This window comes from Streptomyces sp. NPDC059679 (assembly GCF_042734105.1).
Classification (GTDB): domain Bacteria; phylum Actinomycetota; class Actinomycetes; order Streptomycetales; family Streptomycetaceae; genus Streptomyces.
The window spans coordinates 520709-571276 of the sequence record NZ_JBHWES010000001.1 but is presented as its reverse complement, the minus strand read 5'-3'; the positions used below and the strand labels follow the sequence as shown (position 1 = coordinate 571276).

Annotated in this window: 40 protein-coding genes (1 of these 40 running past the window's edge); 29 read left to right on the top strand and 11 right to left on the bottom strand. The window is 70.9% G+C overall.

The window, feature by feature from the left end; all coding sequences use genetic code 11:
• The 4 genes from ACFV2X_RS02565 to ACFV2X_RS02550 form a co-directional block, all read left to right on the top strand.
• Positions 1 to 803, top strand: an 803-nt coding sequence (locus tag ACFV2X_RS02565; RefSeq protein WP_385610337.1) for an ATP-binding cassette domain-containing protein, incomplete at its 5' end; no start/stop codon positions are given.
• Between the two features lie 155 nt (positions 804 to 958).
• A complete protein-coding gene (locus tag ACFV2X_RS02560) occupies positions 959 to 1363 on the top strand; it encodes a hypothetical protein (RefSeq protein ID WP_385610334.1) in 405 nt (134 codons plus the stop codon).
• 223 nt (positions 1364 to 1586) lie between these two features.
• Positions 1587 to 2774, top strand: coding sequence for a TDT family transporter (locus tag ACFV2X_RS02555; RefSeq protein ID WP_385610332.1), 1188 nt, complete (start codon positions 1587 to 1589; stop codon positions 2772 to 2774).
• A gap of 178 nt (positions 2775 to 2952) precedes the next feature.
• Positions 2953 to 5712: a multifunctional oxoglutarate decarboxylase/oxoglutarate dehydrogenase thiamine pyrophosphate-binding subunit/dihydrolipoyllysine-residue succinyltransferase subunit gene (locus ACFV2X_RS02550; protein ID WP_385610330.1), complete on the top strand. Its 2760-nt coding sequence runs from the start codon at positions 2953 to 2955 to the stop codon at positions 5710 to 5712.
• An 88-nt stretch (positions 5713 to 5800) separates the two neighbouring features.
• Here the strand turns inward: ACFV2X_RS02550 and ACFV2X_RS02545 are convergent, their stop codons facing one another.
• The 4 genes from ACFV2X_RS02545 to ACFV2X_RS02530 form a co-directional block, all read right to left on the bottom strand.
• The gene (locus ACFV2X_RS02545; protein ID WP_385610327.1) at positions 5801 to 6820 is read right to left on the bottom strand and encodes a GlxA family transcriptional regulator; all 1020 of its coding nucleotides are present in this window, start codon (positions 6818 to 6820) and stop codon (positions 5801 to 5803) included.
• Between the two features lie 200 nt (positions 6821 to 7020).
• On the bottom strand, positions 7021 to 8394 hold the full coding sequence (locus tag ACFV2X_RS02540; protein WP_385610324.1) for a phosphatase PAP2 family protein: 1374 nt from the start codon (positions 8392 to 8394) through the stop codon (positions 7021 to 7023).
• Between the two features lie 65 nt (positions 8395 to 8459).
• Positions 8460 to 9386 carry a BTAD domain-containing putative transcriptional regulator gene (locus tag ACFV2X_RS02535; RefSeq protein ID WP_385610321.1) on the bottom strand — a complete coding sequence of 309 codons (927 nt, stop codon included), beginning with the start codon at positions 9384 to 9386 and terminating at the stop codon, positions 8460 to 8462.
• A 118-nt stretch (positions 9387 to 9504) separates the two neighbouring features.
• On the bottom strand, positions 9505 to 9702 hold the full coding sequence (locus ACFV2X_RS02530) for a hypothetical protein (protein WP_385610318.1): 198 nt from the start codon (positions 9700 to 9702) through the stop codon (positions 9505 to 9507).
• Positions 9703 to 9939: 237 nt separating this feature from the next.
• On the opposite strand from ACFV2X_RS02530, the gene ACFV2X_RS02525 reads away from it, so the two are divergent.
• Genes ACFV2X_RS02525 through ACFV2X_RS02425 form a run of 21 tightly spaced genes read left to right on the top strand, consistent with a single transcriptional unit; the run spans position 9940 to position 34426 of the window.
• Positions 9940 to 10518 (top strand): DUF4255 domain-containing protein, encoded by a 579-nt coding sequence (locus ACFV2X_RS02525; protein WP_385610315.1) that lies wholly within the window; start codon positions 9940 to 9942, stop codon positions 10516 to 10518.
• Between the two features lie 8 nt (positions 10519 to 10526).
• On the top strand, positions 10527 to 11255 hold the full coding sequence (locus ACFV2X_RS02520; RefSeq protein WP_385610312.1) for a carboxypeptidase regulatory-like domain-containing protein: 729 nt from the start codon (positions 10527 to 10529) through the stop codon (positions 11253 to 11255).
• 10 nt (positions 11256 to 11265) lie between these two features.
• Entirely contained in the window at positions 11266 to 13530 is a 2265-nt protein-coding gene (locus ACFV2X_RS02515) for a phage tail sheath family protein (protein ID WP_385610310.1), read from the top strand.
• 20 nt (positions 13531 to 13550) lie between these two features.
• On the top strand, positions 13551 to 14006 hold the full coding sequence (locus ACFV2X_RS02510) for a phage tail protein (RefSeq protein ID WP_089507757.1): 456 nt from the start codon (positions 13551 to 13553) through the stop codon (positions 14004 to 14006).
• A 1-nt stretch (position 14007) separates the two neighbouring features.
• On the top strand, positions 14008 to 15501 hold the full coding sequence (locus ACFV2X_RS02505; protein WP_385610309.1) for a phage tail sheath family protein: 1494 nt from the start codon (positions 14008 to 14010) through the stop codon (positions 15499 to 15501).
• Positions 15498 to 16016: a phage tail protein gene (locus tag ACFV2X_RS02500; protein WP_385610307.1), complete on the top strand. Its 519-nt coding sequence runs from the start codon at positions 15498 to 15500 to the stop codon at positions 16014 to 16016. Before ACFV2X_RS02505 ends, ACFV2X_RS02500 begins: the two co-directional genes overlap by 4 nt.
• The gene (locus ACFV2X_RS02495; protein ID WP_385610305.1) at positions 16013 to 16204 is read left to right on the top strand and encodes a putative phage tail protein; all 192 of its coding nucleotides are present in this window, start codon (positions 16013 to 16015) and stop codon (positions 16202 to 16204) included. The genes ACFV2X_RS02500 and ACFV2X_RS02495 overlap by 4 nt, the downstream gene beginning before the upstream one ends.
• A complete protein-coding gene (locus ACFV2X_RS02490) occupies positions 16201 to 16872 on the top strand; it encodes a LysM peptidoglycan-binding domain-containing protein (RefSeq protein ID WP_385610303.1) in 672 nt (223 codons plus the stop codon). The genes ACFV2X_RS02495 and ACFV2X_RS02490 overlap by 4 nt, the downstream gene beginning before the upstream one ends.
• A 10-nt stretch (positions 16873 to 16882) precedes the next feature.
• Positions 16883 to 18064: a phage late control D family protein gene (locus tag ACFV2X_RS02485; RefSeq protein ID WP_385610300.1), complete on the top strand. Its 1182-nt coding sequence runs from the start codon at positions 16883 to 16885 to the stop codon at positions 18062 to 18064.
• A 2-nt stretch (positions 18065 to 18066) separates the two neighbouring features.
• The gene (locus ACFV2X_RS02480; RefSeq protein WP_385610298.1) at positions 18067 to 18762 is read left to right on the top strand and encodes a phage baseplate assembly protein V; all 696 of its coding nucleotides are present in this window, start codon (positions 18067 to 18069) and stop codon (positions 18760 to 18762) included.
• Positions 18759 to 19181 (top strand): GPW/gp25 family protein, encoded by a 423-nt coding sequence (locus ACFV2X_RS02475; protein WP_385610295.1) that lies wholly within the window; start codon positions 18759 to 18761, stop codon positions 19179 to 19181. The genes ACFV2X_RS02480 and ACFV2X_RS02475 overlap by 4 nt, the downstream gene beginning before the upstream one ends.
• A complete protein-coding gene (locus tag ACFV2X_RS02470) occupies positions 19178 to 21148 on the top strand; it encodes a putative baseplate assembly protein (protein WP_385610292.1) in 1971 nt (656 codons plus the stop codon). Before ACFV2X_RS02475 ends, ACFV2X_RS02470 begins: the two co-directional genes overlap by 4 nt.
• Positions 21145 to 23220 (top strand): putative baseplate assembly protein, encoded by a 2076-nt coding sequence (locus ACFV2X_RS02465; protein ID WP_385610289.1) that lies wholly within the window; start codon positions 21145 to 21147, stop codon positions 23218 to 23220. Before ACFV2X_RS02470 ends, ACFV2X_RS02465 begins: the two co-directional genes overlap by 4 nt.
• Complete coding sequence (locus tag ACFV2X_RS02460) at positions 23217 to 25184, top strand: phage tail protein (RefSeq protein ID WP_385610286.1); 1968 nt, start codon at positions 23217 to 23219, stop codon at positions 25182 to 25184. Before ACFV2X_RS02465 ends, ACFV2X_RS02460 begins: the two co-directional genes overlap by 4 nt.
• Before the next feature lie 11 nt (positions 25185 to 25195).
• Positions 25196 to 26437, top strand: a complete 1242-nt coding sequence (locus ACFV2X_RS02455; protein WP_385610284.1) for a hypothetical protein — start codon at positions 25196 to 25198, stop codon at positions 26435 to 26437.
• Positions 26438 to 26439: 2 nt separating this feature from the next.
• A complete protein-coding gene (locus ACFV2X_RS02450) occupies positions 26440 to 28461 on the top strand; it encodes a hypothetical protein (RefSeq protein ID WP_385610282.1) in 2022 nt (673 codons plus the stop codon).
• Positions 28458 to 29594, top strand: coding sequence for a hypothetical protein (locus tag ACFV2X_RS02445; protein ID WP_385610280.1), 1137 nt, complete (start codon positions 28458 to 28460; stop codon positions 29592 to 29594). The genes ACFV2X_RS02450 and ACFV2X_RS02445 overlap by 4 nt, the downstream gene beginning before the upstream one ends.
• Positions 29595 to 29596: 2 nt before the next feature.
• On the top strand, positions 29597 to 30127 hold the full coding sequence (locus ACFV2X_RS02440; protein WP_385610278.1) for a hypothetical protein: 531 nt from the start codon (positions 29597 to 29599) through the stop codon (positions 30125 to 30127).
• Positions 30124 to 31989, top strand: coding sequence for a hypothetical protein (locus ACFV2X_RS02435; protein ID WP_385610276.1), 1866 nt, complete (start codon positions 30124 to 30126; stop codon positions 31987 to 31989). The genes ACFV2X_RS02440 and ACFV2X_RS02435 overlap by 4 nt, the downstream gene beginning before the upstream one ends.
• 5 nt (positions 31990 to 31994) lie before the next feature.
• Positions 31995 to 34109: an ATP-binding protein gene (locus ACFV2X_RS02430; RefSeq protein WP_385610273.1), complete on the top strand. Its 2115-nt coding sequence runs from the start codon at positions 31995 to 31997 to the stop codon at positions 34107 to 34109.
• A 5-nt stretch (positions 34110 to 34114) separates the two neighbouring features.
• Positions 34115 to 34426: a hypothetical protein gene (locus ACFV2X_RS02425; RefSeq protein ID WP_385610271.1), complete on the top strand. Its 312-nt coding sequence runs from the start codon at positions 34115 to 34117 to the stop codon at positions 34424 to 34426.
• Between the two features lie 6 nt (positions 34427 to 34432).
• On the opposite strand, the gene ACFV2X_RS02420 is transcribed toward ACFV2X_RS02425, so the two are convergent.
• The 4 genes from ACFV2X_RS02420 to ACFV2X_RS02405 all read right to left on the bottom strand — a co-directional run bounded on the left by ACFV2X_RS02420 (position 34433) and on the right by ACFV2X_RS02405 (position 43607).
• A complete protein-coding gene (locus ACFV2X_RS02420) occupies positions 34433 to 35080 on the bottom strand; it encodes a hypothetical protein (RefSeq protein ID WP_385610268.1) in 648 nt (215 codons plus the stop codon).
• Complete coding sequence (locus tag ACFV2X_RS02415; RefSeq protein WP_385610265.1) at positions 35077 to 39471, bottom strand: hypothetical protein; 4395 nt, start codon at positions 39469 to 39471, stop codon at positions 35077 to 35079. Before ACFV2X_RS02415 ends, ACFV2X_RS02420 begins: the two co-directional genes overlap by 4 nt.
• A 569-nt stretch (positions 39472 to 40040) precedes the next feature.
• The gene (locus ACFV2X_RS02410; RefSeq protein ID WP_385610263.1) at positions 40041 to 41606 is read right to left on the bottom strand and encodes a helix-turn-helix domain-containing protein; all 1566 of its coding nucleotides are present in this window, start codon (positions 41604 to 41606) and stop codon (positions 40041 to 40043) included.
• A gap of 186 nt (positions 41607 to 41792) precedes the next feature.
• Positions 41793 to 43607, bottom strand: coding sequence for an ABC transporter ATP-binding protein (locus tag ACFV2X_RS02405; protein ID WP_385610260.1), 1815 nt, complete (start codon positions 43605 to 43607; stop codon positions 41793 to 41795).
• Positions 43608 to 43840: 233 nt separating this feature from the next.
• On the opposite strand from ACFV2X_RS02405, the gene ACFV2X_RS02400 reads away from it, so the two are divergent.
• The gene (locus ACFV2X_RS02400) at positions 43841 to 45142 is read left to right on the top strand and encodes a glycoside hydrolase family 30 beta sandwich domain-containing protein (RefSeq protein WP_385610257.1); all 1302 of its coding nucleotides are present in this window, start codon (positions 43841 to 43843) and stop codon (positions 45140 to 45142) included.
• A gap of 136 nt (positions 45143 to 45278) precedes the next feature.
• Here the strand turns inward: ACFV2X_RS02400 and ACFV2X_RS02395 are convergent, their stop codons facing one another.
• From ACFV2X_RS02395 to ACFV2X_RS02385, 3 genes are all read right to left on the bottom strand, one after another.
• Positions 45279 to 45845: a TetR/AcrR family transcriptional regulator gene (locus ACFV2X_RS02395; RefSeq protein WP_385610255.1), complete on the bottom strand. Its 567-nt coding sequence runs from the start codon at positions 45843 to 45845 to the stop codon at positions 45279 to 45281.
• A 107-nt stretch (positions 45846 to 45952) separates the two neighbouring features.
• Positions 45953 to 47347, bottom strand: a complete 1395-nt coding sequence (locus tag ACFV2X_RS02390) for an amidase (protein ID WP_385610253.1) — start codon at positions 47345 to 47347, stop codon at positions 45953 to 45955.
• Positions 47334 to 47543 carry a hypothetical protein gene (locus ACFV2X_RS02385; protein ID WP_385610250.1) on the bottom strand — a complete coding sequence of 70 codons (210 nt, stop codon included), beginning with the start codon at positions 47541 to 47543 and terminating at the stop codon, positions 47334 to 47336. Before ACFV2X_RS02385 ends, ACFV2X_RS02390 begins: the two co-directional genes overlap by 14 nt.
• A 146-nt stretch (positions 47544 to 47689) precedes the next feature.
• Between ACFV2X_RS02385 and ACFV2X_RS02380 the strand changes: the two genes are divergently transcribed.
• From ACFV2X_RS02380 to ACFV2X_RS02370, 3 genes are all read left to right on the top strand, one after another.
• On the top strand, positions 47690 to 48625 hold the full coding sequence (locus tag ACFV2X_RS02380) for an MBL fold metallo-hydrolase (RefSeq protein ID WP_385610247.1): 936 nt from the start codon (positions 47690 to 47692) through the stop codon (positions 48623 to 48625).
• A 116-nt stretch (positions 48626 to 48741) separates the two neighbouring features.
• Positions 48742 to 49902: a cation diffusion facilitator family transporter gene (locus tag ACFV2X_RS02375; RefSeq protein WP_385610244.1), complete on the top strand. Its 1161-nt coding sequence runs from the start codon at positions 48742 to 48744 to the stop codon at positions 49900 to 49902.
• 357 nt (positions 49903 to 50259) lie between these two features.
• On the top strand, positions 50260 to 50568 hold the 5' end (the start) of the coding sequence (locus ACFV2X_RS02370) for an ABC transporter substrate-binding protein (protein WP_385610242.1). It continues 1209 nt past the right edge of the window; the window shows 309 of its 1518 coding nt (coding positions 1-309); the start codon lies at positions 50260 to 50262; its stop codon lies beyond the right edge, outside the window.

The window sequence follows — 50568 nt, the reverse complement described above, 5'->3', positions numbered from 1 at the left end:
TTCTCCCCCTGTTCGAGCAGGTCAAGCCGATCCTGGACGAACCGCCCGAGGTGCGCGGCGGCAGCGCCCTGCCCGGCGTGCTCTCCGGTGACCTCAGGGCCAGAAACCTCACCTTCCGCTACGGCGACGACGGACCGCTGGTGCTCGACGATGTCTCACTGGAGATCCGCCCGGGCGAATTCGTGGCCGTCGTCGGCCCGAGCGGCTGCGGAAAGTCCACACTGCTCCGGCTGCTCATCGGGTTCGAACGACCGGTGTCCGGCAGTGTCCTCTACGACGGCCAGGACCTCGCCGCCCTCGACCAGGCAGCGGTGCGCCGCCAGTGCGGAGTGGTCCTGCAGAACGCCCAGCCCCTCGGCGGAACGCTGCTCGACTGCATCCGCGGCGCCGAGCCGTTCACCCCCGAGGAGGCCATGGCGGCCGCCGAACTGGCGGGTCTGGCCGAGGACATCGGCCAGATGCCCATGGGGCTCCAGACCATGATCTCCGGCAGCGGCGCCATCTCCGGTGGCCAGCGGCAACGGTTGATGATCGCCCAGGCCCTGATCCGCCGTCCGCGCATCCTCTTCTTCGACGAGGCCACCAGCGCCCTGGACAACGAAACCCAGCGCATCGTCATCGACAGCACCCGCCGCCTCAACGCCAGCCGACTGGTGATCGCGCACCGGCTGTCCACCGTCATGGACGCCGACCGCGTCCTGGTCATGGAGGGCGGCCGGATCGTGGAGCAGGGCGCCCCGGCGGAGCTGATGGCCGTCCCGGGCGGAAAGTTGCACGAACTGGTGCGGCGCCAGATGCGGTAGCGGTGGGTGCGGCTGCCGCGGGTTAAGGTGACCCGCTGCTGAGCAATCCCGGCACCTGGAGGGCCTGCCATGCCTGCATCCGTTCCGCACGGTTCCCTCGCCCGTCCCGGGGCCTCACCCGTGGATGCCGGGCCGTCTGGGCGGTCGTCACCGGCATGTACGAGGCGTACGCCGCCGGGGACCGGGAGGCCATCGACGCGCGGTTCGATCCGGGGGCGACGGTCTGGGACTCGGCGGCGGAGCCGCTGCTGCTCGGCAAGGCGGACCTGGACCGGCTGCGCGACGAGCGGCCGGCAGCCGGGGCTGGGGACGGGCCCGAGGAGACCGGCCTCGACGCGTACGACCCGGTGATCGACGTGTTCGGCGACCTGGCGCTGGTGCGCTATTGGCTGCGTGTCGACTTCGCCCCCGCACCGGACGGTGGCAGGCTCCGGCTCGCGAAGACCCAGATCCCGGCCGGCACGCTCGCCAGGGCGACCACATGCCAGCCCAGCCCCCCGACGAGCCCGGTGACCCCGACGGCGAGCAGCATACCGATCGGCCAGCCGATCGACAGGTAGACGGCGGCGCGGCCCCGCAGCCGCGGCGGCAGCAGTTCCAGGAAGTAGGGGAAGGTCACCGTGTGGATGCCGGCGAGGGCCACGTCCCTCGTCGATACCGAACGCGCTGCCCAGGTCCCCGGACACATGGATCAGGGCCAGCTGCTATCGGAACCGGTCGACTGTGCCGGGCGCCCAGCGCCGGTTCACCGCCGCCGTCGTTGGCGGTCGCTCGGTGTGTGCCATGCGGCGCTCACATCAGGACATGATCGACACTGCTGCCTCAGCCGAACATAGCGTTTGCGGAATGAATTGTTCCCCGTGCGCCGACCCTTTGGCGCCTACGACAACCAGCCCTTTGACGCCTACGGCGAACGGAAAGAGACGTCCGCTCCTCGGCCCCAGTTGGTTCGCGGCCGTGATGGGCACCGGCATCGTCGCCAATGCGGCGGTCACCCTGCCACGGAGCTTCCACGGGCTGCGGACTGCCGCCATGGTGGTCTGGCTGGGCGCCGCGCTCCTGCTCCTCCTGCTCGCCGTCGGCTACCTCCGGCAGCGAGCGCTGCGGTTGCACGCCGGTGATCCGGTGACAGCCCAGTTCTTCGGCGCGCCGCCGATGGCGCTGCTCACGGTGGGCTCCGGGGCGCTGCTGCTCGGCCGTCGGCTGATCGGGCTCGAGGCGGCGCTGGCCGTGGACTGGGTGCTCTGGTCGCTCGGTACCGTGCTCGGTCTTGTCACGGCCTGCACTGTGCCGTATCTGATGGTCACCAGGCACCGCTTCGCGCCGGACGCGGCGTTCGGGGGCTGGCTGATGCCCGTGGTGCCGCCGATGGTCTCGGCGGCGACGGGCGCGCTGCTTGTCCCTCATGCGCCGGCGGGGCAGTTGCGGCTCGCCCTGCTGCTGGGCTGCTACGCGATGCTCGGGCTCGGCCTGATCGCGGCGCTGCTGGTGCTGGCCATGATTTACGGCCGCCTGGTGCACCATGAGGCCCCCACTGGACCGGTGGTTCCTACGGTGTGGATCGGACTGGGGGCGTTGGGTCAGTCGGTGACGGCGCTCGGCGCGCTGGCCGCGGTGGCGCCCAGTGCGCTGCCCGCGCCCTACGCACGGGGCACCGCGGTGTTCGCGCTGCTGGGCGGGATCGTGGTGTGGGGCTTCGCCATGCTGTGGCTGGCGCTGGCCACGGGGCTCACCGTACGGACGATCAGGACCGGACTGCCTTTCGCGCCCACCTGGTGGTCTTTCATCTTCCCGGTCGGCGCCTGCGTGACGGCCACCGGCGCCCTTGCGGAGCGGACCGGTTCGGAGGCGTTCGTCTGGATGGCCGTGGTGTTCTATGGGCTGCTTGTCATCGCCTGGGTGGTGGTGGCAGGCCACTCCCTGCGCCATGCCGCCAGGAACGTATGGGCCTCGGCGTACGAGGAGGGCTGAACATGTCCTGATATGTCTCTGTTATGGCATATTTGCATGTCTTTCTCATCTCCCTCGCTGTCGTAGCGTCGACGGTGTGACGCGGAAGCGAGGCCGTCGGACGGGACGAAGATGACCGGCCGGGCCGGCCGCGTCCGCTATCGGTCGTATGCGATGAGGAAAGAAGGCGATCCACACCGTGGCATCGCAATATCGCGCCGGACAGCCGGTGCCGTATGGGCCGGAATTCGGCCTCAATGAATGGTTTGTGGACGAACAATACGAGCGGTACCTGCTTGACCCGGGCTCGGTCGACCGGACATGGCGGGACCTCTTCGCCTCCTCCGCCCCTGTGGCGGGGCGACGGGTGCGCGACGGCGCGACCACTGTGAGTGACAATGCGGGCGAGGCAGCGGTCAAGGCGGTCCGCGTCGCGGCGCTCATCCACGCGTATCGCGTGCGCGGACACCTGATGGCCGACACCGACCCGCTCACCGCAGCGGAGCACGGAGGCGCACACCCGGAGCTCGACATCACGGCATTCGGGCTCGGCGACGGGGACCTGGGAAGGACGTTCGCCGTCGACGGCTTCGCCGGGCAGGTCAGCATGACTCTTCGTGACGTTCTGCAGGTCCTGCGGGAATCCTACTGCCGGACCGTCGGCACCCAGTACATGCACATCCAAAGCTCCGAAGAACGTCGCTGGGTCCAGCAGCGGATCGAATCGCCCCACCCCCGGCCGGACCGTGCCGAACAATTGCAGATCCTTTACCGGCTGGGTGCGGCAGAGGCCTTCGAGACGTTCCTGCACGTCAAATACGTGGGTCAGAAGCGGTACTCACTCGAAGGCGGCGAGTCCGCGATCGTACTGCTGGGTGCCCTGCTGCACCGCTCCGTCAGGAACGGGATGAGGGAGGCCGTCATCGGTATGGCACACCGCGGCCGGCTCAATGTTCTGGCCAACATCGTCGGCAAGTCCTACGCGGAGATCTTCCATGAGTTCGAGGACGCGGTGGACATCCGGTCGGTCCAGGGATCCGGGGATGTGAAGTACCACCTCGGTGCGGAAGGGACCTATCACGCACTGGGCGGCGGCACCATCGCCGTCTCCGTCGTGGCGAACCCCTCGCATCTGGAGATCGTGGGGCCGGTGGCCGAGGGAGTGGTCCGCGCCAAGCAGGAGGTGGCCGCGGACGGTGGCGACACCTTCCCCGTCCTGCCCATCGTCGTCCACGGGGATGCCGCGTTCGCCGGTCAAGGCGTGGTCGGCGAGACGCTGAACATGTCACAGCTGCCCGGCTACCACACCGGCGGGACGGTCCACATCGTCATCAACAACCAGCTCGGCTTCACGACCGCACCCGCCCACGGCCGTTCGAGTACCTACGCCACCGATGTGGCACGGACCATCGAAGCCCCGATCTTCCACGTCAACGGAGACGACCCCGAGGCCGCCGTCCGCGTCGCACGGTTGGCCTTCGACTACCGTCAGGCGTTCCACAAGGACGTCGTCATCGATCTGATCTGCTACCGGCGCCACGGGCACAGCGAGGTCGATGATCCATCCATCACGCAGCCGGCGATGTACGACCGCATCGACGCCAGACCTTCGGTGCGCAAGCAGTACGCGGAGGCGCTGGTCCGCCGAGGAGACATCGGCGAACGGCAGGTGGAAGGCGCCCTGCGGGACTACCGGGAACGCTTGGAGCGTGCCTTCGTCGAGACCCAGGCCTTGCCGGCGCCCGGCCAGTCCGCCAAGCGCATCATCCCCGTCGATGCCCAGGACGCGGCCGCCCCTCACCTGACCACCGCGATCACGGAGACGACCGCCCGGCACGTCATCGCGTCCCAGACCAGTCTGCCGCAGGACTTCACCGTGCACCCGCGTGTTCTGCCGCAGCTGCGCAGACGCGCCACGATGCTGGATGCGGGAACGATCGACTGGGCCACCGCGGAAACTCTCGCCATCGGCTCCCTGCTGCTGGACGGGGTTCCGGTACGGCTGGCCGGGCAGGATTCCCGCCGCGGCACGTTCGGGCAGCGGCACGCTGTGCTCACCGACAGGCGCACCGGCGTGGAGTACACACCGCTGAGCTCCCTCGGCGCGTCGGCCGCGGACTTCGCCTCGTACGACTCGATGCTGTCCGAACTGGCGGCACTGGCCTTCGAGTACGGCTACTCCCTGGCCCGGCCCGACGCTCTGGTGCTGTGGGAGGCCCAGTTCGGAGACTTCGCCAATGGTGCCCAGACCGTCGTCGACGAGTACATCGCGTCATCCGAACAGAAATGGGGGCAGCGCTCCGGGGTGACGCTGCTGCTGCCGCACGGCTTGGAAGGGCAGGGACCGGACCACTCCTCCGGGAGGATCGAGCGATTCCTCCAACTGTGCGCGCAGGGGAACATGAGCGTTGCCATGCCCTCCCTGCCCGGCAACTACTTCCACTTGCTCAGGCAGCAAGCGCTCGGCGGGGGCGAGCACAGAAGGCCACTGGTCGTGTTCACTCCGAAGTCGATGCTGCGGTCGAAGGCAGCCATCTCCACGCTGATGGAGCTCACCACCGGCGCGTTCCGAGCGGTCCTGCCGGATGAGACGGCCGATGCCTCCCGGACCGGGCGCGTGCTGGTGTGCTCGGGCAAGGTCTTCTACGACCTGGACGCCTACCGGCGAAGCTCAGGCCTGTCGGACACCGCGATCGTCCGCGTGGAGCGCCTCTACCCGTTCCCGGACCAAGAGCTCAGTGCGGAACTCGCCCGCTTCCCCGCCGACGCCGAGGTGCGGTGGGTGCAAGAGGAGCCGGAGAACCAAGGAGCCTGGACCTTCGTGGGGCCTCACGTGCAGCGGCTGGCGAACCGTCCCATCGGATGCGTCAGCCGACCGCCGGCACCGGCCCCGGCCGTGGGCTCTGCCCGGCGGCACGCCGGCGAGCAGAAGGATCTCGTGGCATCCGCGCTCCGCTGACCACGCTGGTTGCCACAGCACGTAAGGCGGGCTCCGCGCGCTACGGCGCGCGTCCCGCTGGTGCGGCCTTGAGCCTGTTGCGCCTCGACTACGGCGAGACGGCTTTGGACACGGAATCCTTCGCGCCCACGCCGGTCGTGCGGAAACTGGCCCGGTAGGCACCGGGCGTCACACCCAGGTGCCGCACAAATGCTCTGCGCATCGACTCGGGTGAGCCGAACCCTGTACGCCGTGCCACCACCGCCATGGCGTCATCACCCGTCTCCAGCAGCGCCCGGGCAGCTTCCAACCGGACCTGTTCCACATACCGGGCCGGAGTGGTTCCCACCTCTTCGTCGAAGAGCCGGGTCACATGGCGGACGCTGATGCCTGCCCTGCGTGCCATGGCCGACACCGTGTGGTTGGCCCCGGGGTTCTCGGCGACCTCGTCCAGCACCCGGCGGATCGTCTCCCGGTGGGAGTGCGGGACCTGGGAACGGGCGCTGAACTGGGACTGGCCCCCCGGCCGTTGCATGAAGACGACCATGTCCTTGGCAACCGCTCGAGCGACCTCCGCACCGTAGTGATCTTCGACGAGCGCCAAGGACAGGTCGATGCCGGCGCTGACGCCTGCCGAGGTCATCATCCGCCCGTCCCGCACGAAGATGGCGTCCGGTTCGACCCGCACGGACGGAAAACGCAGGGCGAGTTGCTGAGACTGCCGCCAGTGTGTCGTGGCGCGACGCCCATCCAGCAGCCCGGCCGCTGCCAGCAGAAACGCTCCCGTGCACACCGATGTCGTGCAGCGGGCCTTCTCATGCAGACGCCGGACGACATCCAAGATCGCGTCGTCCTTGATCAGCGTTTCCCATTCCGGACCGCCCGGGATCACCAGTACATCGCACGGCTCACGTACATCATCGACACGCAGATCAGCGCTGAGGCGGGTCCCGGCGGAGGTGATCACCGCCGCCCCGTCCTCGGACGCCGTCTGCACCCGATAGCGCCCACCGAACTCGTTCGCCGAAGCGAACACCTCGAGGGGACCGGCCACATCGAGCAGCCGCACCCCCGGGAAGACGAACACTGTTACGGTGAGCGGGCCCGTTCCAGGGCGTTTGTGGTTCATTGGATGCCTCTGTCACAGCCGGCGCCGGACCCGGGGCCGGACTCCCGTTCGTCGGATTTCCCCACCCTCATCATGCGCCTTCGACCAGAACCAGGACCACGACCGGTTTGCTCCCAACTGGGAGGCAAAACCTCCCAGCACCCCGGGACCGACGATGGACAACTCCGGGAGGGCAGGTTGCGGTACCAGGCCGCATTGACTCAAACCAGTTCGGGTTGCGGTTCCGGTCGCGGCGCTGGTGTGGTCTTCGGCTCCCATCGTTTGGTGGTCCGTACATAGCCGTAGATCACTGAGGCCAGCGCCAGAATGAGAAGTGGTCCGAACACCCATGGATGCGTGGCCATCTCCATCGGCAGATAGCGATACGACACCAGCAGCGCGGCGAAGACCGCTGTGCCGTAAGCGACCAGCTGGATCCCTGACCGGTCCCAGCCACGGTCGAGCGAGCGCAGGGCTGCCTCGATCGTGAGCGTGAACACCACGCCGGCGATGAGATCCACGCCGTAGTGGTAGCCGAAGCCCAGCGTCGCGCCGAGCGTGGCAACGAGCCAGAACGCGCCCGCGAAGCGCAGAAGCCGTGGGCCCTTGCGGGAATGAATGAAGATCGCGACAGCCCACGCCGTGTGCAGGCTGGGCATGCAGTTGCGGGGGGTGATCCCGTCGTACGGCACCGGGTGCGGGGGTTTGATCGGTGGCAGCGTGTTCGGCCACAGGTTGGCCACCGCCCATTGCAGGCCGCCGGTGCCGGAGGTGCCCGGGCCGAAGGTGAAGATCGGTCCGACCACCGGGAAGATCATGTAGAAGGCCGGCCCGACGAGGCCGATCACCAGAAACGTGCGCACCAGATGGTGGGTCGGGAAGCGGCGCTCGACCGCCACGTTGCGCAGCTGGTACAGCGCGACGACGATCGCGGCCACCGCGAGCTCACCGTAGACCCAGTCGAGAAGGTGGGTGCCGATCGGCTCGGTGGCCCTGAGAATCCGGCCTGCCAGCCACGACGGGTTGCCCAGTGCGTGATCGGCGGTTGCCACGTACTCGTCGAGCACCATCGGGCGGGTCTTCGCCGTGATCAGCAGCCAGGTGTCGCCGGTCTTACGGCCGGCCACCAGGAGCAGCCCGAGCCCGACGCCCTTCAGCAGCAGGACACGTTCCCGGCCGGTGCGGCGCGTGACAGCGATGACCCCGACGCCCAGCATCACCCACAACGCGCCGTTGCCGAAGAAATGGTCAGCGGGTACGTTGGCGCCGATCGCCCACCGCACCAGTACGAAGACGATGTCGATGCCGATCGCGGCACCAAGCGCGATGAACCGTTGCCGCCAGGTGAGCACCACCATCATCAACGCCATACCGCCGTACAGCGGCCCGGGTTTGGGGGCGAATATGACCTCTCGCGCCTGATTGGTGATCGGCCCTGGTTCGCCGGCGTAGCGACGCGCGGCGATCTCCAGCGCGATGAGGAATCCGAGGGCCACCACGCCCGCCGTGGCCCACAGGATCGCCCGTGGCTGACGCCACGCGGCGAACTCAATTCTGCAGTTTATTCGCGACAACACCCGCAATACTATAGGCATCAATTTTTCGTCCGATGTGACGGGTGTTGCTCGGAGAGGTCGCTTTTTGCCGCCCGGGTGGCTGTCTATTGAGGACGCGACGGCATGGGCGGGCCGGTGCCGGCGCGTCTGGATCTTGGGAGGGGGCGCGGCTCGGCCTGGGAGAAGGTCACGCGCTCGGCTTCGCCCGTGGCGTCCCTCAGGACATCACTCGCCGGGGGGCGGACGACCCGACGCGCCGGGATCTTGAGGGCGCCCGACTCGGTGTGCGGCGAGACCAGGTTGCGCAGCGTCTGGGAGGGCTCGAGGCCCAGTTCCTCCCGCAGGACGCGGCCGCATTGTTCGTATTGCAGCAGCGCCGCGCCTCTGTTGCCGGCGGCGAGATGTGCGTTCATGAGGACGCGATGAGCGCTTTCCCGCAGGGGCTCCGCGCGGACGGCGGCGAGCCCGGCGGCCACGGCTTCGCCGTGGCGGCCTGCCGCGGTCAGCCGTTCGGTCATCGCCTCCAGGGCGTACAGCCTGAGTTCGTGGTATTGCTCCTGCTCGATCAGCACCCACTCGTTCTCCGACCACTCGGGTAACAGATCGGCCGAGAGGTCCGCCCGCGTCTGGGCGGTGAGGATGTCGTCGCAGGGGTGCGACATGTCGAGCAGCCGGTGTGCGTGCCGGGCCGCCGTGTGGAGGTCCACGTCGATGTTCTTGGAGATCGCCAATTCCTGTGTGGACGCGTCGATGACCTGATGTCCCGTGCGTGTCGCGCGCCACAAGGAGGACCGGAGATTGGCGTTGGCGCGGGAGGCCGTGACGTCCGGCCACAGCGTGCCGGCCACATAGGTACGGGTCCGCGGCATGTCCTGCAGGGCCAGGAACGCGAGGAGGCGTTGGGCGCTGGAAGAAACCGGAACGCGCTTATGATCGACCAATAGCGCGAAGCCTTTCAGCAGCCTCAACGTGATGACGTGGCCTTCTGCGCTCATCGGCCCCCCGGGGCGATATCGGCTCCAGTGACCCATCCCCTGCCGACAAGCGGGATGCCCGGGAGCCATGTTACGAGCAAAACATGATCGTGTATCCGGCCTTTCGGTAAAACGACGCTATATGGCCGGGCATCACCGGAACGTCGCGGCATCGTCACCCGTCCGGCTCGAGTAACTGGTCGAGCCATGTCTGCACGGCGCTGAGTACGTCGTCGACCGCGCTCACCGCGGTGGGGGGCGCATGGTGCGGGCCGCCCGTGCGGACGATGCGGGCACGGAAGCCGTCCGGCCTGCCGTCTTCCACCCACACCCGGAGGATCAGAACGCCAGTCCGGTCTGAGGGGATTTCCATAAATGGAAATATGCCTTGCCGGTGTCACCTCGGCGTTGTCGGCGCGTGTCCGGTTACGTCATCGCCGGTCTCAGCCGGTCGCGAAACGGGTCGGTGACGCTCGTGTGATGCGCGAATCGCGATCCGGCCACGCCGGGACCGGCATGCTCCCGATGCACGCTTTCGAGCGCGGAGCCGGAGCCGGAACCGGAGCAGGAACCGGATCCGGAGCCGAGCCGGAACCGGGGGAGGATGTGAATGGGTGACTTCGGCGTCATCGCCGACGTCTCGACGGTCATCGTGGAGACCTTGACCCAGGCCCTGCGCGGGCTCAGCCAGGTGGAACCGCCGATCGCGGAACTCAACGATCTCTCCGAGACGGTACAGACGCCCCCGCCGAAACTCACGGTGTTCCTCTATGAGATCGCCGAGGACCCGACGTCGCGCAATCGGCCGCCGGTGCGCTCCCAGCCCCCCGACCCGCCGAACGCCCGCAAGCCGCCGATGGCTCTGCTGCTGCGGTACCTGGTCACACCCTGGGGCGGTGACCAGGCAACCCAGCACCGGATGCTCGGGCGGGCCCTGCAGACGTTCTACGACGACGCGATCCTGGACGGCATCCAGCTGTCCGGCAGCCTGGCGGCGAGCACCGACTCGCTGCACCTCAGCCTGACCCCGCTCACCTTGGACCAGAAGTCCTGGGTCTGGTACGCGATCCAGAAGCCGTACCGGCTGTCGCTGAACTACGAGGTGCGCGTGGTCAACCTGGACTCCGCCACCCAGACGGCGGTCCGCCCGGTGCAGAGCCGGGCCATCAGCGGGGCGGCGATGCCATGAGCCGCTTCATGCCGCTGGCAGGTTCGACGCTCTACAGCCCGGCCTGGTTCATCCCGTTCGACGACTACGCGCGGCGGGTGCGCAGCGCGGGGGTGGCGGTCCAGCTGGACCGATTCGACGACGAGGGCGACGGCGACGGCGCCTGGCTGCCGCTGGACGAGGTGCCGGTGCGCACCCCCAGCGCCGCCCTCGCCTATCCGGGTCTCGGCAGATGCGGTGAGCCGTGGGCGGCCCGGCCGCGGCGCCACCGCGCCCGCTTCGCGGCCGCCGGCTACCAGCCGCTGTACCCGGCCGACGAGCAGCCGTACTCGGCCGATCTGGTGGGCGTCGAGTTCCTGGTGTACCCGTATGACGACGCCCACCCGCCGGCGGTGGTGACCGAACCGCGTCTGGTCCGGCTGCTGCCGAGCGTCTCCTTCCCCTACCCGCCGGGGCTGCGCACGGTGCATGGCGCCGTGGTCGACGCGACCACCCGAACACCGATCGCCAATGTGCTGGTCGAGGCCAGGGGGCGGACCAGCCGGGATCTGACGCCATGGCATGAGCGCACCCTGTCCGACGCCGCGGGCGCCTTCCGGCTGGCCCTGCGGTGGGAGGGCGAGAAGGCCGACGAGCACGCCGTCGAGGAGACGTTCCGCCTGGAGGCCACCGAACGGCCGGGCCGGTCCGGATCGCTGGTCGTGCGGCTGCCCCAGGACATCGAGCGCCGGCACGTCATAGAGATCCGCGAGCAGTGAGGAGCCGTCCATGGCGGAGTATCTGAGCCCCGGGGTCTACATCGAGGAGATCGATGCGGGCCCACGGCCGATCGCGGGGGTGAGCACCAGTACGGCCGGTATGGCCGGGGTCACCGTGCGCGGTCCGTACACCGGCAAGCCCAAGCTGGTCACCAACTTCCTGGAGTTCCAGAACACGTTCGGCGGGTTCCTCCCCGAGCCGGATGCCCTGATCCGGGACACCTGGGCGAACGACCCCAAGGAAGGCGGCCGCTGGTGGCTGTTCCCGCTGGCGGTCAAGGGCTTCTTCGACAACGGTGGTCAGCGGCTGTACGTCAAGCGGGTCGCGAGCAGGCAGGCGACACCGGCCTCGGGGGTGCTGGGCCATGGCCTGGTGAGCCCGGTCGCCCGTGACGCCGCCAAGGGCGCGACCCGCCTGGAACTCGCCCATCTGATCGGGTTCTCCGGTGTCGGACAGCAGATCCAGCTCTTCCGCGGCGACGACCAGCAGGTGATCCACACCGCCGCTGTCGCCGCGTACGACGCGACCGCCCACCGCGTCGAGTTGGACGCCGGGTTGACCGCCGAGGTCAGAGCGGGCCGCGGCGACTATGTGCAGATCGGGGCGCGCAGCACGGAGGAGACGCTGGAGTTCACCGCCGTGAGCCCCGGCTCATGGGGCGGCGCGGTCCAGGTGCGGATCCAGCCGATGGCGTCGGCCGCGCTGCCGGTGCTGCCGGATCCGCAGGAGGGCGCGCTCTTCGTCACGCAGCTCGCCGCGGACGCCGCCGCGGACAGCGAGACGGTCGAGGTCGCCGCGGTCGCCGGGCTCGACCCCGACGATCTGCCGCCCGAGGTCTGGGTGCAGATCGGCACCGGCCGGTTCAAGGTCGAGGTCGGTCAGCCGACGGACGGGAAGGTCACGCTGACCCTGCCGTCCGGCGCGGCACATGAGGCGTGGCGCAGGGGGCTGGTGGTGCGCCGGGTGCGCCGGGGCATCACCTCGACGGGGCCGACGCTGCGGGTCGGTGGCGCGAGCCGGCTGTACGAGGGCGCGGTCGTCCAGCTCGACGACGGCACCCATCTGACCATCCGCACCGTCGTCGCGATCGCCGCGGACCTCGTCACCTTCGACGCGGACCTGCCCGGGACGCTGTTCGAAACCGATCGGCTGCACCTGGTCGAGGCCCAGGTCGACGCCCGGTTCGCCGACTCGTCCGGCGCCGTGGTGACGGAGAGCCACCCCAACCTCCGGCTCACCGGCGACGCACCGGCGAACCTGGTGACCACCCTGGCCGGCCGCTCGCAGCTGGTGCGGGCGGTGGATCTGGGGGCGCTGTCCACCGACCCGGCGAAGTTCCCCGTGCCCGCGGTCGGGTCCTGGCTGACGCTGGCGGACGGGGACGACGCCTACGGGAGCCTGAGCGTGGCCGACTTCGTCGGCGAGGACGGCGGCAGCGGCAAGCGGACCGGGATCGCCGCGCTGGAGGACATCGACGAGGTAGCCGTCTGCGCGGTGCCGGGCGTGTGGTCGGGGACGGTCGAATCGGCCCTGGTCACCCACTGCGAGCTGCTGCGGGACCGGTTCGCGATCCTCGACCCGCAGGACGGTCTGGACATCGAGGGCGTCCAGGCGTTCCGTGAGCCGTTCGACACCAAGTACGCGGCGCTCTACCATCCGTGGCTGGTCACCCGCGACCCGGCGACGGGCCGCGACGTCGAGGTGCCGCCCTCGGGCCATATGGCGGGGATCTACGCACGCGTGGACGTGGAGCGCGGGGTGCACAAGGCGCCCGCCAACGCGGTCATCCGCGGCATCCGGCTCACCGACGGCATCGCCCAGGACATCACCAAGCGCCATCAGGACCTGCTCAACCCCAAGGGCATCAACGCGCTGCGGTTCTTCCCCGGGATGGGCCACCGGGTATGGGGCGCCCGCACGCTCTCCTCGGACAGCTCGTGGAAGTACATCAATGTCCGGCGGCTGTTCCTCTATCTGGAGGAGTCGATCGACGAGGGTACCCAGTGGGTGGTGTTCGAGCCGAACGACGAGGCGCTGTGGGCCCTGGTCCGCCAGACGGTCACCAACTTCCTCACCACGGTCTGGCGCAGCGGCGCGCTCGCCGGTACCACCCCCGACGAGGCGTTCTTCGTCGCCTGCGACCGCACCACGATGACCGAGGACGACCTCGCCAACGGCCGGCTCATCTGTGTCATCGGTGTCGCGCCGGTCTTCCCGGCGGAGTTCGTGATCTTCCGGATCCAGCAGAAGACCCGCGAGACCCAACTCGCCTGAGCGCCCGAGGAGAGGCCACCATGCCGCCCGTTACCAGGGACGATCCATACGCGTCCTATAACTTCCAGATCATCGTGACCAACGTCAGCGACGACGGGGTCGCGGTGAGCGGGTCCTTCACCGAGGTGAGCGGTCTTGAGCTGGAGGTTCCGCCGATCGAGTACCGCACCGGGAGCGAGGACATCACCGTCCGCAAGATCCCGGGGCTGAAGAAGTTCACCAACCTCACCTTCAAGCGCGGCATCACCGGCCACGTCGGCTTCTGGAACTGGGTGGTCGAAGCGCTCAACGGCAAGGTGCGGCGCACCTCCGGCTCGATCGTGCTGCTGGACGAGAACCGCCAGGAAGCCATGCGCTGGAACTTCGACCGGGGCTGGCCGACCAAGTACACCGGTCCGACGCTCAGCGCCACCAAGAACGAGATCGCCATGGAGACCCTGGTCCTGGCGGTCGAGAAGCTGGAGATCGACGTCTGACATGGTCGGCGAAGCGCTCCCCGGAGTATCCCTGACGTACCGGCCAGGCGGTTCGGACACCGAACCGCTGCGTACGGACGTGGCGGCGTTCCTGGGCCGACTGCGCCGGGGCCCGGTCGCCACTCCGGTGCGCGTGGAGAGCTGGAACGACGTCGTGGGCGCCTTCGGCCCGCCGGACGGCGCCTTCGCCACTCCGTACGCGCTGCGCGGCTTCTTCGAGAACGGCGGCCGCACCGCCTGGGTGCTCCGGGTGTCCGGGCCGGCCGCCACGGCCCGGACCCGGTGGCCGGCCGGTCCGCTCGGCGGCCTGGCCGCCATGGACTACCAGGTGGTCGCCACCAGCCCCGGAGCCTGGGCCAACGGCGGGCGCGTCGCGATCCGTTACCAGGCCAGCACGGTCGCCGGGCCGGCCGGCGTGGGCGTACGGGTCACGATGCCCGGCGAGGCGCCCGAGACCTTCGCCGGACTGCCGCTCGCCGATGTGGCCGACCGGCTGACCGCATCCCGCTACATCCGGCTGATCCCGGACGGGCCGCCACCGCCACCGGGGCGGCCCGGTCCGATCTCGATGTCCTGGGACCTGACGCTCACGGGCGGCGCCGACGCGCCGCCCACCCGCGGCGAGTACGCGGACGCCGTGACGCTCCAGGCCGAACTGCCGGAACCGGCCCTGGTGGCGCTGCCGGACCTGGGCGCGGACCTGTCCGGCAGCGAACACACCGAGACGGTGCTGGAACTGCTGCGGAGCGTGGCGCCCCTGCACGACCGCCTCGCCGTCCTGGACGTACCGCCTCGGCTGTCCTCCGTGGACGAGGCGGTCGACTGGGCGGGCTCGCTCGCGGCCACCGGCGACAGCGGGCTGCTCGGCTGTGCCGCCGTCTACCACCCGCCGCTGCGCACCCCCGATGGGCAGGCGCTGCGGACCGTCCCGGCGTCCGGGCACGTCCTGGGCGTCATCGCCCGCCTCGACGCCGAGCGCGGGGCGCACCACACGCCCGCGGGCGCCGTGATCCTCGAGGCAGTCGACCTCGCGGCCGAGTACCCCGAGCCGCAGCAGATCCGGCTGTTCGACGCGGGACTCGACCTGATCCGCTGCACCCGCGGGCGGGGGCTGATGGTGTGGGGCGGACGCACCCTGTCCGCCGACCCGGGCACCCGCTACATCGCGCACCGCCGACTGGTGCATCTGCTGGTGCGGGCCATCCGGCGGGTTGCGAGCCCGCTGGTGTTCGACGTCAACTCGCCCGAGCTGAGGCTGGCCTTGGTACGGGCGCTGACCTCCGTACTGCTGTCGGCCTTCCGGGCCGGGGCGCTCGCCGGCGACCGGCCCGAGCAGGCGTTCCGCGTGGTGTGCGACGACACGAACAACCCGCCCGAACAGGACCCGGGGCAACTGGTCTGCGAGATCGAGGTCGCCCCGGCCGTCCCGATGGAGTTCATCCGGCTGCGTCTCGTACTCGGCCAGGACCGAGGTCTGGAGGTGATCGAGGCATGACCCTGGATCCACTGCCCAAATACCGCTTCCTGGTCACCCTCGACCCCGGCGACGCGTATCTGCCGCCCGCGCAGGCGCTGCTGCTGCCACTGGCCGCCTCCGGCGCGTTCCAGGAGGTCACCGGGCTCGGCGCGCAACTGGAGGTGACGAGTTACGCGGAGGGCGGCCGCAACGACTCGGTCCACCAACTGCCGCTGCGCCACTCGTGGAACCGGATCACGCTCAAACGCGGGGTGGTGCGCGACCCGGGGCTGTGGGCCTGGTACCAGGCCGGGCTCGCGGATTCGCTGGGCGCCCGCCGCGACGGCGCGGTGATCGTGCTCGGCCCGGACGGGGTGCCCGGCGCGGCGTGGGCCTTCCACGGCGGGCTCGCCGCCAAGTGGAGCGGCCCGGACCTGCACGCGGAGCAGAACGCGATCGCCATCGAGTCGCTGGAGATCGCGCACGAGGGGCTGACGAAGGTTCTGCAGGACGCCGCGGCGAACGCCTTGCCGCGCCTGAGTCAAGGGAGGTGACCGGCGTGCCGAAGGTGACCATTCACCAGCTCGAGGTCCGGTTCCAGGTGGACGGCGACGACGGCGCCGTGTTCACCCGCCTGTTCAACAAGCACATCCAGGCATGGGCGAAGTTGTACGAGGACCAGTGCGCGCGCGCCAGACACACCGAGAGCGAACGGCGCTTCGGCGACGGGGAGGCGCGGTGAGTGTTACCCCTGTGTCCTTCGCCCGCCAGGGCTCGGCCCGGGCGCGGCTGGAGATCGTCCGGCCGGTGATCGCCGACGAGCGGCAGCGGCGGATCCCGCTGCGGTTCAACCCCACCGACTACAAGCTGAGCAAGAGCAACACCTTCGCCGAGATCACCATCCCCGGCCTGGAGACACCGCCCCTGCAGTACGTCCGCGGCGGCACGGAGACCCTGGCGGTCCAGGCGCTGGTGGACACCTCCGACACCCTGGAGAACGTACGGAAGACCTACGTCAACGCGGTGCGCAACCTGCTGCGGCCCGACAGCCGCGAACACGCCCCGCCGGTCGTCCGGTTCGTCTGGGACGAGGAGGTCTTCACCGGTGTGGTGGAGAAGCTGGACGTCAACTACCAGTTGTTCCGCCCGGACGGGGTGCCGCTGCGGGCCATGCTGGACCTCTCGCTCAAGGAGTTCCGCCCGGCCGCCACGCAGGTCGCCGAGACACCGCGCTCCTCGCCCACCGTGGAGAAGAGCTATGTGGTGCGCCGCGGCGACACGCTCAGCTCCATCTCCGCCGCGCTGTACCGGCGGCCTGACGCCTGGCGGGAGCTGGCGCGGGCCAACGGCATCAGCGATCCCCGGGAGCTGCGACCCGGCCGGGTGCTGACCGTGCCCCGGCTGGCCTGAGGAGCGCGCCATGAGCACCCCCGCACCCGAGGTCGCCTCGCCCGACCGGTACGCGCCCGAGTTCGATGTGCGTATCGAGGGCCTGGAGATGGACCCGTCCACCAAGAACGACATCATCGACATCAAGGTGAACCGGGACATCGACGAGATGTCCGGCTTCGACCTCACCCTGAACAACTGGGACGACGTGGGCCTGCGGTTCAAGCACAGCGATTCGCCGAGCTTCCGGCTCGGCGGCCGGGTCTCGGTCCGGCTCGGCTACGCCGACCGGCTGCTCACCGTGGCCACCGGGACCATCTCCACGCTCAGCCCGAAGTTCACCGACGCGGCCTCGCCCACCGTCCAGGTCAGCGGGGTGGACGGGCTGCTGCGGCTCAAGGACCGCAAGCCCACCGAGAACGAGACCAAGATCTACCGCAATCTGCCGGACTGGCGCATCGCCGAGCAGATCGCCCAGCGCAACCATCTGCGCATCGAGGTCACCAGGGAAGGCCCCACGCACGACCTGGTGGTGCAGAAGAACCAGGACGACGCGACGTTCCTGCTGGAGCGGGCCAAGCGGCTCGACTTTGACTGCTACATCCTGCCGGACCCGAAAGATGGCGAGGACACGCTGTACTTCATCAAGCCGACCGACGGCCGCGACGGCCGCCCGATCCGGGTGTACCGGCTGGCGTACGCACCGGGGCTGAGCACCGGCCCCACCGACCAGCCCGAGGGGCTGGTCCCCAACCTGATGGAGTTCACCCCGACGCTGACGGTGTCCCAGCAGGTCAGCAAGGTCACCGTACGCGGCTGGGACCCTCGTACCAAACAGGCCATCGCGTTCACCGCGACCGCCGAGAACCTGCCGGCCGGACAGAACACGGCCGACGGGCAGAGCGGGCCGCAGGTTGCCGAGTCCACTCTGCAGGGCCGCCAGGAGGTCGTGGTCGACGCGCCGGTCGGCAGCGACCAGGAGGCCCGTGAACTGGCGATCAGCCTGTTGCGCGAGCGCGCCTACGAGTTCATCACCGCTACGGGCAAGGTGGCGGGCCTGCCCGAACTGCGGCCCGGCGACAACCTGGAGATCTACGGCCTCGGCCGACGCTTCTCGGGCACGTACTTCGTCAAACGGGTCGAGCACACCCTCAACACCAGTGGTTTCTTCACTCAGTTCACCGCACGGCGGATCCACCAGGGGGGCCGGTGACGATGAAGGGCACACCACGCGCCCGCTCCACCGACAAGCGCTACTACGGCGTCGTCGAGGCGCTTGTCGTGGAGAACGAGGGCGATGACGAGGGCCAGGTCAAGCTGAAGTTCCCGTGGTTCGACGACACCACGGTCACGGACTGGGTCCGGGTCAGTCAGCTGTACGCCGGAGGTGGCTACGGCTCGGTGTTCGTGCCCGAGAAGGGCGACGAGGTGCTGGTCGCGTTCGTCCATGGGGACATGCGGTACCCGATCGTCCTGGGCGGCCTCTACAACGGTGAGGACAAACCGCCGACCGCCCGCACCGAAGGGCGCGACCAGAAACTCATCCGGACCCGGCACGGCCATGAAGTGCTGCTGGACGACACCCAGTCCAAGGCCGTCGTGAAGATCACCTCCGCCGCCGGACATGTGGTGGAACTGGACGACCAGGGCAAGGCGATCCGGATCTCCGCGGCCGAGGGCGGCAGTGTCACCGTGACCGCGCAGGGCGACATCACCCTCAAGGCGCCCAAGGTGACCCTCGATTCCCCCTCCATCGACCTCGGCGGCGGCGCCACCGAACCGCTCGTACTCGGCAACGCGCTGCTCCAGGCGTTCAATACGCACACCCACCCCTCCGCCGCCGGGCCGACCGGCCCGCCGACCCCGCCGCTGACCCCGGCTGTGCTGGCCAAGAAGGCGAGGACGGCATGAGCGAGGAGTTCCTGGGGACCGGCTGGCGGTTCCCGATCCTGCCCGACGCGTCCGGGCGGCTCGGGTACGCCGTCGGCGAGGAGAGCATCGAGCACTGTCTGCGGGCGCTGCTGCTCACCGGCGTCGGCGAGCGGGTCATGCGGCCCGACCTGGGCACCCGCGCCCACGAGCTGGTGTTCGCGCCCGGCAGTGTGCAGAACTTGCGCGACCTGGAGCAGTCGATCGCCACCGCGGTCCGTGACCACGAGCCGCGGGTGGAACTGGAGGAGGTGCGCGCGGAGGCCGACCCGGTCGACGAGTCGCGGATCACCGTCTCGGTCGTTTACCGCATCCGGCGCAGCAACACCAAGGCCAACCTGGTGTTCCCGTTCTACACCGGCATCACGGGCCTTACGGGCCTCACCGGGGGCACATCATGACACTGCCCGCGCCGAAGCTGGACGACCTCACCTGGGCCGACATGATGGCCGCCGTCCGCCGGCGGATCCCCGCCGAATCGGACGGCACCTGGACCCTGCACGCGCCCGTCGACCCCGGCATCACCCTCCTCGAACTCCTCGCCCACCTCCTCGAGCAGCGGCTGTACTGGCTCGACCAGGTGCCGGACGCGCTCGTCGTCGCCGTACTGCGGCTGCTCGGCCTCGAACCGCCGCGCCCCGCCCGTCCCGCCGCCACCGTACTGCGCATCGACGCCCAGCAGCCCGGCCAGCGGGACGACACCGCCGTCCCGGTCGTCCCCGCGGGGACGGAGCTGACCCGGGACCCCACCGGGCAGATCGTCTTCACCCTCGAGGACGACGTGGCCGTCCTCCCGCTGGCCGAGGACGGCGAGGTCACCGTGTGGACCGACCGCGACCGTACGGCGGACCTGCGGGCCCGCCGCGGTGTCCCGGTGCTGGCGGCCGACGGCGCCCCGGCACAGGTCCGGTTCACCCTGCCGCTCACCGGAGCGCACCCCGCGCCCGGCCCGATCAGTCTGCTCGTCGAACTGGACGCGTCCGCCGCGTCCGCCCCGTCGTGGCTGCCCGGGGCGGTCGCCGATGTGCCGCCTCCCGCGGAGCTGACCTGGTCCTGGTTCCGGCCGGGCACGGATGTCTCCGGCGAGTTCGGGGAATTCGAGAAAGTAGAGGACGGCACGGCCGGGCTCAGACGGTCCGGTGTCGTCCGGCTGCACCCCCCGGCCGGCTGGACCACACGGGACACCGGGATCCTGGTGTCCACCCCGGCCGCCACCTACGCGGCACCGCCCCGCCTCCTCCAACTCGCCGTCAACGTCTCGGCCGCACACCACCTCAGGCGCCGCACCGCACGCGGCACCGACCTCCACGAGCAGATCGACGCATGGCTCAAGCTGCCCGGCCAGCATCTGTTCCTCCCGGACGCCGCCGACCGACTGCTGGAGGCGACCGTGCAGCTGGCCGGTCAGCAGTGGCAGCAGGTCCCGGACTTCACCTTCGGCGCACCGGCCGACCGGATCTTCGTGCTCGACCGGACCGAGGGCGCGGTGGTCTTCGGCGACGGACTCACCGGGCGCATCCCCCACCCCGACCCGGACGCGCGGATCGCGTACGTAACCGGCGGCGGCCGGGGCGGCAATGGCGGTATGACCGGCAACTGGACGGTGGCCCCGTACCTTCCGGCCCCGCCGGGCGCGGTCTCGGCCGCCAACCTCGTACGGGCCGAAGGCGGCGCGGACCCGGAGACGATCACCGAGGCGCGCCGGCGCGCGGCCGCGTCCCTGGGGGAGGTGACCCGGGCGGTCACCGCCGCCGACTACGTCACCCTGGCCCGTACGACCCCGGGCGTCGCCGTCGCCCGCGCGTACCCGGCCCTCGGCGAACACCCCGGCTTCCCCTGTGCCACGGTGCCCGGCGCGGTGAGCGTCCATATCGTCCCGGCGGCGCCCCGGGACGACCTCGACCGCGAGGACTTCGTCGCCGCGCCGCTCCCCGACCCGGGCATGGTGTGCGCGGTCGCCGCCCGCCTGGCACATGCGCGGCTGCTCACCTCAGAGGTCTTCGTCCGCCCGCCCCGCTATCGCGAAGTGGCGCTGCGCGTCGACCTGTCGGGCGACCCGGCCGACCGCAGCCGTGTGTCCACCGTGGTCACCGCGGCGCTGCGGCGCTTCCTCGACCCGCTCGTGGGCGGTGAGGACCAGGACGGCTGGCCGTTCGGACAGCCGCTGCGGCCCTCGGCCCTGCTGCGGGCCGCGCAGCGGGCGCTGGGGGACCTCGGGGAGATCGCCGCGGTGGCGATCGGCCTCGACGGGGCCGCCCCGGACGAGGCGTGCGACGAGGTGCCGCTCGATGCTGGAGCACTGCCCGTCCTGCGGACGGTCCGCACCCGGATCGTGCCCGCCGTCGAACCGGGGGAGGGGCTGACATGACCGGCGACGTGTGGTGGGAGCGGGACGCTCGGGAACAGGAGAGGGCCGACGGGCGGATCGTGCCCGGCCCCGGACCGACCGGAGGCCGACCCGAACTGGTCGACGCCACCCGTGAGGCGGTCCGCGCCGACGTACGCGGCCGGATCGCGGGCTACACCCCGGACTGGACCGACCCCGACCGTCAGGACGCCGGCGTCGCGCTCGTCCGTCTCTTCGGCACCCAGGCCGAACCGGTGCTCGGCCGCGTCAACCGGCTGCCGGAGAAGGCGCTGGCCGAACACCTGGCGATCGCGGGCGTGCGACGGCGCCCGGCCGGGGCGGCGGCAGCGCTCCTGGAGTTCACCGTGAACCCGCCGGACGGCTCCTCCGTACTCGTCCCGGCCGGGTTCCAGAGCGCGGCGTCGACCCCGGCGGGGCAGGTCGTCTACGAGACGGACCAGGACCTGTACGCCACCCCGGCCACCCTCGGCGACCTCGCCGTACAGGAGGCCGGAACGCTGGAGCCGCTGCCGTTGGGCCCGTCCGGGCCCAGCCGTCCCTTCGCGCCCTTCGGCCGGGACCCGGAGCCCGGCAACGGGCTGTGGATCGGGCTCGCCGGGCCGGCCGGCCCCTACCCGAGGCTGTCGCTGGGGATCGTGGTCGTGGCCGCTCCCCCCGCGCCCACGGCCTCGGGCGGGGCACTGCCCCTCCCGAGGCCGCCCGCGCCGCTGCTGCGCTGGGACGTGCTGGACGGCACCCGGCTGGTCCCCGCCGAGCTGATCCGGGACTCCACGGCCGGGCTCAGCGCCAGCGGGACCGTCGAGCTGAGGGTGCCGCGCTCCTGGGAGCCGGGCACCCCGTCCGGCACCCGGCCCCGGCTGCGCTGGCTGCGCGTGCGGATCGCGCACGGCGCGTTCGCCGGACCGGGGCCGGTGCTGTCCGGACTGCGGCTGAACGTGGTCGCCGCCACCGCCGCCCGCACCATCCGGGACGAGCCGCTGCAGCCCGTCCAGGACCCCGCGGCGAGCGGGCGGCGCCGTATGAAACTCAGCCAGGTGCCCATCCTCGCCGGATCGGTGGTCATCGAGGTCGACGACGACACGGGCGGCGACGTGTTCGGCACCTCGGCAGGCACCACGGCCGGAACCTCTGCCGGCACCTCGTCCCGGTGGCGTGAGGTGGAGAGCCTGGCCGGGTACGGCGCCGACGACCGGGTGTTCACGGTGGACTACGACAGCGGCGAAGTGACCTTCGGGGACGGTGTCAACGGCGCGGCCGTCCCCCCGGGTTTCCGCAACGTCCGCGCCGTGCGCTACCGCGTGGGCGGTGGCAGCGCCGGCGCCGTACGGGCGGGTGCGGTGGGCGCGGTGGTGACCGCGCTGCCGTTCGTCACCGGCGTCGGCAACCCCTTCCCGGCCTCCGGCGGAACGGACGCCGAGCCCGACGCCGAAGCCATGCGCCGCGGCGTCGGCGAACTGCGGGCCCGCGGCCGGGCCGTGGCCCCGGCCGACTACGGGCTGCTCGCCACCCGGGCGCCCGGCGCGTCGGTGGCCCGCGCCCGGGGCGTGCCGGGCCTGCACCCGGACTTCGCCGGGGCGCCGATCCCCGGCGTCGTGGGAGTTCTCGTCGTACCGCCCGTACCCTCCGGCGACGACCCCGGCGAACCGCCGGTCCCCACCGCCGCGACCCTGCGGGCCGTCGCCGACTTCCTGTCGCGCGAAGCCGCCCCCGCCGGGGTCACGGTGGTCGCCGCCCCCGCCCCGTACCACCGCGTCGCGGTGGAGTCCTGGGTCACGCTCGACCCGGACCTCGACCGGGCCGCGGTCCTGGCCCGGGCGGGCGACGCGGTGCGCGGCTATCTGGATCCGCTGCGCGGCGGGGAGGACGGCGCGGGCTGGCCGTTCGGCGGCGCGCTGCGCCACACGGCCCTGGTCCGGCGGCTCCTGGCGGTCGACGGGGTGCTGGCCGTCACCCGGCTCTCGCTGACCGTCGACGGAGTGCGCCGGCCGCCCTGCACCGACCACGCCCTCCCGCCCCACACCCTCGTCTGGCCGGAGCGCCCGCTGCTGATCCCGGTAGGTGACCCGTCATGACATGCGCACCGCACCCCGCGACCTTCCGTCTCCTCGACGTGTACGTCGGGTGGGACGAGTCGACCGAGCCGGGTGCTGACGGCACCGTCGGCATCGTCGGCTTCGACGACCCGGCCGGCCTCCGGCTCGCCTACCGTGGCGACGCGCCGGAAGGCCCCACCAGGGGAAGACTGTTGCCGTGGTTTCCCGACCCGCGCCTCGCGCCGGGGTGCGGGCTGTGCGCCTGGTACCTGCTCATCCCCGGCGAGCGGCGGCTGCTGCGCCGCGATGTCTGCAGCGGCGCCTTCGCGCCCGTCTGGCCGCCCGGCTGCGACCCCGCCCCGCTGCGCGAGCCGGTCTCCGTCGCCGCCCGCGGCCACCGGCTGGCCGTGGTGGAGTCCGGCCGGGTCCTGGTGTGGCGCCGCGAGGGCGAGCAACTGGCCGGTGTGATCCGGGCCGAGCGGCCGCGGGGGGCCGCCCTGGCCCCTGACGACGAGGTTCTGGTGGCCTGTCAGGGCAGTACGAACCTGCGGCGGTACGACTCGACGGGCGGCTTCCGCGGTGTGCTCCGTACCGGCGCGCGGGGCGAGGTCATCGGCCTGCGCACCGGACCGGAGCGGACCGTGTGGCTGCTCACCGACGACGCCGGACGGCTCAGGATCCACCGGGGCGGTCACCGCCGCCCGTTCCAACCCGTCACCGTGGACGAACTGGCCGCGGCCCTGCCACCGTCCACGCTCACCTCGGCCGGCGAGGACGGGTTCTGCCTGAGCGAAAAGGGCCCCGACGGCCCCCGGACCACCTGCTTCACCTGGCAGGGCCGGCCCCGGGATGCCGCGCCACCGGCCACCGACGCGTATGTGACGAGCGGGTCGTATGTCACCACCCTGATCGACAGCGGTATTTCGCGGTGCCGCTGGCATCGCGTACGCGTGGACGCCGATGTGCCCGCCGGGACGGCGGTCGCCGTCGAGATCGTGGTGAGCGAGGACGGCCGGTACGAGGAGAGCGACTGGCAGATGTCGGCTCCGGGCGCTACGGACTTCCTCGTCGACCAGCCGCCCGGCCGCTTTCTGCGGCTGCGGCTGCGGCTGTCGGGCGACGGCGGTACGACCCCGGCCGTCCGCCGGATCCGGCTGGACTTCCCCCGGGCCACCAGCGCCGATCTGCTGCCGCCCGCCTTCCGCCAGGACCCCGCGGCCGACGACTTCACGGAGCGCTTCCTGTCGCTGTTCGACGCGACGCTCGCGCAGCTCGACCGGGTGATCGAGCGGTATCCGGCGCTCCTGGACCCGGCGGGCGTCCCGGACCGGGTGCTGCCGTGGCTGGCCGGGCTGCTGGGCCTGTCGTACGAGGCGGGCTGGGACGCCCCCACCCGGCGCGCGCTGCTGGCCGCGGCCCCGGAACTGTACCGGCGCCGGGGCACGCCGTGGGCGCTGCGGGAGGCGGTACGGATCGTGTTCGGGGTGGCCCCGGTCATCGACGAACTGGCGGCCGACCGCCGCTGGGCGCACTTACGCAAAGCTGTCGGCGGCTCTGGAGCAGGAGAAGGGCTGGGCGCGGTGCGGCTGTTCGGCCGGTCGGCGAGCCGGTTCCGGGTCGGCGGCTCGGCGCTGGGCGCGGCTCCGCTGCGCGCGTTCGGCGCGCCGGACAGCGATCCGTACACCGCGCACGCACACCGGTTCCGGGTGCTTCTGCCCGCCGGATCGGCGGACCGGACGGCGCTGCTGCGGCTGGTGGAGCGGCAGGCGCCCGCGCACACGGTGGGGTCGGTGCGGACCGGGGGCGCGGGGTTCGTGGTCGGTTCGCGGTCCACGGTCGGCGTGGACACCGCGTTCGTCCCGCTGCCCGCGCCCGTACTGGGCGGCGCGCAGCCCCTGCGGCTGAACCGCGACGGGGTGCTCAGGCCGGGGCCGAGGGGGTTGCGGCGAGGGGTGGGCGTCGGAGTCGTCTCCGCCGTCGGTGTGCATACGCGAGTGTCGTGAGAGGACGGGCGATGACGGAGACAGAGACATCGAGGACCGAAGAGTTCGACGCGCCACCGCTGCGCCGGCTGCGGTACTTCCACGGCCAGATGCTGGGCGCCCGGGACTTCCAGCGCGAACAGGAGTACCACCGCGAGAAGTTGAGACTGCGCATGCGCTGTCTGCTCGGCTACGGCGTGGTGTGCGGTCTGCATGTGGAACCGGCGCCGCGGGACGAGGACGACTGCCCGCCGGACATCACCGCGCCGCCCGAGGAGAGCGTGGCAGAGGGCGATGCCGAGCCGGAGCGCACCCGGCGCAGGGCCAAGGTGCAGCTCACTCCCGGCCTCGCCGTGGACTGCGACGGCAACGAGGTCGTGGTGCGCGGCGGCTGCGTGATCGACCTGTGGAAGGCGCTGCCCCCCGACGAACGGGACACCGACACCGTCTGGGTCGGCATCGAGTACGCCGAGCGGCCCGTCGAGCCCACCCGCGCCGTCTACAACGACGCCTGCGCGGACACCTCCGACTGCGAGTTCGGCTGGACGGAGGAGTGCCACAAGGTACGGGTCACCGGCTGCGAGCCACCGGTGGACGAGCGCTGTGACACCTGCTGCTCGCCGTGCGAGCACAAGGTGCTGTGGCTGGCCCGGATCGACTGCGTGGACTGGTACGAGCCGGTGCGCCGCGACCAGATCCATATGAACGTACGCCGTCCGTTCGGCCGCCATCTGCCCACGGTGATCACCGGTATCAACTGGATCCACGGACACACCTACACCATCGACGAGGCCAAGGCCCTCCTCGGCACCCAGGACGAGGACGGCGGACTCGTCGTACGGTTCTCCGCCGACGTACGGTCCGACACGCTGCGGCCCGGTGTGGTGGAGCTCCAGGTGATCGAGGGCGGCAGCGGCCGCAACGCCTCCACCTGGTACATGGGCGGCACGTTCGCCGAACCGGACGCCGAAACAGATGGTGGATGCGACAAGTTCACCCAGGGCTTCCGCTATCGCCAGACCACGCGCGAGACGCTGCAGGACGGCGACCGCTTACTGATCACCGTCCGTGCCGCGTTCATCCTCGACCGCTGCTGCCGCCCGGTCGACGGCACCCATGTCGGCGGACGCGTACCGACCATCGACGCCGAGGCCACCCCGGCGGCGGCGCACGGCGGCTGCCATCTCCCGCCCTCGGGCATCGGTCCCTGGACGTCCGGCACCGGGGCGGGCGGGGACGTGTTCGAGAGCTGGTTCTTTGTGAAGGAGCGCTGATCATGCGAACAGACTGCGGATGCGGCTGCGGTGGCGACGCCACCTCGACCTCCGCCTTCGTACGTCCTCGCTTCTTCGCAGGACAACTGCTGACCGAGGACGACCTCAGCCTGCTGGTCGAGTACACGACGGCGAAGAGCAGACTGCACAACCGGTCCCTGTACGGGCCGGGAGTCATCTGCGGCCTCGCCGTCAGCTGCGACCCGTGCGGCGGCGGAACGGTGGCGGTCCACCCCGGACACGCGCTGGACTGCGCCGGAAACGACATCGTGGTGCCCTGCACCGAACGGGTCGACGTACGGGCACTGGTGCGGGAGCGGCGCATCAGCGCCCTGGGCGTGGACTGCGGGGAAAACTGCGACAACGACGCCGACGACGGCGGGCGGCGTTACGGGCTGTATGTGCGCTACCAGGAGTCTCCCGTCGAGCCGGTGGCCCCGTACGCCACGGAGGAGCCCTGCCCCTCGCCGGGATGCGTGCCCTCCAGGATCCAGGAGGGGTTCCGCTTCGTCGTCGGACCCGACGATGTCGAGGACCACCGCCACAACCCCGGCACCCGGCTCCTGGCGAGCCTCGGCGACCTCGCGCGGGCCGACCGGGCCCGCATCCGCGACCGGCGGCTCGGCATGTACGTCGACGCCCTCCTCGTCGCGTCGCTCGGCACGGGCCGGACCTTCCGCTTCGACGCCGCCGACGCGCGGCGGTACGCCGCCGCCTTCGCGTGGCTGCGCGCGAACGCGGGCGGGGAGGGGCCGCCGCCCCCGCCGACGGCCCGTGAGATGACCGAGCACGTACGCGCACTGGCCGCCGCCGTCGCCCGGTTCGACACCTACGACCAGGCCGGGCGGGAGCAGCTGGGACGGGACTACCCGGACCTCGCCACGGTGCGGGAGGCCCGCGGCGTCCTGGGCACCGCGTGCGAACGGCTCAGGGGCGCCGACCTGGAAGCGGTGTGGCCGGACCCGCTGCGCCGCACCATCGCCCGCGCCGCCGTCACCGAGACCGCGGCCCGCGTCGTACCGGAGGGCGGCGACCCGGACGCCGCGCTGGAAGTGCGCATGCTGGCCCAGGGCACACCGCTCGGCCACGCGCTGCGGGTGGAGTTCCGCGCCGATATCGGCCTGATCCGGGAGTGGCTGCTCGGCCGGCTCGACCAGGCCGCCGACCTCGCCGACTGCGCGCTGCGCACGGAAGTCGCCGCCGTCGACGTACCGCCGCCGCTGCCGCCCCCGCCGCCGGACAGCACCGAGAAGGCGACCGTCGCCGAGGTGCAGCAGCTCGCGGAGGCGGCCGCGGCGCTGGGCACCGCGGTGCGCCGGTTGCTGACCGACGCCGCATGCGCCACCCTGAACCCGCCCTGCGGGGACAGCGCCGACACCGACGTCCTGCTCGCGCATCTGGAGCTGGACGGCTGCGATGTCGTACGGGTCTGCTCCGCCACCCGGGAACAGGTGCTGCCGGGCGGATCGGCGTACGGCGAGTGGCTGCCCAAGCTCTACCGGCTGCGGGAGCTCGCCGAGCGCGTGTGCTGCCGCCCCCTCCCCGCGTACCAGAGGCCGACGCTCCCGACGGAGGGCCCGGTGGCGCGCCCGTACGCCGAGGGGCTGCTCGGCGACTGGCCGCGCACCGGGGACCTGGAGGAGATGCTGTCCCTGCTGCTGACCCCCGCACCCGGCGAGACGCCGCCCAAGGCGCTGCACGAACAGGTCTATACGACCCCCAGCGAAGTCACCGACAGCATGCAGGAACTGGCCAGGCTCAGGACGCAAGTCTCCGACCTCACCGCCGCCCTGGAGGGGCTGCGCGCCCAGATGAGCAGCGCGCAGACGCAGGTGACCCATCTGGCGGAGCAGCTGCCGGAACGGCTCGGGCCCCGCCTCGCGGAGCTCGAAGGCGCACCGGACGAGGCACCAGCTGAGGCCGCCCAGGCGTCGGACCAGACGGACGAGCCCGCCAAGCCCTCGGCGCCCCCGGCCAAGCGCGCCCGTGCGCCCCGTACCCGGAAGTCCGGTGAGACGCCATGACGGGCCCCCTGCGCCCCGCCTTCCACGAGGGCCAGGTGCTGGCCGCCGCGGACCTGACGGCCGCGGTGGAGCACGCCCGCGGCCAGTCCGCCCGGCACGCGCGCCATCTGCACGAATGGGGCATCGTGGAAGGGCTGGGCCTGGCCACCGAGAACCGCACCGACCCGCTGACCGGTGTCCGCCATGTCGAGGTGAGCGTCGCGGCGGGGGTCGCCCTCGACGGGACCGGCCGCGAGGTGGTCGTCACCGACCCTGCCGTGCTGCGCGAGAGCGACTTCGAGGAGGTCAACGGCGCGGACCAGCCGACCGACGAGCCCTACCCGGTCTTCCTCACCGCCGCCGACCGGGAACCGGCCCAGCGCCCCGGGCCGGTTTCCTGCTCCGGGAGCGCCACGAAGACCCGCGTGGAGGAGTCGTACCAGATCCTCTTCGGGCGCCTGGGCGACGAGCGGCTGGTCGAGGAGCAGCAGCCGCCCGCGATCGGCGATCCGCCGGCAGATCCGCCCGCCCGCTGGCTGATCCTGCTGGGTTACGTCCGCTGGACCGACGGCCACTTCAGCGGCGTCGAGACCACGGTGCGTGGGGTCGCGGTGCGCTTCGCGGGCGTGCGCGCGGACACCGTCGTGGCCCGGTCGGGCGCGTTGACCCTGCGGACGGCCCCGGCGGCGCAGGAGGGCAAGCCCGCGCTCGTACTGTCCGGTGGTGACCAGCCGAGCCTGGTCTTCGGCCTCTACCAGGGCGGTGGCGCGGTCGCTCCGCTGATGACCTTGGCCGCCAACGGCAACCTGGCGATCGCGGGCAGCTTCAGCGGCCGGATGCCGGCCGGCAGCACGCTGGTGGCCTCCGGGACGGCCACCGACGGGATGCTGCTGCCGCTGCCGTCCGGCGTCACCCCGGAACAGGTCGCCGACGGCCGCGTGGTGATCCATGTCCAGCTGACCCCGCGCACTCCGCCCCTGGCGGACACGACCTTGTACAGCCCGGTGGAGGCCACCGTGGACGGCGACCGGCGGGTCCGCTGCCGGATGCGGCTGTACGACCCCCTGGCGACCCCGGCCAAGGTCGTCGAACAGCCCGGGGCGGTCGACTTCCTCGTCCTGGCGACGGTCGCGGCAACGAACGGCGGTGGCTGACGATGGCTCTTTCCGTGGTGTACGCGGTCGACACCGGTCATGTCGTGGGTGCGCTGGCCCTGACCGGCGCCGGTGCCCCGCCCGATGTGGCCGCCCTGGTGGGACGCGCGCTGCCGCTGCGCGTCTCCGTGGGTGAAGGCCGTATCGCGACCCTTCCGCTGAGCGCCAGGGACCTCGCCGTGGCGTCCGTGGACGATGAACCCGCCGCCCTCACCGCACCGTTGGACTTCGGGGTCGAGGTGACGTCCGACGGCAAACCCAAACCGGCGCTGGTGCGCCTCGCGTCGTGGACCGACGGCATCGCGCTGACCCAGGACGGGCTCACCGTCACCGTGAAGGTCGCCGTGGCCCGCCCCACCCCCGTCCTCGCCCTGGTCTCCGACGAGCAGGACACCCATGTGCTCGCCGGGGAGATCCCCGCCCAGCAGGCACAGGTGAAACTGCCGGTGACCCTCGTCAAGGGCAGTGTGCACGGGGTGCTGGTGCTCGCTGCCGGCTGGGTGGGCCACCTGGAGAAGGCGGCGGTGACATGAGCGCGCCCACCGCGCCGCCCGTCGGCCCGTCCGTCGGCGAGACCGGTGACATCACGGTGCACCGGTGCACCGTGACGGTGGTCCGGCGCGGTGGGTGGAGCTGGGGGCCCGATCCACGGGGCCTGGTCCGCCAGGTGGTGGATGCCCTGCCCGAGTTGCTGGCCGACCACTTCGCCGAGCGGCTGGCGGGAGACGGACCGGATGTGGAGATCACCGAGCCGCTGACCGTCACCGTCCGGCCGGGCCGGCCCGGAGGGTCCGGCCGGCCCGTGGGCGGCGGGCCGCCCGTCGAGGTGCACTTCGCTCCGGTGCCCATGGTGGAGCTGCCGGTCGACGCGCCCGATGGCGGCGCTGATGCCCTGTCGTTGGAGGAGTCCTTCGCGGCGGCGCCGGACCCGTGGACCGTTCCGAGTGCCGCCGCGCTCTTCGCCGAACTCGCCGAGCGCGGGGAACTGGACGCGCTGCTGGCACTGCTGCCGGACGAATCGGTGCGGGCGTATCTGCTCGCCCTGCTCGGCGTCGATGTCGCGACGGCCGCACGGCTGCTCGCCGAACTCGTCGGGCGCGCCCTCGCCGCGGCCCCTCCTCCCGCCGGCCCGCACGGCCTGGCCGCCGCCCCGTCCCGGCCCGGCGAGGCGCTGCCCCAGTGGCTGCGCGCCGCGGTCGCGGACGCCGAAGCGGCGGACCTGCCCCGGCTGCTCGCCGACTTCCTGGCGTCGGCCGACCGCGAGGAGGCGGTACGGCTGGCGCGGTCCCTGGGCCCTGGCGGCCCGTACGACCACGCCGCGGATGAGCCGCCGGATGAGCCGCCGGGGGAGACGCGTACCACCGACGAGGTCCGTACGACCAACGCGGTGCGCACCACCGGCGAGGTACGGGTGTGGTCCGTGCTGCCCTTCCTGCTCGCCGGGCCACTGGCGCGCATCGGGTACCTCGACGCCATCGGCCCCGCTCTGGCCGGTGTCGAACTGGCCGATCAGGCAACGCTGTTCGCGGCGGCCCTGGGCTACAAGGTGCTGGGCGTGACCGCACGCGGCTGGCGCCGCGCCGACCGGGACAGCGAAGCCGCGGCCGCCTTCGCCGGCCTCCAGCCACCCGTCGCCGAGGAGCGGCTGGCCGCCTTCGCCCGCCAGGTGTGCCCCGCGCTCCCGGTCCTCGACGGCGTCCTGGCGCTGTCGGTGTGCCGCGGCCACGACCCCGCCGACCCGCTCCTGATCACGGGGACGGACCAGGGGCTGCTCCTCTTCGACGCCCACGGCATGTTCCCGATCGCCTGGGCCGCGCAAGCCGCCGGGCTGCTGCCGTACTGGCAGATGTGCGGGCACCCGCCCGTACTGCTCTGCGACGGCCCCCTGCCCCCCGGCACCCTGTGCGATCTGGCCGCGGCCGGTGTGCCGTTCCTGACCGGCGTACGGCCGCTGCGCGGCGATCCGGTGGCGCGGCTGCCCTGGCGCACACCGCTGTGGACCGCCGCGGGCACGGTCCCGGACCTGCGCCTCGCCGCGGAACTCCCCGCCCACGCCCAGCGGTTCGCGGACCTGGTCACCGCCCTGGTCACCGAGCGCCGGGCGGTACCACTGGCGCCCGACGGTGGCCTGGAGCGCACGGTCACCCTGGCCGCGGCGCTCGGCCTGGCCACCATGGCCTGGACGCTCTGGCGCGACCGCGAGACCCCGGAACCGCTGCTGGCCCTGACCCGCTTCGCCGACCTGGAGGCCACGGTGCGCTACGAGCCCGAGGCCGTTCGGGTACGTGTCCCGATGGGCCGGCGCCACGCGGACCTGCTGCGCGGAGGTCTGCTCGCCGATGTGCCCGACGTGGTCTGGCTGGGCGGCCGGACCCTGACCTTCTCGGCCGGGTGAGCGCCATGGGCGAACCGGCGGTCGAGCATCTACGACTGAGGCTGGCGGGCCTGCACCAAGCCCTCAGGGCCGCCGTCGAGCGCCAGGCCGGGCTCGCCGCCCGGCTCACCCGGCCGGACCTCACGCCGTACTGCGTGACCGACGAACAGGTCGATGTGCTGCTCGGCGAGGTGCACGCCTTCAACGACACCATGGCCGAGCCGTATGTGCCCCGGCCGACGGAGCCGGAAGCGGAACGGGACCTGAGGCGGCGCGTGTCCGCCGAGGGCACGACCCTGCCGCTGGACGCGCTCGCCACCCGCTTCGGCCTCACCCGCGCCGAACAGGACGCGCTGCTGCTGGCCGCGGCGGTCGAACTGGACCGCGGCTACGAACGGATCTACGCCTACATCGTGGACAACCTGAACCGGCGGCTGCCGAGCGTGGAACTGCTGGTGAGCGTGGGCGCGCAGGGCGCGGCGGCCCGCCTCGCCCTGCGCCGCGCCCTCGGCCCGGCCGGGCCGCTGCGCCGGTACGGTCTGCTGCGCGCGCACGGCGAGGCCGCGGTCGGGCTCGCCCAGGAGCTGGTCCTCGGCCCCGGGGTGCTGGACTTCCTGCTGGGCTGGGGCGGCGACGTCGGCTTGCTGGGCCACGATCCCGGCGAGGTCGCGCCGCCGGAGCCGCGCGTACTGTCCCCGTATCTGTCCTCGGACCGGCTCACCCGGCTGGGCCGGGCGCTGGGCTCCGGTGACATCGACCTGGCCGGGCTGTGGGGCTGCCCGCCCGACGGCCAGCTCGACGCCGTACAGGCGCTGGCCCGCGCCGCGGGAGCGCCGCTGCGGACCCTGACCGCCGATCCCGAGGCCGACCCCCAGGCCGAGCTGCGGACGGCCGCCGCGCTGGGTGCGGTGCTGTGGATCCCCACCGACGATCTGCACGGCGAGCCACAGCGGCAGCGCGCCGCCGCGGTGTCCGCCGCGCTGCCGCGCTCGCGGGTGCCGGTGTGCCTGACCGGTCTGAAGCCCTGGCGCCCGGCGGGCCTGCTCGCCACCCGCGCTTACGCCGAACTCACCGTCCCCGTCCCCGGTTTCACCGACCGCCGGGCGATGTGGTCGGCCGCGCTCCCGGACCTCGACACAACCCTCCTCGAAGACCTCGCCGTCCGTTACCGGATGAGCGGCGGCGAACTGCGCGCCGTCGCCGCGGTCGCCGACGCCGGAGCACGCCTGGCCGGGAACGGACACCCGCAGCCGGTCGCCGACCACGTCGAACCCGCCATCGCCACCGTCACCCGCGGCCGCAGCGGCAGCGCCGTCCACTCGATCGTCCCCCGGCGCACCGCCGACGACCTGGTCCTGCCCGATGTCCAGTTCCGCCAGATCCTGGAGATCGCCTCCGCCTTCCGCGCCTGGCCCCGGATCGCCGAGAGCTGGGGCTTCGCCCGGCGCGCGGGACACGGCGGGGTCAAGGCGCTCTTCACCGGGGAGCCCGGCACCGGCAAGACCATGTCCGCCGAGATCGTCGCCGGCATGCTGGGCCTGGAACTGCTCAAGGTGGACCTCGCCCAGGTCGTCTCCAAATGGGTGGGGGAGACGGAGAAGAACATGGAGACCGCGTTCCGGCAGGCCGAGGAGAGCCATGCGGTGCTGCTCTTCGACGAGGCCGACGCCCTGTTCGGCAAGCGCGGCGAGGTCAAGCACGGCACCGACCGGTACGCCAACCTGGAAGTCGGCTATCTGCTGCAGCGCCTGGAGGCCAGCGACGGCCTGGTGATCCTCACCAGCAACCTCAAGGACAACATCGACCCGGCGTTCACCCGGCGCTTCCACTTCGTCGTCCACTTCCCCCGCCCGGCCGCCGCCGAACGCCGCAGACTGTGGCGCCTCGCCTTCCCCGAACAGGCCCCGCTCGCCCCCGATGTGGACCTGGACGCCCTGGCCCGCCTGGACATGACGGGCGCCGCCATCACCGCGGCGGCCCGCGCGGCGGCCCTGGCGGCGGCGGACGGGGGCGGCCCTACGATTGCCATGCGCCATGTCGTACGGGGTGTGGCACGCCAGTTCCAACGCGAGGCCCGGCTGCTCCGCCCGGCGGAACTCGGCCCGCACGCCCATCTGCTCGACGACGCATCCCAGGGGTGACACCGATGCTGCCCACCGAACCCCCGCTCTCCCTGCACCGCCTCCTGGCCCCGGTCCCCCCGGCCCGCACCCAGGACACGGCGACGGCCACCCGCCACGCGCCTGCCCCGAGCCCGGCACCGACTCCTGCTCCGGCGTCCGTGAGCAATGCGACGGTGGCCCGCGCAGCGCACCCTCCGGCCACGGTGGGGTCCTCGCTCCTGGCAGGTCAGGACCAGTCGGGGAACGCGGCCGTGGCCCATGCCGCGCTGCGGGCGGTGCCGGGCGCGGTGCCGCTCATGGCGCCCGCGCCGCAGGCCACCACTTTGGGGCCGTGAACTCCTTCAGCTGCCCCCGCGCGAGGCGGCCCGGCGCTGGAACCCCTCGATCATCGGGACCAGTTCGCGGATCTCGGCCACGGTCTCCTCGTCGACCGGGTCGGTCCGCACGTTCGCGGGGTCCCATGACTCGTTCTCCAGCCAGTCGACGTACTGCGTGTGGTGCTCGCGCAGGACGGCGAGCAGGGAATCGCCGCAGCGTTCGACTTCGTTGTGCGGCTCGACGTCCTTCCAGATCCCGAAGACGGTCGTCCGGCCCGCCCCGAGTTCGGCGAGGCTGTAGCAGTGCACCCGGCCGCCGTGCTCGAGGTTGACGTTGACGCCGAGGAACAGGGGGACCAGGTCCGGGTCGCGGATGAAGAGCTTGCGCGTGATGTCCGCCATCGGGTCGGGCCGCTCCGACGGACCACCGCGATCGGGGGGTACGGCCAGCCGCCAGGGCAGCGAGGGGAAGTCCACCATGAGGTCCAGGGAGTGGGGGCCCGCGTCGGCGAGCACGAAGAACTCCTCGGGGAAGCCGACGCCGTAGCACTCCCGTACCACCTCCTGGGGCCCGAGTCCCTGCGTGTAGAGGGCCCTGGCCAGGCTAGCCATCGACGCGTAGTCGTCGCGTGACGACTCGGCGCGCAGACGCCGCAGCGCGTCCTCGGTCACTCCGGCCCCTCTCCGGTCCGCTCGGCCTCCATGATGCTCCTCAGCAGCGGGGCGAGCTCGCCCCAGACATTCTTGAGCGCGTCGGCGGTCAGCGCGGTGATGATCCGGCGCGTCACCTTCCGGGCCTGCTCGACCACCTGCCCGGCCTGCGGCGTGCCCGCCTCCTCCAGAGTCTGGGCCAGGTGCTTGGCGTCCTCTCTGAGCTTCTTGGCGCGTGCCCTGATCACCACGCTGTGCACGGTCCGCCGAGGATCGTCGGCCATCAGCTTGACGACTTCTTCGACATGGACGAAGACGATGTCCTGCAGTTGGCCCTGGAGCTTCGCCCACGCCTTCCTGCTGACGCCCTGCGGCTTCGGGGTGGACAGGATGAACTCCTGGGCGAGCCGTGTGGCGCTGGCCATGGACTGCGACTGCAGTACCAGTGCGTAGGCCCGGTGGCTGCGGCGGGCGATCTCCTCCGCGCTCAGCTTCGGATCGAGACCTTCGCCGCGCTCGGCGCCGACGACGTTCCGCGGGGTCACGGAGAGAGCGCGCTTGTCGTCGCCCGGGGCCGGGCTTGTCGTGGTGCTGGCCAGGGGCGCGTAGACGATGGAGAAGCCGTCGCCGAACAGCTCCATCAGTTTGATCTTGAGTTTCCGGCCCTCGGCACCACCGATGGGGTACAGCTCACCCTGGGCCCCGAGAAGGCCCTGGGTGCGGGGATCCTGGAAGATGCCCGGGGAGCCTTCCTTGTCCCACGCCTTGATGAGCATGTTCGGCTCGGTCGGGTAGAGCATCTGCGTGTACCGCTTGTCGATGGCCTCCCGGATCGCCCGGTCCACCTGGTTGGAGAGCGTCGTCAGCTGGACGGTGCGGGGGTCGGCGTCCTTCTTCCAGTCGAACTTCTCGAAGGTGTAGCCCCCGATGGTGAGCAGCGGGTGCTCCCGCATCTCGCCCAGCACCTTGGTGTAGGCGGCCAGGACGCCCATCCCCTTGGTGGTCGAGACACTGGTATCGGCGTCCTGGCTGACGATGTGGACCTGCTTGTTGGCCTTGCTGAGGATGTCCACCGCCTTCTTCGTGTACGAGGAGCCGAGCACCTGCTGGCGGAAGACACCGTAGGGAAGCGCCTTCTTGTCGCGCAGACCGGACTCGTTCTTCTCGGCGAGCGCCCGCTTGCCGTCCGAGGTGAGGCCCCGGTACTTCGCGCGCACCTCGGCCAGGGAGGCGTTGCCCTGCTCCTTCCCGCCCTGGACGCGGACCCACCGGGGCGTCCAGACGAAGCCGAAGATCGCCGCAACGAGCTTCCTCGGCGGATTGACCATGCCGATGGCCGCGCTCAGCTCGCTCTTGTTCTTCTCGGGGTCGAGGCCCTCGAAGGCGTTGACACCGATGACGACGGCGGTCCTGGCCGCCGCCATGTCCTCGGACCCACCCCCGGGAACGTCCCACGCCGTACTCAGATACCGGGAGGCCACCGCGGGGTTGCTCTCGATCTCGGAGGGGATGGCCGCCATGTTGACGACAAAGCCGATGAAGGGGTCGTCGCTCTGCCCGGCGGGCCTGACCTCGTGCAACTGCGCGACCGTCGGACCGTACCTGTTGACGTCCATACGGCCCTGCGCTCTGGCGATCCGGAACGGGAACTCGTCCTCCGACAGGGTCTCGACCGGCGTGTCCTCGCTCGGGTTGATGGTCACCCTGATGCGGTACTTGCCCTCGGCGATCTTCTTGAGCTGGATCCGGGTGAGGCCGTGCCGCCGCTTGATCGGGCCGAGGCCGCGCCGCACCGACTTGACCGTGGCCGCTTCCTCGTTGAGCAGGTGCGTCGCGTCGCGTACGGCGGCGTCGAGGGCGCGCTTCTTGTCGGCGTCGGACCGTTTGTCGGGACGCTTCTTCGGGTCGGGCTTCCGCTTCGGCCTCCGCCGGTCGGGCCTGCGCCGCTGGTCCGGGCGTCTGCGCCGGCGCGAGCTGCCCGGCCGCTTCCGGTCCGGGCGGCGCTTGGGCTTCGGCTTGGGCTTCTTCCGGTCGAAGGCGGACTTGATCTTGGACCAGAGCTTCTTCACCAGGCCCACGATCTTGTCGATCACCCAGTCCACCGCCCGGTCCACCGGCTTGGACATCGCCTGGACGATCTGTTTGACGCGGGCGGCGATCCCGCCCACCCCCAGGATCGCGGCGAGGACGCCCAGCAGCACCGGGATGGAGCGGGCCAGCGCGCTTTCGATGAGGCCGGGTACGCCGCCGCTGCCGCCCCGGGCAATCGCGATGACGGCGTCGAGCACGGCGCCCACGAACTCGATGATCTGGCGTGCCTGGGTGACGATGAAGCGCACGATGTCGATGATCAGCTTCACCGCCCGGACGAACGCCGACGCGGGGTTGAGCAGCGAGATCACCCACATGATCCCGGCGACCACGATGGTCGGCGTGACGTAGGCGATGACCTTGTCCAGCAGGTCCTTCTTCAGGTCGCCCACGCGCGTCTTGAGGTCGTCCCACATCCCCGTGACGCCCCGCTTGCGGACCTCCGCGACCAGCGGCACCGCGGTCTCGGCCGCCGCGACCGCCGGTTCCATCTTCGGGACCTTGCGGACGATCCTGGCGCGGATGTTCTGCCAGGTCAGCCCGAGCACACTGGCGAGCATCCGCAGCACGCCCTGGACGTCGAACTTCGACGGCAGCTCGATACCCGCCTCGGCCGTCTTGCCCAACAGCCACGACAGAATGCCCTGTTGCAGATGTCGGCCGATGTTCTGCAGGAACTGCCGCAGACCGGTGCCGACCGCCGAGACCAGGTTGCGCAGGAAGCCGATCGGGTCTTTGAGGATCAGCATGACCGCCGACGCGGCCTTGGCGAGGACCGACAGCAGCAGCCGCTTTAGCTCCAGGATGGTGTTGATCACGGACTTGACCGCGTCCACGGCCTTGGCCACGAGACCCTTGTTCTTCTCCTTCTCCGCGGCGATCTCGTCGTCGACGGACTTGAGCGCATCGGTGTACTTGGTGGCGAGCGTGTCGACGAGCTGGCTGCCCTTGTCGTCCACGGACTGCGTGAGCTCATCGAACTTGTCACTGAACTCGGCCGCCGCCTGCTGCCCGATGGACCGCAGATCGGCCGGGAGGGCCCGTACCGCGGCCTGCAACTCGGTCCGGCCCTGCGCGATACGGCGTTTCGCCCGGTTCAGCTCCGTACCGATGGTGTCGGCGACATCGGAGATCACCTGCCGCATCCGGCGGACGTAGTTGTCGCGGGCCTCCTCGAAGATCTTGTCGGCCTCGGCGGGCAGCCCGGCGAACAAGTCCTTGACCCAGCGCGCCTTGCCTGTCCAGCCCGAGTACCGCCGGTCCTTGTACTCCTCCATCTTCCGCTTGTGCTCGGCGGTGAACGCGTCCCGCGCCGCCTTCTCTTCTCTGCCGAACTGGTCGTCGACGAGCTTGTCGAGGCCGTCGAGGATCGCCTCGACGTCCTTCTTCATCGTGTCGAAGACCCCTTGCAGGACCGCCGTGACCTGGGCCCGCTTCTCCTCGTCCCGGCCCTTGGCACCCGTCTTGCCCGCACCGACCTGCTGTCCGGTCCGCAGCCGCTGGGCGCCCATCGCGCCCATGGCGGCGGCGCCGAGCCGCTGCGCCTGCGCGGTGGCGGCGCGCAGCTCCTTCTTCTCGTGCCCGCGCATCCGGCCGGGGGCCACCTCGGAGTGCCGCTCGGCGGCCTTCTTCTCGCCCAGGGCGTTCTTGAACGCCGGCTCGTTGGACTTCTTCAACTGCACCTCGGTGACCTGCGCATCCGCCATTTGCCGGTCGACCCTTGCGGGGCCGGCGGACAAGTCGGTGGCCGACGGGGGCAGTTTGTCCGGTACGGCGTTCGCCGGATTCGGCGTGCCAGGGGTCCCGGGGGGCCGGTCCGGGGCCATCGGGACGACCTTCTTGGGCACCGCCGCCGAGGTGTCCGGCGGCGCCGCGGTCGTCGTGGCGATCTGCTCGGCCGAGTCCGCCCTGCCCTCGCCGACCTTGCCGCGCACCTCGGCCCGCACCTCGTCGGCCTTGCCGGAGTCGGCGAACTTGTCCGCCTCGTCGAGGTTCTTCGGTGCCTTCTCGGCGATCGCCTTCTCGACCGCCTTGATGAACGCGTCCTTGTCGAAGTCCTTCGGCTGGGCCTCGTTCATCTTCTCGGCGTTGGCGGTCTTGCCCTGTGCCTCTTCGTCGTCCTTGGGCGGCCGGGCGGCCTCCTGCGCGGCCCCGGCTTCCGCCTTCGGGGGCGGATGGGAGCTCGCCACCGACCGCTTCTTGCGCTGTACGTCCTTCTTCAGCGTCGCGAACTTCGGATCCGCGCTCGGGCCGGGCCGTGCCTGTACATCGGGCGCGGCGCCGGCGGTCGCGGCGGCCGATGCCGCCTCCGGCGTGTCCACTGGTGCCGATCGAGCCGCCGCGATCGCGCCATTGCCGACCATGTCCTGCCCGACGGGCGGCAACGGGGCTGATAGCGCTGATAAAGGCGGAACCGGCGCGGCCCCGTGTCCGCCGGCCAAAGCGGCCGTCACCGCCGCGTTGGACGGCGGGAAGTGAGGTCCTACGGGGCTGCGTACGTCCGGCCGGTCCTGAGTGGGGACAGGTGCCGTCTTCGCCGTCCTTGGCCGCAGCGCGAGAGCCTTTGGCGGTGGCATCGGACGGAACCCTCCCACGGCATGTCGGTGCCGACAGGAACTCGGTGTCCTGTCGACACCCCCGATGAAGGGTGGCAGCACGGGCGTGACGAGACCGTCACCCCCGTGTTCCTGAACCGTCTCCCTACGAGGCGCGACAGCGTATGGCGACGGCCTGCATCACTCCCCACGTGGTGATGCAGGCCGCCGTCACGATGGGAGCCAGGGCCTCGTTCCCGCGCTGCCGCGGCAGAAGTGACGCTAAAGCGGATCAGCGGGGCGGACAACGGTGCACGGTGCGCACCAAGTGGCCACGAGATGTGCACGGTGCGCAGTCAGCCCGCCGGGGGCGGTCCGGTGATGTGCAGGGCGTGCACCAGGTCGTGGATTCCGGAACCGGTGGTGAGCAGATCGCGGCTGAGCAGGTGTTCGGCGGCGCGCAGATGGGCCCTGACGGTGTTCCGGCTGAGGCCCAGGTGGCGAGCGGTCCGCTGGGCGTCCGTGTTCGCGTCGATCCAGGCGCACAGGGTGGTGTGCAGATCGCGGCCACGGGTGTCCTGGAGCGGGCGGAGGAATTCCCGTGCCCATGCGTGAGCGGGCTCGGTGCGCAGCAGTTCGTCCAGGGTGGGCGTCGGCCGCCCGTACGCATCGCCGGAGCTGCCCGAGCTGTCATCCGGCTGCGGCCCGGGGGACAGACAGAAAGCCAGGTCGAGGGCGGCCCGGGTGCGGACGTCGCTCAGGTCGAGACCGAGGGTCGTCTCCACCCGTCTGAGGTGGTGGGAGACGGTGTTGCGGCTGATGTCCAGCAGCCGGGCCACGGCAGATCTGGGGAAGGTGACGGCGAGCCGGGTGATGTCGAGGGTGGCCCTCGGAGTGGACGCCAGCGGTCGGAGGAAGGCGCGGGCCCAGATGCCCGCGTCTTCGTGGGGCAGCAGTGGCACCAGCGGTGTCCGGCCGAGGTAGGCGCCCACCCGCTCGGGCGTTTGGCGCGCCGCGGCAAGGGCGTGGAGGGCCTGCCCGTACGCCTCGGCGGTGGCGCCCAGCGGGTACGGGCTGCTGATGCCCAGCGCGTAGTGCGGGTTTTCCCGGACCAGGCGGCGCAGCACCGTGCCCTGACCGTGGGCCGTCTCGGGGCCGGCGTCGGACCCGTCGGCCACGTCGGTTTCGTCGGCCCCGTTGTCCTCGTCGGCATCATCGGCATCCTCGGCGACGAGGCAGATGAGGTGTTCCTTGAAGGCCGGGCAGTGCACCATCAGCCCCGTGCCGTGATAGCCCGACCCGTCCTGGTGGATCTGCGCCAGTTGGTCACGGTCCTCGGGGGTGCATTGCAGCAGATAGACGCGCAGCCGTTCGGCGTCCAGCAGCGCGGGGACGGCGCCGGTGGTCATCCGGCGGGCCAGCGTGAGATCCCCCGCCAGCAGGGCGCTGAACACGGCGAACCGCAGCTGCCGCGCCTTGTGCTGATAGCCGCGGAAGGTGGTGTCGGCGTCCTGTGCCCGGTCCAGGAGCGCGATGACGCTCCCGGCGTGCGAGACCAGCGACGCCGCGTCGGGGGTGGGCGCCGAGGTGCCGGCCACCACCAGGACCGGGCGTGGTGCGCGGGGGCCCAGTGCCTCCAAACGCACCTGAAGGGCACCGGCCTCGGTGGCGGCAGCGGCCATCTGTCCGCCGGCCAGCCGTGCGAGGGTGGGTTCGAGCGAGGGCAGGATCTGCCGTGGGAAGCGCGCGGTGGCCGTCTCCACCGCGCCCGCACTCCCGACCAGCGCGACATCGGCGTCGATCTGCCGGCTCAGCCAGTCGAGAACCGCCCGCGGATCCGCCCCGGTCCTCCGGGCCATCTGCCGCCGCACCTCGTGCAGCAACTCGTCCAGCCACCCGGCGTGCGCCGCCCGTGCCTCCACAGCAGTGTTCCTCCTCACCCCCCGCGGTCCGCCTGTCGACGTACTTTATTGACCGGTTCGCGGGACCTCGGCGAGTGGCGTACGCATCAGGCCGGATGACACGGCGCGGCAGCGGCCCGGAAGTCGTCTTCGCAGGCCGACAGTTTCCGGCCCTCACAGGCCCGGGGCGTCCTTCCGGCGCGAGGCTCAGTGCAGGTCGGCCGATGCGGGGCTGTCGTCGAGGAAGCCGCCCACCTGGTGCTGCCACAGCTTCGCGTAGGTGCCCTCCGACGCGAGCAGTGCCTGGTGTGTGCCCTGTTCGACGATCCTGCCGCGGTCGAGGACGACGACCTGGTCCATGGCGGCCACCGTGCTCAGCCGGTGGGCCACCACAAGCGCCGTACGCTTCTCCATGAGCCGCCACAGCGCCTCCTGGACGAGGACCTCGCTCTCGGAGTCCAGGGCGCTGGTCGCCTCGTCGAGCAGCAGGATCGGCGCGTCGCGCAGGATCGCCCTGGCAAGAGCGACCCGCTGGCGCTGTCCGCCGGACAGCTTGACGCCCCGCTCGCCGACCATGGTGTCGAAGCCGTCCGGCAGCGCATCGGCGAACTCCGTGACATGCGCCGCCTCGGCCGCGCGGCGGATATCGGAGTCGGTGGCGTCCGGTCGGGCGAACGCGATGTTGTCCCGCAGTGTGCGGTGGAACATCGCCGGGTCCTGAGGCACGTAGGCGATCAGGCTGCGCAGGTCGGCCTGGCGCAGCCTGCTGATGTCCTGCCCCCCGATCAGGATCCGGCCGGCGTCGACGTCCGTCATCCGCAGCAGCAGTTGGGTGAGCGTGGTCTTGCCCCCGCCGGACCGGCCGACGAGACCGATCTTCGTCCCGCTGGGCACAACCAGGTCGAGGCCGTCGAAAAGTGTCTCCGCGCCCGTGTGGGCGAAGGTCACCTTCTCGAAGCGTACGTCGGCGGACTGGGACAGCAGCGGCTCCGGCGACTCCGGGTCGAGTACGGTCGGCGACGTCAGCAGCAGTTCGGTGAACTGCGCGGCCTCCGTCATCGAGCTCTCCAGACGGCGGTAGATCTGGTTGAACTCGAACATGATCCGCGTCGCGTTGGAGTAGTACGTGAAGGCGACCACGACCGCTTCCACCCCGTGGCTGCCCCCGCCGAGCGTGACCGCGAGCAGCAGGCCCAGCGTGTTGGTCAGCACGGACATCGGCGCGACCAGCGTGTCGATGCGCAGATTGCCGTAGTCCCACGACTTCAGCGAGAGCCGCCGCGACTCCGCGACGCGGGACCGATGCTCGGCGGCCTCCCGCTCCTCGGCGGCGAACGCCCGGACCGTGTCCATGTTCATCAGGCTGTCGGCGACGTGCCCCGCCACTCGGGCGATCGCCTCCTCGCGCTGATCAACGAGCTTCTGGCGGCGGCGGATGAGTGGCGCCACACACAGCGCCGTCACCGCGATCATCGCCAAGAGCCCGACAACGAGCAGCGGATCGTAATTCCAGAGCACCACCGACGCGAACACCAGCGGTACGCAACTGCCCACGACCGAGAACGCCAGCGTGTCGATGAACTCCTCGAAGCGGGTGGCGAAGCTCAGGACCCGCTTGGTCAGCGACCCGGCGAAGTTGTCATGGAAGAACGCCGCGTCCTTGGCGAACAACTCGTCCATGCCGACCACGTACAGATGCTCGATGCCATGCGCGTCCACGCGGTTCAGACAATGTATGCCGATGCGCCACAGCAACTCCGCCAGCAGCAGGACGCCGACGAAGCCGAGAACGTAGGGCAGCGTCGAGCCGATCGAGACACCGTCGTCGCCGGCGATTCGGGCAACGAGCTTCGCGACGATCAGTGGCGCGATGTAGTTGATGCCGATATTGCCCAGCGCCGGCAGGAGCATCGCGGGCACCGACACCCGCCGGAGCCGGGACAACTCCCGGCCGTAGTAACGAAGCGCGAGGATCACTGAGCCCTTGCCCGGCGGGGCCTCGCGAGGTTCAGGCGATTTCATCCCACCCCTGGGTTGTCGTGTGGCGGACAGGCCCGAAATCGCAGTGTCCCGTGGCGGCACCCGCGGCGTCCAAGCGTTTTTCTCAGCCACCCCCGTCGCCCGCCGGACAGCCGGGAAACCCCTCACTGGCGGGTTGACGGTGGCCTGTCACGCCGTTACCGTGCCAATAGTCGCCGCATGGGAGCGCTCCCAAATCCAAGGAAATCTCGACGCGGAAGAAGAAACGGCATCCAATGATGTTGCATCAGAATGAATCCGCAGCCAGGGGACCGGAATTCCCGAGTCGGAGGTCTGTTCTGGCGACGATAAGTGCCCTACCGGTCCTCGTGGCCGCGACGCCGGCCGTGGGAGCATCCGCAGCGGCGGCTGCCAATGTGATCGTCGACCCGTCGGCGGTACGGCAGACGATCCGGGGCTTCGGTGGCATGAACCACACGGTCTGGATCAGTGATCTGACACCTGCCCAGAGGGACACGGCATTCGGCAACGGCGAGGGGCAGCTCGGGTTCTCCGTGCTGAGAATCCCCGTCCACGAGAACCGGGCGGACTGGAGCCGCGAGGTGGCGACGGCGAAGCGTGCGATCGAGTACGGGGCGACCGTCATCGCGTCGCCGTGGAATCCCCCCGCTCAGATGGTCGAGACCTTCGTCCACGGCGATCAGTCCAACGCGAAGCGGCTCCGGTACGACATGTACGGCGCTTATGCGCAGCACCTGAACGACTTCTGCAAGTTTATGAAGGACAACGGCGTGAACCTGTACGCCATCTCGGTGCAGAACGAGCCCGATTACGCGCATGACTGGACGTGGTGGACTCCGGCCGAGATGATCCGCTTCCTGCGCGAGAACGCCGGTTCGATCGAGACCAAGGTGATCGCTCCGGAGTCCTTCCAGTATGTGAAGAGCTTCTCGGATCCGATCCTCAACGACCCGACAGCGCTCGCCAACCTGGATATTCTCGGGGCTCACCTCTACGGCACGCCGTACCAGAACTTTCCCTATCCGCTCTTCAAGGACAAGGGCAAGGGTAAAGAGCTCTGGATGACCGAGGTCTACTATCCCAACAGCAGCGATTCGGCGGACCTCTGGCCCCAAGCGCTCGACGTGGGGGAACATATCCACCATGCCCTGGTGGATGCCGAGTTCCAGGCGTACGTGTGGTGGTACATCCGGCGTAGCTACGGCCCCATGAGGGAGGACGGGCGAATCAGCAAGCGCGGTGCCGCCATGGCGCATTTCTCGAAGTTCGTCCGTCCGGGATATGCGCGGATCGACGCGACCTCGAATCCCCAGTCGAACCTTTACGTCTCGGCGTACAAGGGTGGTAGCTCCAAGGTGGTCGTCATCGCCATCAACAAGGGGACCTCGTCGGTGAGTCAGTCGTTCACCCTGGTGAACAACACCTCGTCCAGCGTGTCGTCCTGGCTGACGGACGTGAGCAGGAACGTCGCGTCTCTGGGTGCGATGAGCGTGTCGAACGGCTCCTTCACGGGCCAGCTTCCAGCGCGAAGCGTGACGACCTTCGTGACATCGTGACCGGATGAGGCAGCCCGGGCCCTGGCCCACCCGGAGTTGCCCGGCCGGCCGCCGGTGCGGCAGCGTGAGGACGCAGTCCGCGAAGTCGATGTCGGCGATGCGGGTGGTGTCTTCTGCCGGAGCCGGGAACTCCCGGTCATCGGCCGGTCGTCGGGCCGAGGACTTCTGCCACGAGCCGGCGGGCGTACGCGGCGTCGAGTCCGTCCGGGCGGAAGAGGATGCGGTACATCAAGGGGCCGACGACGCGGTCGATGACCGTCTCGACGTCGGGTGTCTGCTCCCCGCGTTCGGCCGCGCGGGCGAGGAGGACGTCGATCTGTTCGGCGGCATAGGCGGAGCACTGGTCGGCGTTGCCGCCGTCCGGGTCGCCGAGCAGGGCGTCGCGGATGTAGGCGCGGCCGGTGGGGGAGGCCATCTCGTCGAGGAACTGTTCGGCCCAGGCCGTCAGGTCGGATGGCAGGGCGCCATGGTCCCCGGGTGCGGTTTCGGGCCGTAGACGCTCGACCGCTACGTCCGACAACAGCTCCTGCAGGTCTCCCCAGCGGCGGTAGATCGTCGACGGTGTGACGCCCGCACGTTGGGCGACCATCGGCACCGTCAGGGCGTCCCGGCCGACCTCGGAGGCGAGTTCGCGTACGGCGGCGTGCACCGATGCCTGGACCCGGGCACTGCGCCCGCCGGGGCGCACCATCTGCCTGCTCATAGAAGTCACCTTAAAGCAAAATCATTGCGTCTAGTGATCCGCTCCAGGAGAACACAGGAGAACAAAGGAGAACAGCGGGCCACCGTTCGACGGCCTGGTGGCCTGGTTTACGCCGCGTACGCGAGCTCGCGGGCCGGCTGGGTCTGCTCGTAGGCGTGGCCGATCCGCAGGAGCGCGCTCTCGCCGAGGGGCCGTCCGAGGAGCTGCATGCCGAACGGCAGGCCCGCCGTGTCGTGGCCGACGGGGATGGACAGGGACGGTACGCCGGTGATGTTGGCGGGGGACGACAGGCGTACGTAGGCGTCGGACACGCCCTCGACCGTGCCGTCGGCCCAGGTGATCGTCTCCTGGTCGGCCTTGACCGCGGTCGCCGGGACGGTGGGGGCGGCGATCACATCGACCTCCCGCAGCATGCGGGCCCATTCCTGCCGCATGAGCGCGCGGGCGCGCTGGGCGCGCAGATAGTCCCCGGCGGGCATCAGTGCGCCGGCCTCGAGAAGGATGCGGACGTCGGCCTGGTAGAGCTCCGGGACCGTACGCAGGGTGCCCTCGTGGTAGGCGGTGGCCTCGGGGACCATCAGCCCCCACTGGGTGGCCTGGATATAGCGGGTCATGGGGATCTCGACCTCGACGAGGCGTGCGCCGAGGGTCTGAAGCTGGTCGATGGCGCGCCGGACGGCGGCTTCGACCTCGGGGTCGATGTGGTCGAAGTAGTAGGTGCGCGGCACACCGACCCGCAGCCCCCTCAAGTCCGCGCCCGCGGCCGGCCGGTAGTCCGCGGCGGGTGGTGTGGTCAGGGAGGCGGGGTCGCGGGGGTCGTGCCCGGCGAGGGCGGTCAGGACCAGGGCCGCGTCCTCGACGGTGCGGGTGATCGGGCCGACGTGGTCCAGTGACCAGGACAGGGGCGTGACGCCGTGGCGGGGGACGAGGCCGTAGGTCGGCTTGAGGCCGACCACACCGTTGAGCGCGGCCGGCACCCTGATGGATCCGCCGGTGTCGGTGCCCAGGGCGAAGGTGGCGGTGCCCGCGGCGACGGCGACGGCGGATCCGCCGCTGGAGCCGCCGGCGACCCGGTCCGGATCCCAGGCGTTGTGGGTCTGCGGGGTGGTCAGCCCGTAGCCGAACTCATGGGTGTGCGTCTTGCCGACCAGCACGGCTCCGGCCGCCGACAGGCGTGCGGCGACGGTGCTGTCGGCCCGTGCGCGGTGGTCGGCCCTGACCCGGGAACTGGCCGATGTCGCCGTACCGGCGACGTCGATCAGGTCCTTCAGGCCCATGGGGATGCCGTGCAGCGGACCGCGATGGCGGCCGGCCGCGATGTCGTGTTCGGCTTTACGCGCGGCCTGGCGGGTGCGCTCGGCGGTGACGGTGACGTACGCCTGGAGGCGCGGCTCCACCTGCGCGATGCGCGCCAGGACGGAGTCCGCCAGCTCGACGGGGGACAGCTGCCGTGCCCGGATCGCGTCGGCGGCCGCGGTCAGGGACAGTTCATACGGCTGCACCGTGCTGCTCCTCTCCCGCGTGGTAGGTGGCGGCGGGCGGGGTGTCCCCGCAGTCCAGTTCCCGCAGGACCGCGACGACGGAGTGGATGTGATCGGCGACGGCCGCGACCGCGGCGTGGCGATCGGCGGGCAGCGGGAGCCCGGCGCGGGCAGCCCAGCGGGCCGCTTCCGGCGTGGTGAGTTCTGCGGCGGACATGGGCGTTCTCTCCTCGGGGCTGGAGCGACGGAGTAGACCCCCGACACCAAAAGCTAAGAGTTTGCGTTAGTCGCACCGTAGGGCCTACGGTCCACTTAAAGCAAATTCATTGCGTTTAGCGATTCGAGGCAAGGGAGCGACCGATCATGAGCACTCCACCGGCCACCGGCCCGACCGCCATCCCCTCCTGGACCGTGGGTGACATCGCCGTCCACCGCATCGACGAGGTCGCCCTGCCGCCCGCCACCGGGCCGTGGCTGCTGCCCGGCGCCACCCCGGACGTCGTTGCCGGGCAGGACTGGCTGCGTCCCCACTTCGCCGACGGCCAGGGCGTCCTGCGCATCGACAGCCACAGCTTCGCGTTCGCCGCCGGCGGGCTGCGCATCCTGGTGGACACCGGCATCGGCAACGGAAAGGAGCGGGCCAACCCCGCCTGGCACAACCTGAACACCGACTACCTTCGGCACCTGGCCGCCGCCGGATTCCCGCCGGACTCGGTCGACCTGGTGATCCTCACCCACCTGCACGCCGACCACGTCGGCTGGAACACACGGGAGGTGGGCGGCGAGTGGGTTCCCACCTTCCCCCGCGCCCGCTATCTGGCCTCTCGCACCGAGAGGGAGTTCTGGGCCGCGTACGACATGGAGGAGGCGCGCCGGCAGATGTTCCGCGACTCCGTGATCCCGGTTGAGGAGGCAGGGCTGCTCGACCTGGTCGACGTCCCCGCCGAGGGTGTCGATATCGTCCCGGGCCTGCGCCTGCTCCCCACGCCTGGCCACACCCCCGGCCATGTCGCCCTTGGGCTGACCAGCCGCGGCCGGGCGGCGCTGATCACCGGCGACTGCATCCACCACCCCGTACAGCTCGCCCACCCCGCCATCGGCGCCTGTGTCGACATCGATCCCGAACAGTCCGAGACCTCGCGCCGCAAGCTGCTCCGCTCGCTTGCCGATACGGACACCCTCGTCCTGGGTACCCACTTCGCACCGCCCACCGCCGGCCGCGTCGTCACCCATGGGGACGCCTATCGGCTCTCGCTCGTCCCCGCCGACTCGCACGGTCCACCCACTGTCGCCGGGTAGTCGCGAAATCATTGTGCGATCCCACAAGTGCATTGGTGCACGCGTATGCACATAATAGAAGGAGGGCGCCCTGACACCACTCTTCCGCGGCGACATTCCTGAGAGGTGAGCCACGTATGAAGGCCCACGAACACCCTCATTCCCCGGCCCCGGCACATGCCCACCCCAAGGGCCACGCATCAGCGCATGACCACGACCACGACCATGACCACGACGGCGGACACAGCCACGACCAGGACCACAGCCACAGCCACGACCACGACCACGGCCATGCGCACGGCAAGGGCCGCTGGTCCCGCTGGAAGCACCAGGTCACCCACATGGTGAAGCCGCATTCGCACGAGACGGCGGACAAGGTCGACTCCGCGATGGAGTCGTCCGCCGAGGGTATGCGCGCCCTCTGGCTGTCCCTGGCGATCCTGGGCGCCACCGCTGTCTTCCAGACCGTGGTCGTCCTCATCTCCGGTTCGGTGGCGCTGCTGGGCGACACCATCCACAACTTCGCCGACGCCATGACCGCGCTTCCGCTGGGTGTGGCCTTCGTCCTCGGGCGGCGCGTGGCGAACCGTACGTTCACCTATGGCTACGGGCGGGCCGAGGATCTGGCCGGGATCGTCATCGTCCTGACGATTGCCGCCTCGGCGGCCCTGGCCGCCTATGAGGCCATCGACCGGCTGATGGATCCGCGCGACATCTCCCATCTGGGCATCGTCTCGATCGCGGCGGTCGTCGGCTTCATCGGCAACGAATGGGTGGCCCGCTACCGGATCCGGGTCGGGCGGAAGATCGGCTCGGCGGCGCTGGTCGCCGATGGACTGCATGCCCGTACCGACGGGTTCACCTCCCTTGCCGTACTGCTGGGCGCCGGTGGGGCCGCGCTCGGCTGGCGGCTCGCCGACCCGATCGTCGGGCTGCTCATCACGGCCGCGATCCTGCTCGTCCTCAAGGACGCGGCACGCGAGGTCTTCCGTCGTCTGATGGACTCCGTCGACCCGGCCCTCGTCGACAAGGGCGAGGCCGCGGTGCGCGAGGTTGCCGGGGTGCGCGACGTGAAGGAGCTCCGGATGCGCTGGATCGGGCACAAGTTGCGCGCCGAGGCCACGGTCGAGGTGGACGGAGGGCTGAGCGTACGGGAGTCGCACGCGGTGTCGGTCGACGTCGAGCATGCGCTGATTCACGCGGTGCCCCGGCTGACCGCCGCCCTGGTGCACACCGACCCGGCTCTCGGGCCGGATATGGACGATCCTCATCTGGCGCTCGCCCACCACATGACATGACATCAGGCCCCGGCTGACGCCGCCGGGGCCGCCCGACCAGGTATTCGTCCAGACCAACATCAGGTATTCGTCCAGACCAATTGGCGTCACGGTCCTGGATTTATCTGGCATGCCGTGTTCCGGGAAATCGGCTGCCGGTCGCCCATTCCGCCCTGGCGAACAGGTGACATGACGGCAATAGATTGTTTACAAAATATCATCGACAACATATCGACAGCGCCGTCATCGCCACTTACCTTCGTCAACCAAGCGCCACCTCCCCGATTCCGGCCAACCTCGGCCGCGCCGACTCCCCGAACGGCTGGGAAGTCTCAGTAGCTCCCGATCGGATCAGTGAGACCCATGAACAAACCGCGCTTGGCACTTGTACTGACAGCAACGACCCTGACGCTCACGTCCTGCGGAATGGGCGGCCAGACCCCCAGCGGCAGTGGCGCCACGGGTGATCGGTCCATCGTCGTCGACGAACCGTTCGCACCGGCCGCCAACTGGGCCCTGGAGACCGACGACTCCTTCGTCCTCAGCAAGGCCGGCTGCCTGGAGACCCTGGTGAAGTACCAGACAGGCGGCGCGATCAAGCCGATGCTCGCCACCTCCTGGAACCAAACCGGCCCTACCACCTGGGACTTCACACTCCGCCAGGGAGTGACGTTCCAGGACGGCACC

Excerpts from the sequence above, each read along its gene's own strand:
- ACFV2X_RS02560 (WP_385610334.1), top strand. The coding sequence starts at position 959 with ATGTACGAGGCGTACGCCGCCGGGGACCGGGAGGCCATCGACGCGCGG.
- ACFV2X_RS02430 (WP_385610273.1), top strand. The coding sequence starts at position 31,995 with ATGGGCGAACCGGCGGTCGAGCATCTACGACTGAGGCTGGCGGGCCTG.
- ACFV2X_RS02425 (WP_385610271.1), top strand. The coding sequence starts at position 34,115 with ATGCTGCCCACCGAACCCCCGCTCTCCCTGCACCGCCTCCTGGCCCCG.
- ACFV2X_RS02435 (WP_385610276.1), top strand. The coding sequence starts at position 30,124 with ATGAGCGCGCCCACCGCGCCGCCCGTCGGCCCGTCCGTCGGCGAGACC.
- ACFV2X_RS02515 (WP_385610310.1), top strand. The coding sequence starts at position 11,266 with ATGGCGGAGTATCTGAGCCCCGGGGTCTACATCGAGGAGATCGATGCG.
- ACFV2X_RS02405 (WP_385610260.1), bottom strand. The coding sequence starts at position 43,607 with ATGAAATCGCCTGAACCTCGCGAGGCCCCGCCGGGCAAGGGCTCAGTG.
- ACFV2X_RS02530 (WP_385610318.1), bottom strand. The coding sequence starts at position 9,702 with ATGGAAATCCCCTCAGACCGGACTGGCGTTCTGATCCTCCGGGTGTGG.
- ACFV2X_RS02455 (WP_385610284.1), top strand. The coding sequence starts at position 25,196 with ATGACGGAGACAGAGACATCGAGGACCGAAGAGTTCGACGCGCCACCG.
- ACFV2X_RS02510 (WP_089507757.1), top strand. The coding sequence starts at position 13,551 with ATGCCGCCCGTTACCAGGGACGATCCATACGCGTCCTATAACTTCCAG.
- ACFV2X_RS02545 (WP_385610327.1), bottom strand. The coding sequence starts at position 6,820 with ATGAACCACAAACGCCCTGGAACGGGCCCGCTCACCGTAACAGTGTTC.
- ACFV2X_RS02475 (WP_385610295.1), top strand. The coding sequence starts at position 18,759 with ATGAGCGAGGAGTTCCTGGGGACCGGCTGGCGGTTCCCGATCCTGCCC.
- ACFV2X_RS02480 (WP_385610298.1), top strand. The coding sequence starts at position 18,067 with ATGAAGGGCACACCACGCGCCCGCTCCACCGACAAGCGCTACTACGGC.
- ACFV2X_RS02535 (WP_385610321.1), bottom strand. The coding sequence starts at position 9,386 with ATGGGTCACTGGAGCCGATATCGCCCCGGGGGGCCGATGAGCGCAGAA.
- ACFV2X_RS02440 (WP_385610278.1), top strand. The coding sequence starts at position 29,597 with ATGGCTCTTTCCGTGGTGTACGCGGTCGACACCGGTCATGTCGTGGGT.
- ACFV2X_RS02445 (WP_385610280.1), top strand. The coding sequence starts at position 28,458 with ATGACGGGCCCCCTGCGCCCCGCCTTCCACGAGGGCCAGGTGCTGGCC.
- ACFV2X_RS02460 (WP_385610286.1), top strand. The coding sequence starts at position 23,217 with ATGACATGCGCACCGCACCCCGCGACCTTCCGTCTCCTCGACGTGTAC.
- ACFV2X_RS02470 (WP_385610292.1), top strand. The coding sequence starts at position 19,178 with ATGACACTGCCCGCGCCGAAGCTGGACGACCTCACCTGGGCCGACATG.
- ACFV2X_RS02450 (WP_385610282.1), top strand. The coding sequence starts at position 26,440 with ATGCGAACAGACTGCGGATGCGGCTGCGGTGGCGACGCCACCTCGACC.
- ACFV2X_RS02505 (WP_385610309.1), top strand. The coding sequence starts at position 14,008 with ATGGTCGGCGAAGCGCTCCCCGGAGTATCCCTGACGTACCGGCCAGGC.
- ACFV2X_RS02525 (WP_385610315.1), top strand. The coding sequence starts at position 9,940 with ATGGGTGACTTCGGCGTCATCGCCGACGTCTCGACGGTCATCGTGGAG.
- ACFV2X_RS02395 (WP_385610255.1), bottom strand. The coding sequence starts at position 45,845 with ATGAGCAGGCAGATGGTGCGCCCCGGCGGGCGCAGTGCCCGGGTCCAG.
- ACFV2X_RS02555 (WP_385610332.1), top strand. The coding sequence starts at position 1,587 with ATGCGGCGCTCACATCAGGACATGATCGACACTGCTGCCTCAGCCGAA.
- ACFV2X_RS02500 (WP_385610307.1), top strand. The coding sequence starts at position 15,498 with ATGACCCTGGATCCACTGCCCAAATACCGCTTCCTGGTCACCCTCGAC.
- ACFV2X_RS02385 (WP_385610250.1), bottom strand. The coding sequence starts at position 47,543 with ATGTCCGCCGCAGAACTCACCACGCCGGAAGCGGCCCGCTGGGCTGCC.
- ACFV2X_RS02540 (WP_385610324.1), bottom strand. The coding sequence starts at position 8,394 with ATGCCTATAGTATTGCGGGTGTTGTCGCGAATAAACTGCAGAATTGAG.
- ACFV2X_RS02485 (WP_385610300.1), top strand. The coding sequence starts at position 16,883 with ATGAGCACCCCCGCACCCGAGGTCGCCTCGCCCGACCGGTACGCGCCC.
- ACFV2X_RS02400 (WP_385610257.1), top strand. The coding sequence starts at position 43,841 with ATGATGTTGCATCAGAATGAATCCGCAGCCAGGGGACCGGAATTCCCG.
- ACFV2X_RS02380 (WP_385610247.1), top strand. The coding sequence starts at position 47,690 with ATGAGCACTCCACCGGCCACCGGCCCGACCGCCATCCCCTCCTGGACC.
- ACFV2X_RS02520 (WP_385610312.1), top strand. The coding sequence starts at position 10,527 with ATGCCGCTGGCAGGTTCGACGCTCTACAGCCCGGCCTGGTTCATCCCG.
- ACFV2X_RS02375 (WP_385610244.1), top strand. The coding sequence starts at position 48,742 with ATGAAGGCCCACGAACACCCTCATTCCCCGGCCCCGGCACATGCCCAC.
- ACFV2X_RS02465 (WP_385610289.1), top strand. The coding sequence starts at position 21,145 with ATGACCGGCGACGTGTGGTGGGAGCGGGACGCTCGGGAACAGGAGAGG.